Origin of the sequence: Streptomyces calvus (genome assembly GCF_006782915.1) — a bacterium.
Taxonomy (GTDB): domain Bacteria; phylum Actinomycetota; class Actinomycetes; order Streptomycetales; family Streptomycetaceae; genus Streptomyces; species Streptomyces calvus.
In genome coordinates, this window is the sequence record NZ_VCNP01000025.1 from 56,437 (window position 1) to 112,295 (window position 55,859).

General features: G+C 72.0%; 51 protein-coding genes and 1 pseudogene (2 of these 52 only partly in view). 32 read left to right on the forward strand and 20 right to left on the reverse strand.

Features of this window, described 5'->3' with window-relative positions; all coding sequences use genetic code 11:
* Positions 1 to 668 carry the 3' portion of a Z1 domain-containing protein gene (locus FGW31_RS10745; RefSeq protein ID WP_142193168.1) on the forward strand. Its footprint begins 2,176 nt before the window's first position, so only the last 668 of its 2,844 coding nucleotides appear in the window; the start codon falls outside the window, past its left edge; its stop codon occupies positions 666 to 668.
* A gap of 840 nt (positions 669 to 1,508) precedes the next feature.
* On the opposite strand, the gene FGW31_RS10750 is transcribed toward FGW31_RS10745, so the two are convergent.
* Complete coding sequence (locus FGW31_RS10750; RefSeq protein WP_142193169.1) at positions 1,509 to 1,922, reverse strand: winged helix-turn-helix transcriptional regulator; 414 nt, start codon at positions 1,920 to 1,922, stop codon at positions 1,509 to 1,511.
* A gap of 63 nt (positions 1,923 to 1,985) precedes the next feature.
* Between FGW31_RS10750 and FGW31_RS10755 the strand changes: the two genes are divergently transcribed.
* The 3 genes from FGW31_RS10755 (at position 1,986) to FGW31_RS10770 (ending at position 4,231) form a co-directional block, all read left to right on the forward strand.
* Complete coding sequence (locus tag FGW31_RS10755; protein WP_142193170.1) at positions 1,986 to 2,405, forward strand: YybH family protein; 420 nt, start codon at positions 1,986 to 1,988, stop codon at positions 2,403 to 2,405.
* Between the two features lie 221 nt (positions 2,406 to 2,626).
* Positions 2,627 to 2,848, forward strand: coding sequence for a hypothetical protein (locus FGW31_RS10760; RefSeq protein WP_142193171.1), 222 nt, complete (start codon positions 2,627 to 2,629; stop codon positions 2,846 to 2,848).
* Between the two features lie 495 nt (positions 2,849 to 3,343).
* On the forward strand, positions 3,344 to 4,231 hold the full coding sequence (locus tag FGW31_RS10770; protein ID WP_142193173.1) for a class I SAM-dependent methyltransferase: 888 nt from the start codon (positions 3,344 to 3,346) through the stop codon (positions 4,229 to 4,231).
* Here the strand turns inward: FGW31_RS10770 and FGW31_RS10775 are convergent.
* Positions 4,212 to 4,598 carry a MerR family transcriptional regulator gene (locus FGW31_RS10775; RefSeq protein ID WP_142193281.1) on the reverse strand — a complete coding sequence of 129 codons (387 nt, stop codon included), beginning with the start codon at positions 4,596 to 4,598 and terminating at the stop codon, positions 4,212 to 4,214. The two genes, FGW31_RS10770 and FGW31_RS10775, sit on opposite strands and share 20 nt — an antisense overlap.
* Before the next feature lie 465 nt (positions 4,599 to 5,063).
* Between FGW31_RS10775 and FGW31_RS10780 the strand changes: the two genes are divergently transcribed.
* Positions 5,064 to 6,572, forward strand: a complete 1,509-nt coding sequence (locus FGW31_RS10780) for a SulP family inorganic anion transporter (protein WP_142193174.1) — start codon at positions 5,064 to 5,066, stop codon at positions 6,570 to 6,572.
* Positions 6,573 to 6,827: 255 nt separating this feature from the next.
* Here FGW31_RS10780 and FGW31_RS10790 read toward each other — a convergent pair whose 3' ends face one another.
* Positions 6,828 to 7,730: a hypothetical protein gene (locus FGW31_RS10790; protein WP_185907424.1), complete on the reverse strand. Its 903-nt coding sequence runs from the start codon at positions 7,728 to 7,730 to the stop codon at positions 6,828 to 6,830.
* On the reverse strand, positions 7,720 to 8,241 hold the full coding sequence (locus FGW31_RS10795) for a SigE family RNA polymerase sigma factor (protein WP_142193175.1): 522 nt from the start codon (positions 8,239 to 8,241) through the stop codon (positions 7,720 to 7,722). Before FGW31_RS10795 ends, FGW31_RS10790 begins: the two co-directional genes overlap by 11 nt.
* Positions 8,242 to 8,346: 105 nt before the next feature.
* Between FGW31_RS10795 and FGW31_RS35255 the strand changes: the two genes are divergently transcribed.
* The 3 genes from FGW31_RS35255 (at position 8,347) to FGW31_RS10815 (ending at position 13,402) form a co-directional block, all read left to right on the forward strand.
* Positions 8,347 to 9,732, forward strand: coding sequence for a sigma factor-like helix-turn-helix DNA-binding protein (locus FGW31_RS35255; protein ID WP_220450370.1), 1,386 nt, complete (start codon positions 8,347 to 8,349; stop codon positions 9,730 to 9,732).
* Positions 9,729 to 11,432, forward strand: a complete 1,704-nt coding sequence (locus tag FGW31_RS10810; protein ID WP_373303458.1) for a transglycosylase domain-containing protein — start codon at positions 9,729 to 9,731, stop codon at positions 11,430 to 11,432. The genes FGW31_RS35255 and FGW31_RS10810 overlap by 4 nt, the downstream gene beginning before the upstream one ends.
* Before the next feature lie 200 nt (positions 11,433 to 11,632).
* Positions 11,633 to 13,402, forward strand: coding sequence for a beta-ketoacyl-[acyl-carrier-protein] synthase family protein (locus FGW31_RS10815; RefSeq protein WP_142193176.1), 1,770 nt, complete (start codon positions 11,633 to 11,635; stop codon positions 13,400 to 13,402).
* A gap of 572 nt (positions 13,403 to 13,974) precedes the next feature.
* Here the strand turns inward: FGW31_RS10815 and ku are convergent.
* Positions 13,975 to 15,012, reverse strand: a complete 1,038-nt coding sequence (gene ku, locus FGW31_RS10820; protein ID WP_444545119.1) for a non-homologous end joining protein Ku — start codon at positions 15,010 to 15,012, stop codon at positions 13,975 to 13,977.
* A 73-nt stretch (positions 15,013 to 15,085) separates the two neighbouring features.
* Between ku and ligD the strand changes: the two genes are divergently transcribed.
* On the forward strand, positions 15,086 to 15,967 hold the full coding sequence (gene ligD / locus FGW31_RS10825) for a non-homologous end-joining DNA ligase (protein ID WP_142193178.1): 882 nt from the start codon (positions 15,086 to 15,088) through the stop codon (positions 15,965 to 15,967).
* 391 nt (positions 15,968 to 16,358) lie between these two features.
* Here ligD and FGW31_RS10830 read toward each other — a convergent pair whose 3' ends face one another.
* A complete protein-coding gene (locus tag FGW31_RS10830) occupies positions 16,359 to 17,162 on the reverse strand; it encodes an NERD domain-containing protein (protein ID WP_142193179.1) in 804 nt (267 codons plus the stop codon).
* 99 nt (positions 17,163 to 17,261) lie between these two features.
* On the opposite strand from FGW31_RS10830, the gene FGW31_RS10835 reads away from it, so the two are divergent.
* The 5 genes and pseudogenes from FGW31_RS10835 to FGW31_RS10855 all read left to right on the forward strand — a co-directional run.
* Positions 17,262 to 17,768: a protein-tyrosine phosphatase family protein gene (locus FGW31_RS10835; protein ID WP_182675239.1), complete on the forward strand. Its 507-nt coding sequence runs from the start codon at positions 17,262 to 17,264 to the stop codon at positions 17,766 to 17,768.
* A gap of 141 nt (positions 17,769 to 17,909) precedes the next feature.
* Entirely contained in the window at positions 17,910 to 18,518 is a 609-nt protein-coding gene (locus FGW31_RS10840) for an SH3 domain-containing protein (RefSeq protein WP_142193181.1), read from the forward strand.
* A gap of 43 nt (positions 18,519 to 18,561) precedes the next feature.
* Positions 18,562 to 19,923, forward strand: coding sequence for an FtsW/RodA/SpoVE family cell cycle protein (locus FGW31_RS10845; protein WP_142193182.1), 1,362 nt, complete (start codon positions 18,562 to 18,564; stop codon positions 19,921 to 19,923).
* Positions 19,920 to 21,377, forward strand: coding sequence for a penicillin-binding transpeptidase domain-containing protein (locus FGW31_RS10850; protein WP_142193183.1), 1,458 nt, complete (start codon positions 19,920 to 19,922; stop codon positions 21,375 to 21,377). Before FGW31_RS10845 ends, FGW31_RS10850 begins: the two co-directional genes overlap by 4 nt.
* An 18-nt stretch (positions 21,378 to 21,395) precedes the next feature.
* Positions 21,396 to 21,661, forward strand: a pseudogene (locus FGW31_RS10855) (DUF3291 domain-containing protein); the annotation flags it as partial.
* On the opposite strand, the gene FGW31_RS10860 reads toward FGW31_RS10855, so the two are convergent.
* The gene (locus tag FGW31_RS10860; RefSeq protein WP_142193184.1) at positions 21,658 to 22,257 is read right to left on the reverse strand and encodes a Uma2 family endonuclease; all 600 of its coding nucleotides are present in this window, start codon (positions 22,255 to 22,257) and stop codon (positions 21,658 to 21,660) included. The pseudogene FGW31_RS10855 and the gene FGW31_RS10860 overlap by 4 nt on opposite strands.
* Before the next feature lie 226 nt (positions 22,258 to 22,483).
* Between FGW31_RS10860 and FGW31_RS10865 the strand changes: the two genes are divergently transcribed.
* The 5 genes from FGW31_RS10865 (at position 22,484) to FGW31_RS10885 (ending at position 26,424) form a co-directional block, all read left to right on the forward strand.
* On the forward strand, positions 22,484 to 23,422 hold the full coding sequence (locus FGW31_RS10865) for an AurF N-oxygenase family protein (RefSeq protein ID WP_142193185.1): 939 nt from the start codon (positions 22,484 to 22,486) through the stop codon (positions 23,420 to 23,422).
* A 34-nt stretch (positions 23,423 to 23,456) separates the two neighbouring features.
* Positions 23,457 to 24,110, forward strand: a complete 654-nt coding sequence (locus FGW31_RS10870) for a TetR/AcrR family transcriptional regulator (RefSeq protein ID WP_142193186.1) — start codon at positions 23,457 to 23,459, stop codon at positions 24,108 to 24,110.
* A gap of 44 nt (positions 24,111 to 24,154) precedes the next feature.
* Positions 24,155 to 24,460 (forward strand): hypothetical protein, encoded by a 306-nt coding sequence (locus tag FGW31_RS10875; protein WP_142193187.1) that lies wholly within the window; start codon positions 24,155 to 24,157, stop codon positions 24,458 to 24,460.
* Positions 24,461 to 24,563: 103 nt separating this feature from the next.
* A complete protein-coding gene (locus FGW31_RS10880) occupies positions 24,564 to 25,727 on the forward strand; it encodes a C40 family peptidase (protein WP_142193188.1) in 1,164 nt (387 codons plus the stop codon).
* 52 nt (positions 25,728 to 25,779) lie between these two features.
* A complete protein-coding gene (locus FGW31_RS10885) occupies positions 25,780 to 26,424 on the forward strand; it encodes a dihydrofolate reductase family protein (RefSeq protein WP_142193189.1) in 645 nt (214 codons plus the stop codon).
* Positions 26,425 to 26,449: 25 nt separating this feature from the next.
* On the opposite strand, the gene FGW31_RS10890 is transcribed toward FGW31_RS10885, so the two are convergent.
* Genes FGW31_RS10890 through FGW31_RS10910 form a run of 5 tightly spaced genes read right to left on the reverse strand, consistent with a single transcriptional unit; the run spans position 26,450 to position 32,440 of the window.
* Positions 26,450 to 27,712, reverse strand: coding sequence for a styrene monooxygenase/indole monooxygenase family protein (locus tag FGW31_RS10890; protein WP_142193190.1), 1,263 nt, complete (start codon positions 27,710 to 27,712; stop codon positions 26,450 to 26,452).
* Between the two features lie 22 nt (positions 27,713 to 27,734).
* Positions 27,735 to 28,373: a GTP-binding protein gene (locus tag FGW31_RS10895; protein ID WP_142193191.1), complete on the reverse strand. Its 639-nt coding sequence runs from the start codon at positions 28,371 to 28,373 to the stop codon at positions 27,735 to 27,737.
* Positions 28,354 to 28,785: a DUF742 domain-containing protein gene (locus tag FGW31_RS10900; protein WP_142193192.1), complete on the reverse strand. Its 432-nt coding sequence runs from the start codon at positions 28,783 to 28,785 to the stop codon at positions 28,354 to 28,356. The genes FGW31_RS10895 and FGW31_RS10900 overlap by 20 nt, the downstream gene beginning before the upstream one ends.
* Positions 28,782 to 29,285: a roadblock/LC7 domain-containing protein gene (locus FGW31_RS10905; RefSeq protein ID WP_142193193.1), complete on the reverse strand. Its 504-nt coding sequence runs from the start codon at positions 29,283 to 29,285 to the stop codon at positions 28,782 to 28,784. The genes FGW31_RS10900 and FGW31_RS10905 overlap by 4 nt, the downstream gene beginning before the upstream one ends.
* The gene (locus FGW31_RS10910) at positions 29,282 to 32,440 is read right to left on the reverse strand and encodes a sensor histidine kinase (RefSeq protein ID WP_233452460.1); all 3,159 of its coding nucleotides are present in this window, start codon (positions 32,438 to 32,440) and stop codon (positions 29,282 to 29,284) included. The genes FGW31_RS10905 and FGW31_RS10910 overlap by 4 nt, the downstream gene beginning before the upstream one ends.
* A 406-nt stretch (positions 32,441 to 32,846) precedes the next feature.
* Here FGW31_RS10910 and FGW31_RS10915 point away from each other — a divergent pair, with 406 nt between their 5' ends.
* The gene (locus FGW31_RS10915) at positions 32,847 to 33,632 is read left to right on the forward strand and encodes a protein phosphatase 2C domain-containing protein (protein WP_142193195.1); all 786 of its coding nucleotides are present in this window, start codon (positions 32,847 to 32,849) and stop codon (positions 33,630 to 33,632) included.
* Positions 33,633 to 33,658: 26 nt separating this feature from the next.
* On the opposite strand, the gene FGW31_RS10920 is transcribed toward FGW31_RS10915, so the two are convergent.
* Entirely contained in the window at positions 33,659 to 34,153 is a 495-nt protein-coding gene (locus tag FGW31_RS10920) for a MarR family winged helix-turn-helix transcriptional regulator (RefSeq protein WP_142193196.1), read from the reverse strand.
* Between the two features lie 227 nt (positions 34,154 to 34,380).
* Here FGW31_RS10920 and FGW31_RS10925 point away from each other — a divergent pair, with 227 nt between their 5' ends.
* A complete protein-coding gene (locus tag FGW31_RS10925; RefSeq protein WP_142193197.1) occupies positions 34,381 to 35,205 on the forward strand; it encodes a lysozyme in 825 nt (274 codons plus the stop codon).
* 106 nt (positions 35,206 to 35,311) lie between these two features.
* Here the strand turns inward: FGW31_RS10925 and lon are convergent, their stop codons facing one another.
* On the reverse strand, positions 35,312 to 37,726 hold the full coding sequence (gene lon / locus FGW31_RS10930) for an endopeptidase La (RefSeq protein ID WP_142193198.1): 2,415 nt from the start codon (positions 37,724 to 37,726) through the stop codon (positions 35,312 to 35,314).
* Positions 37,727 to 37,877: 151 nt separating this feature from the next.
* On the opposite strand from lon, the gene FGW31_RS10935 reads away from it, so the two are divergent.
* From FGW31_RS10935 to FGW31_RS10955, 5 genes are all read left to right on the forward strand, one after another.
* A complete protein-coding gene (locus tag FGW31_RS10935) occupies positions 37,878 to 38,591 on the forward strand; it encodes a spermidine synthase family protein (RefSeq protein ID WP_142193283.1) in 714 nt (237 codons plus the stop codon).
* A gap of 122 nt (positions 38,592 to 38,713) precedes the next feature.
* Positions 38,714 to 39,454, forward strand: coding sequence for a response regulator transcription factor (locus FGW31_RS10940; RefSeq protein WP_019522934.1), 741 nt, complete (start codon positions 38,714 to 38,716; stop codon positions 39,452 to 39,454).
* Complete coding sequence (locus FGW31_RS10945) at positions 39,451 to 40,563, forward strand: HAMP domain-containing sensor histidine kinase (protein WP_142193199.1); 1,113 nt, start codon at positions 39,451 to 39,453, stop codon at positions 40,561 to 40,563. Before FGW31_RS10940 ends, FGW31_RS10945 begins: the two co-directional genes overlap by 4 nt.
* A gap of 292 nt (positions 40,564 to 40,855) precedes the next feature.
* Positions 40,856 to 44,668, forward strand: a complete 3,813-nt coding sequence (locus FGW31_RS10950) for a multifunctional oxoglutarate decarboxylase/oxoglutarate dehydrogenase thiamine pyrophosphate-binding subunit/dihydrolipoyllysine-residue succinyltransferase subunit (protein WP_142193200.1) — start codon at positions 40,856 to 40,858, stop codon at positions 44,666 to 44,668.
* Positions 44,669 to 44,748: 80 nt separating this feature from the next.
* A complete protein-coding gene (locus FGW31_RS10955; protein WP_018544467.1) occupies positions 44,749 to 44,928 on the forward strand; it encodes a DUF6104 family protein in 180 nt (59 codons plus the stop codon).
* A gap of 359 nt (positions 44,929 to 45,287) precedes the next feature.
* Here the strand turns inward: FGW31_RS10955 and FGW31_RS10960 are convergent, their stop codons facing one another.
* Positions 45,288 to 46,130 (reverse strand): hypothetical protein, encoded by an 843-nt coding sequence (locus tag FGW31_RS10960; protein ID WP_142193201.1) that lies wholly within the window; start codon positions 46,128 to 46,130, stop codon positions 45,288 to 45,290.
* 145 nt (positions 46,131 to 46,275) lie between these two features.
* Between FGW31_RS10960 and FGW31_RS10965 the strand changes: the two genes are divergently transcribed.
* Both FGW31_RS10965 and FGW31_RS10970 read left to right on the forward strand, forming a co-directional pair.
* A complete protein-coding gene (locus FGW31_RS10965) occupies positions 46,276 to 47,190 on the forward strand; it encodes a DUF4097 family beta strand repeat-containing protein (RefSeq protein ID WP_142193284.1) in 915 nt (304 codons plus the stop codon).
* Position 47,191: 1 nt separating this feature from the next.
* Entirely contained in the window at positions 47,192 to 48,232 is a 1,041-nt protein-coding gene (locus FGW31_RS10970) for a helix-turn-helix transcriptional regulator (RefSeq protein ID WP_142193202.1), read from the forward strand.
* A 9-nt stretch (positions 48,233 to 48,241) separates the two neighbouring features.
* On the opposite strand, the gene FGW31_RS10975 is transcribed toward FGW31_RS10970, so the two are convergent.
* The 4 genes from FGW31_RS10975 to FGW31_RS10990 all read right to left on the reverse strand — a co-directional run bounded on the left by FGW31_RS10975 (position 48,242) and on the right by FGW31_RS10990 (position 51,495).
* On the reverse strand, positions 48,242 to 48,805 hold the full coding sequence (locus FGW31_RS10975) for a Clp protease N-terminal domain-containing protein (protein WP_142193203.1): 564 nt from the start codon (positions 48,803 to 48,805) through the stop codon (positions 48,242 to 48,244).
* Positions 48,805 to 49,014 carry an HTH domain-containing protein gene (locus FGW31_RS10980; protein WP_142193204.1) on the reverse strand — a complete coding sequence of 70 codons (210 nt, stop codon included), beginning with the start codon at positions 49,012 to 49,014 and terminating at the stop codon, positions 48,805 to 48,807. Before FGW31_RS10980 ends, FGW31_RS10975 begins: the two co-directional genes overlap by 1 nt.
* 107 nt (positions 49,015 to 49,121) lie before the next feature.
* Positions 49,122 to 50,087: a zinc-binding dehydrogenase gene (locus FGW31_RS10985; RefSeq protein WP_142193205.1), complete on the reverse strand. Its 966-nt coding sequence runs from the start codon at positions 50,085 to 50,087 to the stop codon at positions 49,122 to 49,124.
* Positions 50,088 to 50,256: 169 nt separating this feature from the next.
* On the reverse strand, positions 50,257 to 51,495 hold the full coding sequence (locus tag FGW31_RS10990; RefSeq protein ID WP_142193206.1) for an NAD(P)-dependent malic enzyme: 1,239 nt from the start codon (positions 51,493 to 51,495) through the stop codon (positions 50,257 to 50,259).
* Positions 51,496 to 52,072: 577 nt separating this feature from the next.
* Between FGW31_RS10990 and FGW31_RS10995 the strand changes: the two genes are divergently transcribed.
* Genes FGW31_RS10995 through FGW31_RS11005 form a run of 3 tightly spaced genes read left to right on the forward strand, consistent with a single transcriptional unit; the run spans position 52,073 to position 54,759 of the window.
* Complete coding sequence (locus tag FGW31_RS10995; protein WP_142193207.1) at positions 52,073 to 53,029, forward strand: ABC transporter substrate-binding protein; 957 nt, start codon at positions 52,073 to 52,075, stop codon at positions 53,027 to 53,029.
* Positions 53,030 to 53,059: 30 nt separating this feature from the next.
* The gene (locus tag FGW31_RS11000) at positions 53,060 to 53,998 is read left to right on the forward strand and encodes an amino acid ABC transporter permease (RefSeq protein ID WP_142193208.1); all 939 of its coding nucleotides are present in this window, start codon (positions 53,060 to 53,062) and stop codon (positions 53,996 to 53,998) included.
* Positions 53,995 to 54,759, forward strand: coding sequence for an amino acid ABC transporter ATP-binding protein (locus tag FGW31_RS11005; protein WP_142193209.1), 765 nt, complete (start codon positions 53,995 to 53,997; stop codon positions 54,757 to 54,759). The genes FGW31_RS11000 and FGW31_RS11005 overlap by 4 nt, the downstream gene beginning before the upstream one ends.
* A gap of 66 nt (positions 54,760 to 54,825) precedes the next feature.
* Here FGW31_RS11005 and FGW31_RS11010 read toward each other — a convergent pair whose 3' ends face one another.
* The gene (locus tag FGW31_RS11010; protein WP_142193210.1) at positions 54,826 to 55,599 is read right to left on the reverse strand and encodes a class I SAM-dependent methyltransferase; all 774 of its coding nucleotides are present in this window, start codon (positions 55,597 to 55,599) and stop codon (positions 54,826 to 54,828) included.
* A gap of 100 nt (positions 55,600 to 55,699) precedes the next feature.
* Here FGW31_RS11010 and FGW31_RS11015 point away from each other — a divergent pair, with 100 nt between their 5' ends.
* Positions 55,700 to 55,859, forward strand: the 5' portion of a protein-coding gene (locus FGW31_RS11015) for a CGNR zinc finger domain-containing protein (protein WP_142193211.1). It continues 491 nt past the right edge of the window; only the first 160 of its 651 coding nucleotides appear in the window; it begins with the start codon at positions 55,700 to 55,702; its stop codon lies beyond the right edge, outside the window.

The window sequence follows — 55,859 nt, forward strand, 5'->3', positions numbered from 1 at the left end:
ACAAAATGTACAACGCACGGGTGGAACAACGGCGAACACCGATGAAGGAGCCGAGCAGTGGCTACCCTCTCATCTCCGACAAGACGTTGCTGGAGCAGAACACCAAGGCATTCTTGCCACTCCTCTCGTCTGCGGTTGACCACCCGCAGGTGTTCGAATTGGACGGCCGCCCCATCAACGTCCTCAGCACTCAGGTGACCAATGAGGATTTGGTCTCGATCCTGAGCCAACTCCAATGGGCGAAGGAGGACTCGTTCCGCCCCGACCTAAACTTCCTTCGCCAAGCAAAGCCCGACATGATCGCGGACTGGCACGTCATTCTGCCCCAGCTCAAGGGGCAGGACGCCCAGGTGACCATTGATGGCTTCGGACCGCTCAGCATCCACCGTCGTCGGGTCATCAACGGAAAGCTCCAAGCCAAGTCACAACCGGATGACCGATCCCTCGTCCAGCCAATCGCGAACCACCCAGGGTCTACACGCGGCGGCATGTTGCTCTACCCCATGGTGCCCAAAGACGCGGCCGTACAGGACGAGCTGTCTGCCGGCGATGTGGTCATGGCCTTTACGCTCTTCCTCCCTCAGGCCTCGGGAGCAACGGACGGGAAGCTCATCACCTGGACCACCAAAGATTCCTCACTTCCTGGCTACGCTCTCGTCTCCGTGTGAAGCAACCGCTTTGGAACGTCATGAAAAGTCTGCAGGTCTCGGCGAGCTACGAGCATCGATTGCCGAGGCCTGCCGATGAGCATGCTCGGCTCACCACTTCGCTGGCCCTGCCAGCGACACGGGTGGCTGGTGACGATCTGCGATCGTGCCCGACCAAAGCTCGTGGACCATCGGTGGACGGGGAATTACCCAAAGCCGCCGCGTGGCCCCCTGACCTGCGGGAATCCTGAACAGTGCAATGGCCTCCGGAGCCGTGTGCGCAGGTTCGAATCCTGCCGGGGGCACCCTGCATGAGGTGCCCAAAGACCCCGTCACCAGCGGAAACGCTGAGGCCGGGGTCTTCGCGTATGTGCAGACGTGTGCAGACGTGTGCAGTCCGGTGCGGCCGTCTGTGGCCGTATGTGGCCGTATGTCGCGGTCTGTGAACGACGCGCGCAAGGATCTTGGACGCCGCCCGCGGTGGGGAACCAGGCGGGCGGGCTCGTGGTCATGGCGTGGCCTTCGCGCCGGGAGCCGGCGGGCGGGGGGTGTGGGGGCAAAAAACAGTCCCCGGTAGTGCTGCACGTGTCCTGGAGTTTCAGTCGTCACTGTCACTCCGGTATCGCGCCGGCTTGCCGGGGGCCTGGGCCACATCCTGTCCGGGTCACTCCGCCGACTAGACGTCCTGATCGACTTTGTGACTCTTTCGGTGTTGCGGCTTATTAATCAGGTTAGGCAGGTTGCGGGTCGAGTCAAGAGGCTTGGGGGGATTTTTCCGGCGTCCGTGGGTGAAGGTGCGGGACCGTGCTGTGGGCGGGATCTTGGGACGTTGTTGCGGGTGAGGCGGTTCGGTCCTGGCGATCAATGAACGGGGTCGGTCGCACGGCTGCTCTCAGCGCCGGTGTCTGGTGTTGAGGTGTGCGCTCCCCAGTCCCACAGGGCCTGGAGGACGGGGCCGAGGCGGTGGCCGTTCGGGGTGAGTGCGTAGCGCACGCGCGGCGGCCAGCCCGGTCGGCGGTTGCGCTCGACGACTCCGGCCTCGACGAGCTGCGCCAAGCGGTCGGACAGCACCTTGTCCGACAACCTGGGCAGGGCCGCGCGCAGGTCGCTGTAGGAGCGGTCGCCGCGCAGCAGTTCGCGGATCACCAGTGTCGTCCAGCGGCCGTGCAGGGCCGCCAGCGTGATTTCCACCGGGCAGTCGGGGGTGGGGGCGGTGACGTGTGCGCGTGGGTCGTCGGGGAGTCCTGCCGGGTGACCAACTGTTCGGTGAGTCACGGGATCGCCTCCTAGCGTGTGGGGCACTTCGATTCTCCCGGCCCGGAAGGACGTCTGTCGATCATGCGAGGTCTGGCCGATCGGCCCGAAGAGGTGCCCGCGGTGTTCGCCGAGCGGTTCAACAGCGGTGACGCCGCCGCGTTGGCGCAGGTGTACGAGGACGGGGCGGTGCTGGTGCCGCAGCCGGGGTCGCCGGCGACCGGCCCGGACCTGCACGCCGCGAACGGCCGCCTGCAGGAGCTCGGGGTTCCGATCTCGGTCCGGCCGCGGCATGTGTACCGCAGTGGGGACGTGGCGCTGCTGATCGTCGACTGGGTCATCGACGGGACGGACGGGGAGGGACGGGCCGTGCACGTCGAGGGCACGGCCACCGACATCGCCCGGCGGGGTACGGACGGCCGTTGGCGGTATGTGATCGACAATCCCTTCGGCACTCGCGCACAGCAACTCCCTGCCGAGGGCACCGTGGAGCCAGCGTTCTGAGCGAGCGCACCTGGAGGACACCGAGGTCGCTGGTGGACGGCTGGGCTGCCTCGCGCGCCGGCAGGACCGCCAGGCAGTCACTGGCAGGGAAGGAAAACTGAGGACGAGTTTCGGCTCTTCGGGTCAGGAAAGGCCAGGTCAGTGACGTGGGCTGGTTGTTGCCGTCCGGATCTGTGCCGACGGCCACAGCGAGCGGGGTTCCCGTAGGGTCATACTGAGCCATGACAAAGCCTGCGGCACCGAAGCGTCATCTGCCCACCAGCCCTTTCAAGGCCCCGGTCGCACCGGCTCCCAAGCACTTCGCCATGGGGGACCAAGTCACACACGACATGTACGGCCTCGGCCGGGTGATCGGCATCGAAGACGGAGTCGCGGCGCTCGTGGATTTCGGCTCCGCGCGCATGCGGATCCTGAGCCCGTACGCCAAGATGACCAAGCTGTAGAACCGCTGTGCCCGGTCACGGCACACCAGGCCCCGTCAGGGACCTGTGACGAAAGGCAGACCCCTCATCGACTCGACGTCGCTGTTCTCCGCCCCGGAGCGGCAACCTCACCGTTCCACTGCGGTATCACCGCCTCCCACGACGCACCCCTTCCAGGCCCCGGACTTCGGAGAGGACGAGATCCTCTGGTCCGAGGACGAGCAGGTGGACGCCCCAGGCGCGCGTAGTGCGCGTGGTGCGCGTGGTGGGCGTGGTGCGCGTACGACGCGGACCAAGGCCGCCTAGATGTATTGACCCCGCAGCGTTGTTCACGCGGCTGATGGGTGGCCGGCCGCCGAGTGCGGTGCGGCAGCGTTGGTGGTTGCCACCACACCGGAGGCCTTGCGCGCCTTCTGCCCGCCTGCATGCCGTGCGCCGGGCCGTCCTCGTGTCGGTCGGCAGGTCCGTCCGGGATGGCTCTACCCGGTGTCCGGGCCTGGGCGTCAGGATGGCGGTATGACGGATGGCGTGGGCAGTGGTGCGGTGGATTCGGGAAACTCGGGGCAGGCCGCGGCCTGGAACGGTTACGAGGGGCGGCACTGGGCCGATCACCAGGACCGTTTCGACGCCCTGAACGACGGCGCCAACGGGCCGCTGCTCGGGGTGGCGAAGCCGGCGCCCGGAGACCGTGTGCTCGACATCGGGTGCGGCAACGGGCGGATCGCGCGGCTCGCCGCCGCACACGCGGCCTACGTGCTGGGCATCGATCTGTCCGCCCCGATGCTGGAGCGGGCCCGGGCCAGTGCTGCCGCCGAAGGGCTCGGGAACGTCGAGTTCGTGCAGGGCGACGCGCAGGTGTACGGGTTCGGGGAGGGCTCGTTCGATGTCGCCGTCAGCCGGTTCGGGGTGATGTTCTTCGCCGATCCGGTGGCCGGGTTCGGCAATGTCGGGCGGGCGCTGCGGTCCGGTGGGCGGCTGGTGTTCGTCTGCCCGCAGCGTTTCGACCGCATGGATCAGGCGACGGTGTTCGCGGCGGTCGGGGAGCATGTGCGGCTGCCCGACTTCTCGCAGGCCGGTGGGACCGGGCCGCAGGCCTTCGCGGACCCGGGTCGTCCGCGGCGGGTGCTGGCCGAGGCCGGGTTCGTGGACGTGGCCGTCGAGGAGGTCGAAGGCATCCAGTACTGGGGTGCGGACGCCGAGGACGCCGCCGGGTTCCTGTTCGGCTGGGGGCCGTTGCGGCACTGGCTGCGGGAGGCCGGCGCCGACGCGGGTACCGAGGAGCGGGCGCGGCGGGCCGCGGTGGAGGCGTTCCGGGGCTTCGAAGGCGGCGCCGGTGACGGCGGCGACGGGGGCGGTGTGCGGCTCGTGGGGCGTTACTGGCTGGTCAGCGCTGTCCGTCCGTGAGGCGTCGTGCCAGCGTGGACGCGAACTCCTCCGCCCGGGACAGCTGCGTGCGCAGGTCGTCCATGCGCTGCCGGGTGGTCTCCTCGAAGCCGCGGATGCGGGCCAGCAGTTCCTCGCGCTCCGCGGGCGGCAGTTCCTCGCCCGCGTCGAGGCGGTCGGTGGCTTCCAGCAGGGCGCGCATCTCGTCGAGGGTGAAGCCGAGCGGTTTCATGCGGCGGATGACCATCAGACGGGCCACGTCGGCCTCGGTGTAGAGGCGGAAGCCGCCCTGGGAACGAGCGGACGGGAGGACGAGGCCCGTCTCCTCGTAGTGCCGGATGGTGCGCAGCGACAGTTCGGTGCGTGCGGCGACCTCGCCGATCTGCATGTGCTGCTCGCTGCTCACCAGGGACCTTCCTCCACCGATCTCTACCCTAACGTTAGGGTAGAGTTATTGTGCTGTCGGGGCCGATGAAGCCCCCGGCGAAGACACTAGTCCGCGAGAGAGGAAGCGTGCGCATGCCCGTGACGCTCCGCGCCGCTTCCTGCCCGCCGTGACCCTTCGCTCCCAGGCCGCACCCGGTTCCGCCAGGCGCCGGCGCGCCGCCTTCCCTCTGACTGCCCCTGACTGCCCCTGACTGCCCGCGACTTCGCGTGCCGGCGTCGCGGTCGTCCCTCCGGTCCTCCGGTCCTCCGGCCTTCCGGCCTTCCGGTCGGCGGCCGTCCCGTCACTCTCCGCCCGCTTCGTCTTGTTCACCCGCTCCGTCTTGTTCGCCCGCTCCGCTTGATCTGCCCTTTCCCGCGCGCCCGCCGTGCCGTCGGACGCGCCCGAGCACGACAGGTTTCCTTCGTCTTGTCCTCCTCCGCACTGTCCCCCGCCGCGTGGCTGCGCGGCTCCCGGCGTCCGTCCTGGCTGTCCGATCCGAAGGTGCTGCGCACCGAGGTGCTCGGCGGTCTCGTGGTCGCGCTCGCGCTGATCCCCGAGGCGATCTCCTTCTCGATCATCGCCGGTGTCGATCCGGCGGTCGGGCTGTTCGCCTCGTTCACGATGGCCGTGACCATCGCGCTCGTCGGCGGCCGCCCGGCCATGATCTCCGCGGCCACCGGCGCGGTCGCCCTGGTCATCGCCCCGCTCAACCGCGAGCACGGCTTCGGCTACCTCGTCGCCGCCGTCATCCTCGCCGGTGTCTTCCAGATCGTCCTCGGTGCGCTCGGCGTGGCGAAGCTGATGCGGTTCGTGCCGCGCAGCGTGATGGTCGGCTTCGTCAACGCGCTCGCGATCCTCATCTTCATGGCGCAGGTGCCGGAGCTGACCGACGTGCCCTGGGCCGTCTATCCGCTGCTCGCCGCCGGTCTGGCGCTGATGGTGTTCTTCCCGAGGATCACCACGGTGGTCCCGGCGCCGCTGGTGTCGATCGTCGTGCTCACCGTCGTCACGGTCGCGGCCGGGATCGCCGTACCGACCGTGGGCGACAAGGGAGCGCTGCCGTCCTCGCTGCCGGTGCCCGGTCTGCCGGACGTGCCGTTCACCTGGGACACCCTGACGACCGTCGCGCCGTACGCGCTGGCCATGGCGCTGGTCGGGCTGATGGAGTCGCTGATGACGGCGAAGCTGGTCGACGACATCACCGACACCCGCTCCTCGAAGACCCGTGAGTCCGTCGGGCAGGGCGTGGCCAACATCGTCACCGGCTTCTTCGGCGGCATGGGCGGCTGCGCGATGATCGGCCAGACGATGATCAACGTACGGGTGTCCGGGGCCCGTACCCGACTGTCGACGTTCCTGGCGGGCGCGTTCCTGATGGTGCTGTGCATCGCCTTCGGACCGGTCGTCTCCGACATCCCGATGGCCGCGCTGGTCGCCGTGATGGTCATGGTGTCGGTGGCCACCTTCGACTGGCACTCCATCGCGCCGAAGACGCTGAAGCGGATGCCGGCCGGGGAGATCACGGTCATGGTGGTCACCGTCGTGTGTGTGGTCGCCACCCACAACCTGGCCATCGGTGTGGTGGTCGGTTCGCTGACCGCGATGGTCATCTTCGCCAAGCGCGTCGCGCATCTCGCCGAGGTGACCGCCGTCACCGATCCCGACGGCGGCACGGTCGTCTACCGGGTCACCGGTGAGCTGTTCTTCGCCTCCTCCAACGACCTCGTGGGCCGGTTCGACTACGCCGGCGACCCCGACAAGGTCGTCGTGGACCTGTCCGCCGCCCACATCTGGGACGCCTCCTCGGTCGCCGCGCTGGACGCCGTCGAGACCAAGTACGCCCAGCGCGGCAAGAGCGTGGAGATCGTCGGCCTCAACGAGCCGAGCGCCCGGATGCACGCCACGCTCAGCGGCGAACTCACCGGCAGCCACTGACCGGGCCCGCACCGGCGGCGTTCCCCACGCGCCGTACGTGCGGGCGCCCGCCGTGAGGTGACGGTTCCCGTACGGCTGTCCGTCGTGAAGTGGCTGTTCCGGTACGGCTGTTCGCAGTGGGGTGACGTTCCGGTACGGCTGTCCGTCGTGAAGTGACGGTTCCGGTACCGCTGTCCGCAGTGGGGTGACGTTCCGGTACGGCTGTCCGTCGTGAGGGGACGGTTCCGGCGCGCCGGTCGGTCGGCGCCGGGACGGTCACGGTGCTCGGTCCGCCTCCGCGGCTTCCGTACGGGCGGCGGCCGTACCGGCCCGGGCCGTTGTCGCGGTTCCCGGCACGGCGGCCGTTCCAGCCGCCTGCGGTACGGCGGCCGTTCCGGCGGTCTCCGGCACGGCGGCCGTCCCGGCGGGCTCCGGCACGGCGGCCGTCCCGGCGGGCTCCGGTGCTGCGGCCGTCCCGGCCGTGTCCGGTACGGCGGTCGTGGCCTGCGCGTCCGGGTCGGCCGTCGAGGTGATCTCGATGCGGTCGCCCACCCGGATCCGCTGGTAGAACCACTCGGCGTCCCGGATGTCCATGCCCACCCAGCCGGTCCCGGCGGCGAGGCCGGCGAGGGCCCTGGTGTCGAAGGCGAGGGCGCCCGCGTAGACCGGTTCCCCGTCGGAGGTGCGCAGCTCCACCAGGTACGGGACCTTGATCTCCTTGACCTCCTGGCCGCCCGCTCCTGCGCCGGCCTCGAGCGGCAGCAGCCGCAGGTCGGCCTTGGCGACCACCGTCATGCGGCTGCCGGGCGGGAACCGGTCGAAGGAGTGCGAGTCGACGCGCATCACGCGGTCGCCGACCGTGAGGGTGTGGCCGCCGAGGTCCAGGACGCCGGCCGGGGCGGGAGTCGGAACGGGAGGCGAGGTCGGCGTGCCGGTGGTCGGGCGGTCCGAGGCCGTGCCCGGCAGTTGACGGCGGCCGCCCGGGTCGTCGGGGTGCAGGGTGAAGGCGAGGGCCGCCAGTGCGCAGGCCGCCGTGACCGCCGTGCCGAGCACGGCCGTCGCCCTGCGGCGGCGGGAGCGGCGCCGGGCGAGGTCGCGGACCCGCGCGGCGTCCAGGCGCGGCGGCGTCTCGTGCTGTGCCGCCAACTCGCGCAATGCTCGGGCGAGTTCATCCGACACGGCCGCCCTCCCTCCAGGCCGGCTCCTCGGCCTCGGCCTCGTCCACCGCCAGGTGTCTGGCCAGTGCCGCCCGTCCGCGGGACAGCCGGGCCTTGACCGTCCCCACGGGTGCGCCGGTCTCGGAGGCTACCTGTTCCACGCTGAGGTCGCACAGGTGGTGCAGGACGACCGCCATGCGCTGGGCCTCGGGCAGTTGGCGCAGCGCGGCGACCAGGGCGGCGCGTTCGGGTCCCGGGCCGGGGGTCGACTCCTGCGGCGGGGTGCGCCGCACCAGTTCCAGCCAGCGTCTGGCGCGCCGCCAGCGGCTCACCGCCAACCGCATGGCCACGGTGCGTATCCAGGCCTCGGGCGCCTCGTCGGCCAGGAGTTTCCGGCGCCGGTCCCAGGCCCGTACGAACGCCTCCTGGACCACGTCCTGGGCCTCGCCGAGGTCCCCGGTGAAGGCGTACAACTGCCCGGTCAGACGGGGGAAAGCGGCCGCGTAGAAAGCGTCGAACTCGTCCTCGGTCATGCCCTCCACCGGAGTCTCGGATTTTCCCCTGCAACCCGGCCGTCGCCCCCATGCGTACAGGTTTCGCAGGTCGCGCACATCGAAGCACATCCCTGGAGGAAGACGATGAACACGGGTGCCGGGATCCATCGACCCGTCGTGCGGGTGGGCGCGCGGCGCCACGTCCCGGCCGTCGAGGAGGTGACGTACGTGCCTTTCGCCTCCGGGCCGTCGCCCCAATGGCCGGACGCCGGCGACGACTTCGCGGATCATGCGCGTGCGGCGTGGCCACGGCTGGTCGCGGTCGCCCTGTGGCTCACCGAGGACGCGGACGCGGCCGAGGAGTTGGCGCGGCGCACGCTGGTGCGGGTGTGCGCGCGGTGGCGGCGGATCCCGCGCGACGACGTGGACTTCCACGTACGGCGGTGTCTGGTGCGCGGGTTCCTGCGCAGGCGCCGCCCGGGCGGCCGGCGGCGGGCCGTGCTGGTGCTGCGGCACGGTGAGGGGCTGACGGAGACCGAGATCGCGCAGGTGCTCGGGTGTTCGGTGGGGGCGGTGCGCGCGTGGGTCCGGCGCGCGGAGAAGGAGGCCGGGGCCGAGGAGCGGCGGGCCGGGTTCGCCGCGCTGCTCGCCGGTACGGTGCCGCCGCCCGTTCCGCTCGACGGCATCCGGCGCGACGGCGCGCTGCGGCGCCGGCGGCGGGCGGGCGTGGCCGCCGCCGGGTGCGCCCTGCTGCTGGCGCCTCCGGCGGCGCTCGCCCTCGGCTCCCTCACGGGCGGTGGGGCCACCGGCGCCGCTGAGGTTCCCGACCTGCCGGAGCCCGGCCCGATGCGGCTCGTCGCCCCGGGTGAGCGGGTGCAGGCCGCTGAGGGCGTGGAGATCTGGCTGACCCCGGACGGCCCGCACTGGTCGTCCCCGCAGGGGCCCGGCCGGTTCCGCCCGGTGCGCGACGGCAACCTGGACCGTACGCGGCCGGGTGTCTCCGTACTGGGCGAGGAACTGTCCGACGGCTCGTACTTCCGGACCGGCGTGTACCACGGCCTGCGCGGCGAGCCGGCGCGCGTCGAGGTCCGGCTCGACGGGCGGACCGTCACCGCGAACGTGCTGACGCTGGCGGGCAGTCCGGGATGGGGCGTGTGGTACGTGAGGACACCCCCGACGGACTCCCGCACGGGACACCCGGACTCCGGTACGGGACGTACGGCCTCACGCACGGGGCACCCGGACTCCGGGACGGGACGTACGGACTCCCGTACGGGACACCCGGACTCACGCACGGGACAACCAGACTCTCGTACGGGACAACCGGACCCGCGCTTCGAACGCCACCCGGTCTTCCCTACGGGACGCCCTGGCTTCCCCACGGAACGTGCCGAGCCCGCCGTGGACGCCGTCCTTCCCGGTGCCGCCCCTGCGGTCACGGTGTACGACGCGGCCGGTGACGTCCTGGTCCGCTCGGACGCCGGACCGGCGGTCGCCCGGCCGGTGCCCGTCGGTGCGTGGCGTTCGTGAGGCGGCCCGAGGCCGTCGGCCGGCTGCTGCGCAGGTCCCCGGACCGCCCCCGAGTGCCCCTGCGCATCCGTCTGCGCCGCGGACGCGGACGGTGGCTGCGGCGGCTGCTCGTCACGTTCGCCGTCCTGCTGGCGGCCGTCTGCGGTGCGGCCGTCGTGGCGTACCGGCTGACCGGCATCCCCGAGCCGCACCCCGAGACGGTGGTGCAGAGCACGGTCTTCGTCGACGCCGACGGCTCCTACCTGGGCCGGCGCGGGCCGGTCGACCGGCAGGAGGTGCCCTTGTCGCAGGTGCCCCGGCACGTCCAGGACGCGGTGATCGCGGCGGAGAACCGGTCGTTCCGCACCGACTCCGGGGTGTCGCCGCGCGCCGTCGCCCGCGCGGTGTGGGCCACCGTGTCCGGCGGCGCCCCGCAGGGCGGTTCCACCATCACGCAGCAGTACGTGAAGAACGCGCTGCTGAGCCCGGAACGGTCGCTGACGCGCAAGGCGCGCGAGGCGCTGATCGCGATCAAACTCGACCGGACGCGCGGCAAGGACGAGATCCTGGAGGGCTACCTCAACACGGTGTACTTCGGCCGGGGCGCCGCCGGTGTCCAGGCCGCCGCGCGGAACTACTTCGACGTGGCGCCGCAGGACCTCACCGTCTCCCAGGGCGCGGCCCTGGCGGCGATCGTCAACATCCCCTCGTACTACGAGAAGGCGGGCTCCGACCCGGAGGTGACGGCGAAGCTGCGGCACCGCTGGGAGTGGGTGCTCGACGCGATGGAGGCGGGCGGCGGCATCACGGAAGCGCAGCGCCGGCAGGCCCGTTTCCCGGCGTTCCGGTTCTATCCGCCGGGCGAGACGGAGGGGCAGCGGCAGTATCTGATCGACGTGGCCGCGAAGGAGGCGGCGGGCCGGCTCGGCATCACCGAGGACCAGCTGGCGCGCGGCGGCTACACCGTGCACACCACCTTCGACCTGGCGCTGCAGGACGCGACCGCCGAGGCGGTGGAGAACCACGCGGAGGAATCCGGCGGCGGTGCGGTGCGGACGCACACGGCGGTGGTGGGGATCGAGCCCGGTGACGGGGCGGTGCGGGTGCTGTACGGCGGGGCGGACTACGCGCGGCAGCCGTTCAACGACGCGGTCAGCGGTGCGGTGGAGGCCGGCTCGGTGCTGGACCCGTTCGAGGGGGTGCGGCTCGACGGTCCGCTGCGCGGGCTGCACGGCTCGACGGCGCCCACACCGCTGCGGCTGGCCTCGGCGTACGCGGCGGTGGCGGCGGACGGCGTGCACGCGGCTCCCCGCACTGTGGCCCGGATCACGCGCGAGGGCCGGTCGGTCCACACCGCGCGCCCCGGAACGCGGCGGGTGCTGGACGAGAAGGGCGCCTTCGTGGTGACGTCCCGGGCGCACGAGCGTTCCGCCGGGTGGTCGGGCACCGGCCCGTACGTCGCCGCCGGGGCCGGCGGCGACGGCGGGGACGGCGGGCCGGGAGCCTTCTTCACGGCCGGGGCGGGCGGAGGCGTCGCCCGGCGCACGGTGTGGTCCGTGGGCTACGACTCCCGACTCGCCGTGACCGTGGCGCTGTTCGCCGACCGGCCCGGCCCGAAGAAGGGCACCACGGTGCCCGCGCACCTGCCGGACGAGCCGTCGCCGACCGGGTACGCGGAACAGCTGGCGGGTGAGGTGTGGGAGGCGGCGAGCGGGCCGTGACGTTTTCCACACGCCACGCGCCTTCGGTCAACTTGCCTATGGAGAAAGCGAGTTGGCGGGTGTGTCTCGGGTCACTCACATGGTAGAACGTGGCAAATCGGGCATGTTCGCTATTCAACGATGGTCCGTTCGCACTTCGTACAGAACACTCGTAACAGCCCCAGTACGACAGTTCGGATCAAAGAGAGCATGCACGCGCCATGACCCACTCCCCCGAGACGCCCGAAGTGCCCATACGCCCGTACCGGGTTACCGCCGCCGAAGTCGTCCCCGGCGACCTGCTCGCCCTGACGCGCGAGGACGCGACGCGGCACCGCTGGTACGTCGTGACCCACACGCTGCCCGAGGCGCCGGAGGTGATCCGGTTCACCCTGCGGCCGCCGCTGGGCGGCGTGGACCGCGAGGAGACGCTGCGCCGCGAGCAGCGGGTCACGGTCGCCGGGCGCCGGCTGGACGTCGCCGCGGTCCCGCGGGTGAGCTCACCCGCCCTGGACGGAGTGGAGTTCCGGGACGGGGACCGGCTGCACCGTCTGCGCGCCGTCGACCCGACGGCCACCGAGGTGACGTACGTGCGCCGCTGGGGCTCCTGGCACCTGGACTCCGACGAGCCGGGAGACGCCGTCACCGACACCGAGGTGCGCCGGTGGGCCGTCGAGGCCGACCGGGAGGGCGACATCGTCGCGCACGAGCCGCGTCCCGTGCGTGCGGCGGAGGCGGCCGGGGCGCGGCGGGTCGTCGTCACCGGGCTCGGTGCCGTCACCCCGCTCGGCGTCGGCACGGGCGAGTTGTGGCAGGGGCTGCTGGAAGGACGGCACGGCATACGGGAGTTGACGGACGAGGAGTTCGACGGGCTGCCGGTGCGGATCGCCGGCACCGTGCCGGTGGACCCGGCGGAACTGCTGCCCCGCCAGGCGGCGCGGCGGATGAACCGGGCCGCGCAGTTCGCGGTGCTGGCGGCGCGCGAGGCGTGGGCCGACGCCGGCTACGCCGAGGGCGGCACACGCGGCAGCGGGCTCGACCCGGAGCGGGTCGGCGTGAGCCTCGGCGCCATCCTCGGTGACGCGTCCGTGCTCGTCGGCGGCGACCGCAGGCTGCGGGAGAAGGGGCCGCGCGGTGTCTCGCCGCTCACCACGCCCATGACCGTGCCCTCGCAGGCGGCCTCCCAGGTCTCGCTCGACCTGCACATCACCGGAGAGGCACGCACCGTCACCAGCGCCTGCGCCTCCGGCACCGAGGCGATCGGCCAGGCCGTCGACCGCATCCGGTACGGGCGCGTCGACGTGGCGCTCGCCGGCGGCGCCGAGGCGGTCGTCACTCCGGCCATCATGGCGTCGTTCGCCGCGATGCGGGCACTGGCCGAGGGCGACCCCGCGACGGGCTCGCCGTCGCACCCCTTCGCCAAGGGCCGCGACGGGTTCGTCAACGGGGAGGGCGCGGGCGTGCTCGTGCTGGAGTCCGAGGAGCACGCGCGGGCCCGCGGCGCGCGTATCTACTGCGAGGCCGCCGGCTGGGGGCTGTCCGCCGACGCCCACCACGTCGCGGCGCCCGACCCCTCCGGCGACGGCATCGCGCTGGCACTGCGCCGGGCCGTGCGGGACGCGGGCGGGCAGGTCGCGGACGTCGTCCACGTCAACGCGCACGCCACCGCCACCGTCGACGGCGACCTCGCCGAGGCGCGGGCCCTGCGCGGCGTGCTCGGCCGGCGGGACGTGCCGGTCACCGCGCTCAAGGGCCACCTCGGGCACCTCCAGGGTGCCGCGGGCGGCGTCGAGGCCGTGGCCGCGGTGCTCACGCTGCACCACGGGCTGGTGCCGCCCACGGTCGGCTGCGCGGAGGTCGACGACGCGATCGACCTGGACGTCGTACGCGGCGCGCCGCGGCCCCTGCCGCCCGTCGGCGACCTGGTGCTGAGCAACTCCTTCGGCTTCGGCGGCCACAACGCGGTGCTGGCACTGCGCCGGGTGGCGTAAGGGCGCCGGACCGGGCATGGCCTGTTCGGTCGGGGTCCGGCCGGTCCGGGCCGTCCGGGTCTCGGGGGGTCCGGCCTGTTCGGGCCGGTCCGGGTCGGGGTCCGGCCTGTCCGGGGCGGTCCGGGCCGGGTCCGGCCTGTCCGGGGCGGTCCGGGCCGGGTCCGGCCTGTCCGGGGCGGTCCGGTCGGGGTCCGGCCTGTCCGGGGCGGTCCGGGCGGGGTCCGGCCTGTCCGGGGCGGGGTCCGACGGAGACCTTGGCGTGCCGACCCGGGGCGGCCGGGCGGCCGGGGCGACCGGGGCGACCGGGGCAGCGTCAGGCGGAAACCCTGGCGTGGCCGGTCCGGGCCGTCCGGGCAGCATCAGGCGGAGCGCTTGCGCGAACCGGTTCGGTCCGTCCGGGGCAGCTCAGGCCGAGCGCTTGCGCGACACGTTCGGACCGTCCAGGCGGCTCAGGCCTAGCGTTCTCGGGAACCGGTCCGGGGCGGGGCCACGCGGAGTGCCGGCCGGAACCGGTCCGGGGCGGCGGCACGCGGAGTGCCGGCCGGAGCCGGTCCGGGGCGGCCGGGGCGGCGTCAGGCGGAGCGCTTGCGGGAGCCGGTCTTCTTGGCCGCGGTCTTCTTCGCGGGGGTCTTCTTCGCCGAGGACTTCCCGGTCCCCTCCCCCGTCCCGGCCCGGCCGGACTTCGCCGTCGACTTCTTCGCGGAGGACGCGGTCTTCTTCGCCGCCGTCTTCTTCGCCGCCGACGTCGACTTCTTGCCGCCGGTCTCCTTGGGCGTGGCACGGCTCCCGCGCTGCGGCAGCGGCTTGACCTCGGCCTCCTTCGCCGGTTGCTCGCCGCGGGACTCGCGGGCCGCGCGGACGCTGTTCTCCAGGGCGGCCATCAGGTCGAGGACCTTGCCGCCGCGTTCCGGGGCGGGGGCCTCCGGCGGGGCCTCGCCGGCCGCCTTGGCGGCGATGACCTCCTCCACGGCCTCGCGGTACTCGTCGTGCAGGTCGTCCAGGTCGACCTCGCCGAGGGTGTCCATCAGGGCGTCCGCGAGGTCGAGTTCCTTGTCCCGGACGGTGACGCCGGTGTCGGGCGCGACACCCTCCGGGGCGCGCACCTCGTCCGGCCAGAGCAGGCCGTGCATGGCGATGGCGTCGCCGACCACCCGGAGCATGCCGAGCCGCTCCCGGCCGCGCAGCGCGAACTTCGCGATGGCCACCTTGTTGCTGCGCTTGAGCGCCTCGCGCAGCAGCGTGTACGGCTTGGCGGCCGGCGCCCCGCCCGCCGCCAGGTAGTACGCCGCGTCCATCTGGAGCGGGTCGATCCGGTCGCCGGGGACGAAGGCGACGATCTCGATCGTCTTGGCGGTGGGGATCGGGAGCCGGGCCAGGTCCTCGTCGGTGATCGGGATGATCGTGCCGTCCGCGTCCTCGTAGCCCTTGCCGATCTCCTGGCCGCTGACCTCGCGGTCCTCCAGTTCGCAGAACTTGCGGTAGCGGATCCGGCCGCCGTCCTCCGTGTGGATCTGGCGGAACGAGATCGCGTGGCTCTCGGTGGCGTTCACCAGCTTGATCGGGATGCTGACCAGGCCGAACGAGATCGCGCCGTTCCAAATGGATCTCACGTGCAGCACCTTTCCGGTCGTCTGCCGATCAGTGTCGGAGCATTTGTCATGCTTTACGTGGGATTCTCATCGTATGGCGCCTATCACTGAGGTGGAGGGGCGACGGCTCGCGCTCAGCAATCTGGAGAAGGTGCTGTATCCCGCCACCGGGTTCACCAAGGCGGAGGTACTGCACTACTACGCGACCGTCGCCGACGTGCTGCTGCCCCATCTGCGGGAGCGTCCGGTGTCCTTCCTGCGGTATCCGGACGGGCCCGACGGCCAGGTGTTCTTCACCAAGAACGTGCCGCCGGGCACGCCCGACTGGGTCACCACCGCCGAGGTGCCGCGGAGCGAGGGACCGGCCCGGATGGTGCTGGTGCAGGACTTGCCGAGCCTGATGTGGGCGGCGAACCTCGTCGCCGAGTTCCACACCCACCAGTGGCTGATCGGGGACCCGGAGCAGGCCGACCGGATCGTGTTCGACCTGGACCCCGGGGCGCCCGCCACGATCGTGCACTGCTGCGAGGTCGCGCTGTGGCTGCGGGAGCGGCTGGCGGCGGACGGGATCGAGGCGTACGCCAAGACGTCCGGGTCGAAGGGGCTGCATCTGCTGGCCGCGGTGCGGGGTGCTTCCTCCGATCGGGTGTCGGAGTACGCCAAGGGGCTCGCCGTGGAGGCGGAGAAGGCCATGCCGCGGCTGGTGCTGCACCGGATGACGCGGAGCCTGCGCCCCGGGAAGGTGTTCGTCGACTGGAGCCAGAACGCGGCCCGCAAGACCACGGCCACCCCCTACACCCTGCGCGCACGGGCCGAACCGCTGGTGTCGGCGCCGGTGACCTGGGAGGAGGTGGCGGACTGCCGGGCCCCGGACCGCCTGGCCCTGCGGGCCGGCGACATCGCCCCGCGGCTCCAGGACTACGGCGACCTGCTGGCACCCCTGCTCGACCCGGCACACGCGGGCCCGCTGCCCTGAGCGGCGCCTTCTCCGCCGACCCAGACACCTCGACGGCCGACCCGGCCGGTCACAGCCGTGCGCACGCGGGCCCTCTGCCCTGCCACTCCCGGCCGGGCCCAGCCAGTCACAACCAGGCCCCACACCGCCCCGCCGCCCCCCGAACCACCCCGAGCCAACCGGCCACAACCAGACCCCACGCGACCCCACTGCCCTGAGCCACCCCCGGCCGGGCCCAGCAGGCCACAACCAGGCCCCACACCCCCCCGCCGCCCACCCGAACCACCCCGAGCCAACCGGCCACAACCAGACCCCACGCGACCCCACTGCCTAAGCCACCCCGGGCCACCCGGTCACAACCAGGCCCGCGCGTGCCCTCTACCCCGAGCCACTCCCGGCCGGACCCAGCCGGTCACAACCGGGCCCACGTGTTCCGGTCGCGGGCGATCGCGTGCAGCGCCTCCACGTCGGCCGGTTTGAGGACGCCGCCGAAGCGGGTCAGGTCCCCCAGCGCGTCGTCGGTCACCACCCGCACCTCGCGGGGCGGGGCCGGGACGGACACCTGGGCGGGTTCGACCAGGACGAGCACCGGGTGCACCTCGGCCGTCAGGGCGTGGGAGGCGCGGTGGGCGTCGGACCGGACGCGGCGCAGCAGGGGGCGCGGTTCCTGCCGGCCGAGCGCGACGACGGGGTCGGCGACCGTCACCCGGCGCCTGTGCGCGTACAGGGCGTGGACCGCGTACAGGCCGCCGGGGCCGATCAGCAGGTGGTGGACGCGGTCGCCGCCGGGGAGCGGCACCGAGTGCAGGGTGTGCCAGCCGGCGCCGTCCATGCGGTCCAGGGCCCCGCCCACGGCCCGCTCCGCGGCCAGCGCCCTGCGACGCGGGTCCGGGCGCAGCCGGTGGGCCGGGCCGGGGTCGCGGTCGAGGGCGATCAGCAGGGTTTCGCCGGGGCGGTTGGGTGCGAGGTCGTCGTCGGGGTGCAGGGCGAGCCTGGCCAGCTCGGCGGGGGTGGGCAGCGGGGGCGGGCCGACCGAGACCGGGCCGGTGAGGAAGGGGCCCAGCGCGTCGAGGACGCTCTCCTCGTGGTCCTGGGAGAGCAGGTTCACCCGGGCCGTCTCACGGTCGTACCAGGCGAGGTTCCTGCCGTCCGGGAGGCAGACGTAGAGCCTTTCGCGGCCGTGCCGCCAGGTCGGTATGACGCGCGGTTGTTCCATGCACCATCACCCCATCTCCATGGGAACAGGCGGGTGCTCCGGGGGCAAGAAGCCGGTTACCTTGGAGAGCAGTTGGGCGGTGAGGGTGGGGAGGCGCCGTTGCGTACCCGCGGAAATCAACCCGACGTGCCGGCTCCGGACAGTCCGTGGGACGAGATCGTGCCGGGTCTGTGGATGGGCGGGCACCAGTACCGGGCCCTGTCCGGACGGCTGGAGTCCGCCGTCGTCGACCGGCAGTTCGATCTTGTGCAGACGCTGTTGCGGCTGCCCGGGTACGGGCCGGATCCCGGGGTCGAGCACCATGTGTGGCCGATCCCCGACGGGCCGCTGGACGGGACGCAGCTCGCGGGCGTGATCCGGCTGGCCGAGGCGGCGTGCGAGGCGCTGGACGGCGGCCGTACGGTCCTCGTGCGCTGTTACCACGGGTACAACCGGTCGGGCCTGGTGGTCGCGCACGCGCTGGTGCGCCAGGGCGGTACGGCGGAGGCGGCGATCCGGCTGATCCGCGCCCGCCGCTCCTCCTGGGCCCTGCACAACGACCTGTTCGTCGACTACCTGCGGGCGGGGCTGACCACGGCGCGCCTGCTGGAGGACCTGACGGAGTAGCCGGCCGCGCCCCGCAGTGACCCGGAGGGCGCAGCGCCGTCCCCGATGGCGCAGCAGGGCGGGCGAGGGTCGGGGAGACGCTCCTAGTGTGGCGACAGGTCACCTTCGACCCGTTTTCTCCCCCTACATGGAGGTACTGCCATGTCCCCGCGTCCCCCGCTCACCCGCCGTCTGCCCATAGCGCTCGCCGCCGGGGCCCTCGCGATCGCCACCGCCGTCACGCCCGCCGTCGCCGCCGACGACCCCGCCGAGGGCGACCAGGGGAACTGGAGCCAGCAGTCCGGGAACGGCAACGACAACGGCTCCGCCCAGCAGGGCGGCAACGACCACTGGAACCAGCAGAACACCGGCGGCACGGGCGACGCGAACCAGAACACCGGCGGCATGGGCGACGCGAACCAGAACACCGGCGGCGTCGGCGGCATGGGCGGCGACGGCAACCACCAGAACACCGGTGGCGTCGGCGGCATGGGCGGCGACGGCAACCACCAGAACACCGGCGGCAACGGCGACCAGGGCGACTACAAGGGCGTCGTGACGGCGCAGCGGCTGGCCCTGCGCAGCGCCCCGACCCGCGGTTCGCAGGTCATCCGGTACGCCCACAAGGGCGACATCGTCTCGATCTTCTGCAAGGTCCCCGGCGACAAGGTGGACGGCAACCCGCTCTGGTACCTCCTCACGGACGGCACCTGGGCCTGGGGTCCGGCCCGGTACATCGACAACATCGGTCCCGCGCCACGCTGGTGCTGACCACCGAAGCCCGCAAGGCGGTCCATGTGGGTAAGTTCCGGACATGAGTAAGGCCGGTATCACCCTGGCGACGGCTGATCCGCCCGCGCCCACCGTCCGTCTCCCCCGGCGCCGTGGCGTCGAACTCGCCCTGATCGTCCTGGCCGTGCTGCTGTCGGTGTACGGCTACTGCGCCGTCGGCCTCGCCAGGAACGGCACCGTCCCGCCCGGCGCCGCCGGTTACGGCGCCGGGCTCGGTGTGCTCGCCCTGATGGCGCATCTCGCGGTGCGCTGGCGCGCCCCGCACGCCGACCCGCTGCCGCTGCCGATCGGGGTGCTGCTCAACGGCCTCGGCCTGGTGCTGATCTACCGGCTCGACCTGGAGGCGCCCGGCGATCCGGCCGCCCCGGCCCAACTGGTCTGGTCGACCCTGGGCGTGGCGCTGTTCATCGGGGTCGTCCTGGTGCTGCGCGACCACCGGGTGCTGCAGCGCTACACCTACCTCTGCGTCACCGCCGCGCTCGTCCTGCTGACCGTCCCCATCCTGTTCCCGGCGGTGAACGGCGCCCGGATCTGGATCCGCGTCGCCGGGTTCTCCATCCAGCCCGGCGAGTTCGCGAAGGTGCTGCTGGCCGTGTTCTTCGCCGCGTACCTCGCCGCGAACCGGGGCGCCCTGGCCTACGCCGGTCGCCGCGACCGGTGGCTGCACCTGCCCACCGGCCGGGTGCTCGGCCCGATCGTCGCCGTCTGGCTGGTCAGCGTGGGCGTCCTGGTCCTGGAGCGGGACCTCGGCACCTCGCTGCTGTTCTTCGGCCTGTTCGTGGTCATGCTGTACGTCGCCACCGGCCGCACCGGCTGGATCACCCTCGGACTGCTGCTGGCCTCGCTGGGAGCGGTGGCCGTGGGCCGGCTGGAACCCCATGTGCACGGCAGGATCGAGACCTGGCTGCACCCGTTCGCCTCCGTCGAGGCGGGCGAGGGCCCGAACCAGCTCGCCCAGTCCCTGTTCGCCTTCGCCGAGGGCGGCGTCCTCGGCACCGGACTCGGGCTCGGGCACTCCGTGCTGATCGGCTTCGCGGTGAAGTCCGACTTCATCCTGGCGACGGCCGGTGAGGAGCTGGGCCTGGCCGGACTGTCCGCGATCATCCTGCTCTACGGGCTGCTGGTGGAACGCGGCTACCGTGCGGGCCTCGCCCTGCGCGACCCGTTCGGCCGGCTGCTCGCCGTGGGCCTCGCCTCGCTGGTGGCGCTCCAGGTGTTCGTCATCGCGGGCGGTGTGACCGGGCTGATCCCGCTCACCGGGATGGCGATGCCGTTCCTGGCGCAGGGCGGCTCGTCGGTGGTGACCAACTGGGCGATCGTGGCGCTGCTGGTCCGGCTGAGCGACTGCGCCCGGCGGCAGGGCGACGCGGGAGCCGTGCGGTGACCCGGCACATCCGGCACGCCGGCCTGTTCTGCGCCCTGCTGCTGGTCGCCCTGCTGGTCAACGCGGCCCGCGTCCAGGTGCTGCGGGCCGACGCCTACGAGTCCAGCCCGGCCAACCGCCGCGACGCCATCGCCCGCTACCAGCAGCCGCGCGGCGACATCCTCGTCGGCGGCCGGCCCGTCACCGGTTCGCGGGACACACGCGAGCACCTGCGCTACGAACGGACCTACCTGGACGGCCCGTTGTACGCGCCGGTGACCGGCTTCGCCTCGCAGGAGTACGGCACCACGCTGCTGGAGCACACGGAGGACGACCTGCTCTCCGGCACCGCCCCGGTGCTCGCGCCGCTGCCGCTGTGGAACGAGTTCACGCGCTCCCGCAACGCGGGCGGCAAGGTGATGACGACCATCGACCCGGCGGCGCAGCGCGCGGCGTACGAAGGGCTGCGTTCACGCAAGGGCGCGGTGGCGGCGGTGGAGCCGTCGACCGGCCGGATCCTGGCGCTGGTGTCGGTCCCGTCGTACGACCCCGGGCTGCTGTCCGGCAACGGGCGGACGGCGCGGGAGGCCTGGGCCGGGCTGAACGCCGACCCGGACCGGCCGATGCTGAACCGGGCGGTGCAGCGGACGTATCCGCCGGGTTCGACGTTCAAGGTGGTCACCGCGGCGGCGGCGCTGGACGCGGGCACGGTGGGCGATCTCGACGAGCCGACCGACTCGCCCGACCCGTACACCCTGCCCGGGACGACGACGCGGCTGACCAACGGGTCCCGGGGCTGCGCGGACGCCTCGCTGCGGGAGGCGTTCATCCATTCCTGCAACACGGTCTTCGCCCGGCTGGGCGTGACCACGGGCGTGGCGCGGATGCGGGCCACGGCGGAGAACTTCGGCTTCAACCGCGGTGACCTGCGCATCCCCTTCCCCGTGGCCCGCAGCACCTTCGACACCTCGGTGGACCGGGCGCAGCTCGCGCTGTCGTCGATCGGGCAGTACAACACGCGGGCCACGCCGTTGCAGATGGCGATGGTCGCGGCGGCGGTGGCGGGCGGCGGGCAGGTGCGGGAGCCGTACCTGGTGGAGCGGACCACGCGGGCGGGCGGCGGCACGGTCTCCGCGGCCGGGTCCCGTCCGGTGCGGCGGGCGATGCACCCGGCGACGGCGATGCGGCTGCGGGAGCTGATGCGCGGCGTGGTGGAGGACGGCACCGGCACGAAGGCCGCGATCCCCGGTGCCGTGGTCGGCGGGAAGACGGGCACCGCCCAGCACGGTCTGGGCAACTCCGGGACGCCGTACGCCTGGTTCATCTCCTGGGCGCAGCACGAGGAGGACATGGAGCCGAAGGTGGCGGTGGCGGTGGTGGTCGAGGACGCGGCGGCGAACCGGCGCGAGATCAGCGGCGGCGGCACGGCGGCCCCGATCGCGCGGGCGGTCATGGAGGCGGTGCTGAAGTCGTAGGCGACCGCGACCCGGTGAAACACGGACGCCGACGCCGCCGACGGTTCCGTCCGGCGCCTGGAGGGCGAAGGGGGCGACGCGACGGACATCGCCGTCTTCGACGACTCCTGCGGTGGGTGCCGTCCGGTCACCGCCCGACGGTCGCGGAGGCCGAGGCCCGCATCCTCCACCTGCGCGCCAACGGCCCGACGCCGTACGCCTTCACCCTGCGGACGTCCTTCCCGCCGGGCGCTGCGCAGCCGTTGACCGGCGAGGTGCCCGAAGGGCTGGGCTGCTCGGCCTAACGGCGGCGCTCGACGGCGGTGAGGTCGATGTCGACGGGGAAGGGGACGGTGAGCTTGAGCCGGTTGTGGAAGATCCCCATCGGCACGTACGACTTGGTCATCGGGTCCAGTTCGTAGACGTAGACCACGGGGAGTCCGTCGTTCTGCTCGACGCGCCAGTAGTGCGCGATGCCCGCGGCCGCGTACTTGCGGGGCTTGACCTCGCGGTCCCGTTCCTCGGAGTCCTTGGACACGACCTCCACGACGATCACGACGTCCTCCGGCCGGTACCAGGTCTGCCCCGGGCCGGTATCGGCGTCCGCCTTGAACACCAGGACGTCGGGCTCGGGACGGTTGCGCCGGTCGAGCTTGATGGTCATCTCACGCTGGACGTCGAGCCCGTCCGGCACGTGCGCCAGCAGGGCATTGTCCAGAAGCCGGATGACGCGCGAGTGGAAGTTGGTCTGCGGACTCACGAAGACGAGGCTCCCGTCGATCAGCTCCGTGTGCGGAGGCAGGTTGGGAAGCTCGTCCAGGTCGTCCGCCGTCCAGCCACCCACCGGCGGACGAGGCCACTCGTAGTCGTCGTCCAGCCCGTAGTCGCGTGCGGCGCTCATGATCGCTCCCATGTGCTGCAGTCTGACCGGCACCGTCAGCGTACCCAGGGCGAACCCGGGGCGGCCGTTCCATGGGGTGCCGGGAGGGCGCGGCCTTGACGCACTCCGCGCGGTGGACGCCGGTCGTCGACAACTCGTGCGCGGGGGATTGACGACCTTGCTGACAGGCAGTCTCATAAGTGGAACGACCCTCCGGTGACCCGCGAGCCCATGAGGTGGAACCACCATGACGACCCTGCCGGAAGCCGACGCGCTCGCCGGGCTGCGCGACGCGCTCGGCCTGCTCAAGGACCGGGAACAGGTGGCCCAGCGGCTGCTCGAATCGTCCGCCAGGCACTCCTTCGACCCGGACGAGGAGCTGGACTGGGACGCGCCCTTCGAGGACGGCAAGTGGTTCTGGCCCCCGGAACTGGTGTCGCTGTACGACACGCCCATGTGGCGGCGGATGAGCGAGGAGCAGCGCATCCTGCTCTCGCAGCACGAGGCCGCCGCGCTCGCCTCGCTCGGCATCTGGTTCGAGCTGATCCTGATGCAGCTGCTGGTGCGGCACATCTACGACAAGGCCGCCACGAGCGCGCACGTGCGCTACGCCCTCACCGAGATCGAGGACGAGTGCCGGCACTCCAAGATGTTCGCCCGGGTGATCACCCGCGGCGGCACCCCGTGGTACCCGGTGAGCCGGGTGCACCAGAACCTCGGCCGGCTGTTCAAGACGATCTCCACCACCCCGGGCTCCTTCACCGCGACCCTGCTCGGTGAGGAGGTCCTGGACTGGATGCAGCGCCTGACCTTCCCGGACGAGCGGGTCCAGCCGCTGATCAGGGGCGTCACGCGGATCCACGTCGTGGAGGAGGCGCGGCACGTGCGGTACGCCCGTGAGGAGCTGCGGCGCCAGATGCTGACCGCGCCGAAGTGGTCGCAGGAGTTCACCCGGCTCACCTCCGGCGAGTTCGCCCGCGTCTTCTCGGTCGCCTTCGTCAACCCGGAGGTGTACACCAACGTCGGCCTGGACAAGCGGGCGGCCGTGGCCCAGGTCAGGGCGAGCGGCCACCGCCGGGAGGTGATGCAGCAGGGCGCGAAGCGGCTGACGGACTTCCTGGACGACATCGGTGTGCTGCGCGGCGCCGGACGGCGCCTGTGGCGGTCGTCCGGACTGCTGGCCTGAGCACCCGCCGACGGCGGACGGTTACGCTGCGGGCATGAGCCCGCAGGCCCCCACCCCCGCCTACCGGCGCCTGAGCGTCGAGGAACGCCGCAGCCAGCTGCTCGAGGCCGCACTGTCCCTCTTCGCCCACCGCGCCCCCGAGGACGTGTCCCTGGACGACGTGGCGGAGGCGGCCGGCGTGTCCCGGCCGCTGGTCTACCGGTACTTCCCGGGCGGCAAGCAGCAGTTGTACGAGGCGGCCCTGATGTCCGCCGCCGACGAACTGCGCACCTGCTTCGACGAACCGCACGAGGGTCCCCTGCTGCCGCGCCTGTCCCGCGCGCTCGACCGCTACCTCGCCTTCGTCGACCAGCACGACGCCGGCTTCAGCGCGCTGCTCCAGGGCGGCAGCGTGGTGGAGACCTCCCGTACGACCGCCATCGTCGACGGAGTGCGACGGGCCGCCGCCGAGCACATCCTCAGCCACCTGGAGGTCCCCGAGCCCGGCCCCCGGCTGCGGATGACCATCCGGATGTGGATCACGGCCGTGGAGGCGGCCTCGCTGATCTGGCTGGACGAGGACAAGCAGCCGCCGCTGGACGAACTGCGGGACTGGCTGGTGGAGCAGTTCGTGGCGGTGCTCGCGGTGACCGCGCGCCGGGACGCGCAGACCGACACGCTGGTCCAGGCGCTGGCCATGGACCTCTGAGGTCCGCCGCCGCCCGCCCGGTGCGCATGGCCGAGACTGGTGGCGTGAAGAGCCAAGACACCCCGTTCGAGGGCGGGCCCATGGACGGGCGCGTCCTGCCCGTGCTGCTGGGCATCACCGGGCACCCGCCGAAGACGTACCGCATTCCCGTGCCGGCCGCCGACGGCGGCCCGCCCACCGTGCTGGTCTACCGGCGGGTGCCCGGGGAGCACCGCGGGCGCACCGGGCTGACCCGGGGCTGGAAGTACCTGTACGACCCGGCGGGCCGGGCGGGCGGGCGGAGGTGGCCGTGGTCGAGGCCCGCGCCGGACGCCACACCGGAGGGCAAGCCGGAGGACACCGACGGGTGACCCCGTTGCGCCGAACCGCGCACACTCGGCGCGCGGGCCCCGCCGGCCCGCCGGATGCTCGCGATGCGGGACGGAGGGGCCGCCCCGCGTCGGAGGTGATGGCATGTCAGGAATGCTTCTGCGTCTGGTGTGTACGGCGGCGGTGGCGGCCGGGACCGTGCTCGCACCCGTGCCCGCGACGGCCGCGCCGGACCCGGCCGGTTCCGGCGAACGTTCCGTCGCCCGCCTGCTGACGCGGCTTCAGACCCTGTACCGGGAGGCCGAAAAGGCCACCGAGACCTACAACGCCACCGAGGAGCGGCTGACGAAGCAGCGTGCCGAGACCCGGCGGCTCGACCTCGCCCTGGCCCGCGCCCGCACCTCCCTGCACGACAGCCGGGGCGCCGCCGGACGGCTGGCCCGGCAGCAGTACCAGAGCCTCACCGCCCTCTCCCCCTACCTGCGCCTGCTGCTCGCGCGCGATCCGCAGGGCGCGCTCGACCAGGGCCAGGTGATCGGCCGGTTGGCGCGGCAGCGGGCCACGACGGTGGGGCGGCTGACCGGCGAGGCCGAGAAGGCCGACGCGCTGGCCCGCCGGGCGCGCCAGGCCCTCGACGTCCAGGCCCGCCTCACCGAGCGGCGCGGCAAGGAGCGGGACGAGGTGCGCCGGCGGCTGCACGACGTGGAGGAACTGCTCGCCTCGCTCACCGCCGAGGAACTGGCCGCGCTGGCCGAACTGGAGCGGGCCGAGGTGGACGAGGCGCAGCAGGCGCTGGTGGCCTCCGGCGCGCTGAGCGGATCCCGCCCGCCGACCGAGGCGGGCGAGCGTGCCGTGCGCTACGCCGTGGAGCAGCTCGGCAAGCCGTACGAGTGGGGCGCGGAGGGGCCGGGGACCTACGACTGCTCGGGGCTGACCTCGCAGGCGTGGGGCGAGGCCGGTGCTCCGATCCCGCGGACGAGCCAGGAGCAGTGGGCGCGGCTGGAGCGGGTGCCGCTGCGCGAACTGCGGCCGGGTGACCTCGTCGTGTACTTCCCCGAGGCCACGCACGTCGCCCTGTACCTCGGCGGCGGCATGGTGGTCCAGGCGCCCCGGCCCGGCGCGCGGATCAAGGTCTCCCCGGTCGCGGCCAACCCGGTCCTCGGCGCCGTACGCCCCGACCCGGACGGGAAGCCCCTGCGGGGCTACGTGCCGCCGGAGCTGCCCGACGGGGCGACGGAGGGCTCCGACGAGGGGTACGCGGCGGCCACCGCGCCCACGGCCGCCGACCGAGCACGGCCACCGCGATGAGTTCTCCCGGCCGGAACAGTCACCCCCCTGTCCATCACGTACGAGGAGCCCCATGAGTCAGCTGCTGCGCGTGCAGAACTTCAACGTGTCGAGCGACGGCGTCGCCGCCGGTGCGGACCAGAGCCTTCAGAGCCCGTTCGGCCTGCCCGGCGCACAGGCCCTGTGGTCCTGGGCCGGTGCCACGGCGAGTTGGCCCAACCGCACCGACCCCGGCGGGACCCGCGGCCTCGACGACTACTTCACCCGCGACTTCACCCACAACATCGGCGCCGAGATCATGGGCCGCAACAAGTTCGGCCCGCAGCGCGGGCCCTGGGAGAACCACGAGTGGCGCGGCTGGTGGGGTGACGAACCGCCGTTCCACACCCCGGTGTTCGTCATGACCCACCATCCGCGTCCGTCGTTCACGCTCTCCGACACGACGTTCCACTTCGTGGCCGGCGACCCGGCCGACGTCCTCGAACAGGCGAAGGCGGCGGCGCAGGGCAAGGACGTCCGGCTCGGCGGCGGGGTCACCACCGTCCGGGAGTTCCTCGACGCCGACCTGGTCGACACCCTGCACATCGCGGTCTCGCCGGTGGAGTTCGGGACCGGGCTGCGGCTGTGGGAGTCACCTCAGGAGCTGCTCGACCGGTTCCACCTGGAGGTCGTGCCCAGCCCGAGCGGGGTGACGCACCACCTGTTCTGGCGGAAGTGACGCCACGGGCCGGCGCGGGTGCCGCTCAGGCGCCCGCGGCGCCCGAGACCTCCATCAGGTAGGCCTGCGTCTTCTCCGGCTCGTAGAAGAAGTTCTCGAAGTCGGCCGGGTCGTTGAAGCCGTTGGCGAACCGGTCGGCGACCGGCTGGAGCTCGCCCGCCGCGCCGATCAGGTTGAGGACGTGCTCCGGCGGCGGGGCCAGCATGGCGTTCGTCCACTTGGTGACGTGCTGGGCCGTCTCCCAGTAGCGGTCGAAGGTGGCCTGCATCCAGGCCTCGTCGAACTCCTTCTCGCCGTGCTCCAGGATCGAGGCGAGGTAGGAGGCGGCGCACTTGGACGCCGAGTTGGAACCCTGGCCGGTGATCGGGTCGTTGGCCACGACCACGTCGGCGACGCCCAGGACCAGTCCGCCGCCGGGCAGCCGGCCGATCGGGTTGCGGACGGTGGGGGCGTAGCGGCCGGCGAGGGTGCCGCCGGCGTCGGTCAGCTCGACCTTGGTGGCCCGCTCGTACTCCCAGGGAAGGAACGTCTTCATCAGGTCCAGGGTCAGCGCGAGGTGCTCCTGGGGGTCCTTGACGTCCTTGAAGGCGTCGAGCGGGCCGCCGGGTATGCCCTCCCAGAACAGGATGTCGGCGCGGCCCGAGGTGGTGAACGTCGGCATGATGAACATCTCGCCGACACCGGGGACCAGGTTGCAGCGGACCGCCTCCGTGTCCGGGTGCTCCGGGCGCGGGCCCAGGCCGTGGACGTAGGCCACCGCGAGGGCACGCTGCGGCTCGCTGTACGGGGAACGCGAGGCGTCCCGGCCGAACATCTGCACCAGCTCGCCCTTGCCGGCCGAGACGAGCACCAGGTCGTAGGCGCGGGAGAAGTAGTCGAGGTCGCCGACCGCCGCGCCGTGGATGACCAGCTGGCCGCCGCGCTGTGCGAAGGTCTCCATCCAGCCGGCCATCTTCACCCGCTGGTCCACCGACTGCGCGAACCCGTCGAGCCGGCCCAGCCAGTTGATCGCCCGCTGCGAGGGGCCCGGGTCGAAGGAGCCGGGCGCGGCGACCGACACGCCGAGCCCTTCGATCTTCGGCGCCTGGGACTCCCAGAAGTTCAGCTGGAGATCACGCTCGTGCTGCAGGGCCGTGTGGAACATGCACTGCGTCGACATCACCCGTCCGGTGCGGATCTCGTCCGCGGTCCGGTTGGACATCAGGGTGACCTCGTACCCGTGCGACTGGAGGCCGAGGGCGAGCTGGAGACCGGACTGGCCGGCCCCCACGACGAGTATCTTCCGCATACGGGGACGCTCCTAAGGGGGACTACTCGGGCGTTTCGTCGAGCGCGTGGCCCACAAGGGACAAGAGGGTCTCGATGACTGAGATCCGACGGCGCGCATCCATGATCATTACAGGTATGTGCGCCGGGATCGTCAACGCCTCCCGCACGTCCTCCGGTTCGAACAGCTCGCTGCCGTCGAAGTGGTTGACCGCGACGACGTACGGCAGTCCGCAGCTCTCGAAGTAGTCCAGCGCCGGGAAACAGTCCTTCAGACGGCGGGTGTCGGCCAGGACCACGGCGCCGATCGCACCGCGCACCAGGTCGTCCCACATGAACCAGAACCGCTGCTGGCCCGGGGTGCCGAAGACGTAGAGCACCAGGTCGTCGTCGAGCGTGATGCGGCCGAAGTCCATGGCCACGGTGGTGGTGAGCTTCTCCGGCGTGGCGGTGAGGTCGTCGTGCTCCTCACTCGCCTCGGTCATCAGCGCCTCGGTCTCCAGGGGCGTGATCTCCGAGACAGTGGTGACCAGTGTGGTCTTGCCGACACCGAAGCCGCCCGCCACCACTATCTTCGTGGCGACCGGTGCACGGGTGCGGTCCGTCTGCCAGGGCAGCAGGGGCTCGTCGCCTTGGACGAGCGGGGAGACGCCGTGAGCGGCGTCAGAGACGACGGAGTCCACTCAGCACCCTTTCCAGCAACGCGCGGTCCGGGCGGCCCGTGCCGTGGCCGGTTCCCGTTCCGTAGACACGGATCTTTCCCTGGTCCGCCAGGTCGCTCACGAGCACGCGGACCACACCGAGCGGCATCTTCAGCAGCGCGGCGATCTCGGCCACCGTACGCATGCGGCGGCACAGTTCGACGATGGCCCGCATCTCCGGCATCACACGGGAGCTGAGGTTGCCGTTCGTCAGTTCCTTGCGCTCCTCGGCGGCGTCGAGCGCGGCGGTACCGGCCGTGGCGCCGACGAAGGTCTCGACGAGCAGCACGTGGCCGAAGCGGGTGCGGCCGCCGGTGAGCGAGTAGGGCCGGACCCGGGCGGGTTTGCGGTCACCTCCGCGGACCGGGAGATGTTTCCTGGACGTACTGCTCATCGGGGACTCCCGGTGGACTCGGACTCCAGGTTCTTGCGCAGCTCGCTGCGGAGCTCGGGGGTCAGGACGTGGCCGGCGCGGCCGACGAACAGGGCCATGTGGTACGCCACGACGCTCATGTCGCAGTCCGCGGAGCCGTGCACGCCGAGCAGCGAGCCGTCGCTGATGTTCATCACGAACAGGCTGCCCTCGTCCATCGTGACCATGGTGTGTTTGACCCCGCCGAAGTCCATCAGCTTCGACGTGCCCACGGTGAGGCTGCCGATGCCGGAGACGACGGTGGCCAGGTCGGCGGCGGAGCCGCGCGGGCCGGTGCGCTTCTCGCTCCTGGCCTCGCGGGCCTCGGCGTTGCGGCCGGGGTCGGAGGACAGCAGGAGCAGCCCGTCGGAGGAGACCACCGCGACGGAGAGGATGCCGGGCACCTCCTCGACGAGGTTGCTCAACAGCCAGTGCAGGTTGCGGGCCTCACTGCTCAGTCCGAAGGTACTGGGCGCGATCAACTGCTTGCCTCCTCGACTGTGCCCCCCGTGGCTTCTTCGGATGTGGTGGTCTGGTCGGTCGGCGCTCGGTGGTGTCCGGTCCGCTCGGCCAGTTCGGCCTCGACGTCCCGGCGTCCGGCGTCCGCGCCCCGGCGGAACCCGCCGAGCCGCCGGCGCAGCGCCTCGGCGTCCACGGATCCGCCGCGCGGCCGCTGCGCCTCGGCGGGTGCGGTGATCCTGGGCGTGCGCTTGGGCAGCCCCTTCGCCGTGACCTGCTCGTCGTCCTCGCCGTCCGGGCCGTCCTGGCCGTCCGGGCCGTCCGGCACCCGGGTGTGCTCGTCACCGGCACCGGCCGGGCGGGGTCGGGTGGGCAGGGCGCCGCGGCCGACGGCGTCCTCGGAGTGCGGGGCGGCCGGCCCGGCGGCTCCGGCTGCGTGCCCGGCGCCCGGGAGGTCGACGTCGGGGGCCGTGTCCTCGGGCGTGCGGGCGGGTGGCGCCGGCTCGGCGGGCCGGGAGTCGGGTGCGGTGGCCGGGTGGCCGGCACGGGTCGTTCCGGTGGCGGGACCGTGGTTGCCGGGGGCGGCCGGGTCGTCCGGCGTGGACGGCTCGTCGGTCCCGTCCGGCTGGGCCGGGATGAGGAGTTCCATCGTCATCTCGGCGGGCGACTGCGCCGGCCCGGTGTCGCCCGCGTGCGGAGCGCCGTCCGGCCCGGCCGAGCGGCCCGCTTCCTCGTCGGCGGGATGCCGTGCCGCGGTGTCGTCCGCGCGGTCCGGCGCGGTCCGCTCCGTGCCGGGGTGCGCGGCACCGTCCGCGGCCTCCTGCGGGTGCCCGGCGGCGACGTCGTCCGCACGCCGGTCCGCGAGGCCGTCCACGGGATCCGACGCCTTTCGGGCCGCACCGTCCGCCGCGGCGTCGCCGGAAGCCGGCTCGCCGGCCGACTCCGAGCGGTGCACGGCCTTCTCCGCCAGGGCGATCAGCGGGTCGGTGCCCTCCGTACGGCCGTGCAGCACATTGGAGTTGGCTTCGGCGTCGGCGCCGGGGAGGGAGACGGTGGAGGCGGCGCCGGAGACGGAGCCGGGGACCGCGGTGGGGGTGGCGGAGGCCAGCAGGGCGTCGGGGAGGACGACGACCGCCGCGATGCCGCCCTGCTTCTGCTCGCGCAACTGCACCCGCACCCCGTGCCGGTGGGCGAGCCGGGCCACCACGTACAGGCCGAGACCGAGGCCGTCCTCGCCCTCGGCGTCGTACGTGGCGTCCGCGTCGAATTCGGACAGCCGGGCGTTGAGCCGCTCCAGCCGGTCCCCGGTCATGCCGATGCCCTCGTCCTGCACGGAGAGCATGACCTCGCCGTTCTCCAGCAGCCAGCCGGAGACCTCGACGGGCAGGTCGGGCGGGGAGAACGACGTGGCGTTCTCCATGAGTTCGGCCAGCAGGTGGGACAGGTCGTCGGCGGCGAACCCGGCGATGTGCGCGTGCGGCGGCAGCGCCGCGATCCGCACCCGCTCGTACCGCTCGATCTCGCTGACCGCGGCCCGGACGACGTCGACGAGCGGGACCGGGCCGGCCGTGTGCTGGACGTGTTCGGTGCCTGCGAGGACCAGGAGGTTCTCGCTGTGCCGGCGCATCACGGTCGCGAAGTGGTCGAGCTTGAACAGGGTGGCCAGCCGCTCGGGGTCGTCCTCCCGCTCCTCCAGCCCCTCGATCACGCCGAGCTGCCGTTCTACCAGGCCGAGCGTGCGCAGCGCGAGGTTGACGAAGGTGCTGCCGATGCTGGTGCGCAGCCGCTCCAGGTGGGCCGTGGACTCGGCGAGTTCGGTGCGCAGTTCCTCGCGGGCGTCGGCCATCTTCTGCCGCTGTCCGACGAGGTGCTTGCGGTCGGTCTCCAGGGTCGCGATCCGCTCGGCGAGCGCGACGGCGTTGGCGTGCAGGGCGTTGACGGAGCGGACGACCTGGGCGAACTCGTCGTTGCGGCCGGTGAAGGCGACCGGCTCCTCGCTCGTGAGGTCCTCGGCGCCGGCGAGGCGGGCGGAACCGCGGCGCAGCACGGACAGCGGACGCGTGAGGGTGCGGGCCATCGCCGTGGCGATGCCGACCGCGAGCAGCATCAGGGCGCCGAGCGCGGCGATCCGGATCTCCAGCGCGGTGACGTCGTCGTCGCGCAGCTGGGCGAGGTCCTTGGTGCGCCGGTCGAAGAGGGCGGACTCGACGCCGCGCATCGTCTCGATCCGCGCGGTGAGCGCGGCCCGCACCTTCTCGGTGCTCGTGGAGAGTTCGTCGTCGGAGAGCGACGGCTCGTCGGTGAGGGCGGCGAGGTACTTCTCGGCGGCGTCGACCTCGGGGCCGGTGACCGTGGAGGCGTAGGAGGTGCGGGCGGCCTTCGGGGCGGCGTCGCGGAAGTCGGCGAGTGCGGCGTCGGAGCGCAGCCGGGCCTGGAGCGCGGCAGCGGTCAGTTCGTCGCGGAGCTCGGCGTCGGCGTCCGAGGAGCCGGTGGTCGTGGACGGCAGGCCGGTGATCGGGTCGATGACGGTCTGCGTGCTGCTCGGCACGCTGAGCGCGGCGAGCAGCAGTCCCCGGGTGGCGGCGGCCTGCTGGACGGCGGAGTCCAGCTCGGCGAGCGCGTGGGCGCCGGAGCCGGCGCGCGGCGGGGTCCGCTCGGCCAGCTGTTCGGCGAGCCGGTGCAGCTCGGTGATGGCGGTGGAGTACGCCTCGTGCGCCTCCAGGGCGCTGCTCTTGCCGGTGAGCGCGGCCCGCCGGACGGCGGCGATGGCGTCGAGGTCGTCGCGCAGCGCCTGCGAGGTGTCGGTGTCGGCGCGCAGTTCCTCGACCTGCCGGTCGACCCGGGCGCTGTGCGCCTCGGTGGGCGCCTTGGACTTGGGGCGCCCGGCCGCGATGTAGGGGACGACGTCGTCGCGCTCGTCGGCCAGCGAGTGGGCGAGGGTGAGGGCGTCCTGGGTCTGCCCGGCGAGCGTCACCAGCTCCTGCGCGTCGTGGAGCTGCCCGGACGCCGCCAGCACGGAGGGCGACCCGGCCCCGGCGATCGCCGCGGCCACCACCGCCACGGCCACGATGAGCCGGTTGCGTACGTGGGTGGGGCGGCCCCTGCCGACGGTGGGCGTCTGCTCGTCCCCCGCGGGGGCCGTCTGCTTGCCTTTGCGACGAGGCCGCGACTTCTGCACCGGTGCTCGCATTCCTGACTCGTGTACCCGTGGGCCCGGGTGACGCTCCGTCAACAGGTCCGGGCGATCACCCCGAGCTCGTGACCGCGCTCGGACCGTGAGGCGCCCCCATCGCTCCCCGACCCTCCCAGTGCCCGTGGACAGTGGATGCGCATCACCTGACCCGCCACTCGAAGGAGTGAACCCCGGAGGCGAGTTGAGGGGCAAGTTCCGTCGTCCCGGGCATCCGCCGTGCGCGGCACGCCGGTTGGACGTCTGCGGCGGGCGGTGGCAGTATTCGCCGCCACGCCTTCCCGGAGCGCTGCATTCCCTCCCAAATCAGGCGTCTGACCTGCGCGGCTACCTGGTCGTGGCAGGAGGGTCGGCCTGCCGCCACCGGCGTGAAGGGGTCGTGCAGACTGGCCGGATGCGCACGGAACTTGTGTCGGAGCCCGGGGACGCGGGCCGCCCCAACGAGGACTTCGCGAGCGTCGGACTTCCCGCCTCCGGACAGGGTGGTTCGCTCGTGGTGCTGGACGGGGTCACACCTCCGGCGGACGGGGGCGGCTGTCTGCATTCGGTGCCGTGGTTCACCGCACGGCTGGGCGGGGCGCTGACCGAACTGACCGTTTCCCTCCCGGATGTTCCGCTCTCCGAACTGCTGTCGCGGGCTCTCACTCGTACCGCCGAGTCCCACGCGGCAATCTGTGACCTTTCTCACCCGCGCACTCCGCAGGCGACGGTGGTGCTGGCGCGGTGGTCACCGGCCGCGGTGGAGTACCTGGTCCTGTCCGACTCGGCGCTGCTCGTCGAGTCCCCGGACGGCGCGGTCACCGCGCTGCTGGACGACCGGCTGGCCCGGCTGCCCCGCTCCGCCCTCGCCACCGACGCCCTGGTGGACGCCACGCTGCGCAACAGGGAGGGCGGTTTCTTCACCGCGGCCGCGGATCCGTCGGTGGCCGCCCGCGCGGTCACCGGTGCGCTGCCGCGCGGCGAGGTGCGTGCCCTGGCCGCCCTGACGGACGGCGCGGCGCGCTGGGTGGAGCGGTTCGCGCAGGGCGACTGGGCGGACTGCCTGACCGTGGTGCGCAAGGAGGGCCCGCAGTCCCTGGTGGACCGGGTGCGGACGCTGGAGCGGGCGGACGCGGACCGGGTGCCGCCGCGCCGGGGCAAGACCCACGACGACGCGACGGTGGTCTACGTGGAGCTGTGAGCCCGGCGGCGGTGTGCCGCCGCCGCTCACTTCTCCATTCCCCGGTTCAGCTGGTTCAGCAGCCGCGCGAGTTCGGTGACCTCGGCCGGGTCCCAGTCGGCGAGCCGGCCGGCGTAGCGTGCGCGGCGGGCCTCGCGGACCCTGCTCACCCGGTCGTGCCCCTCCTGGGTGAGGGCGACCAGCCAGGCCCGGCCGTCGGCGGGGTCCGGTTCGCGGGTGACGAGCCCGAGCTGTTCCAGCGCGCGCAGCTGGCGCGACATGGTCGCCTTGCCGACGCCGATGTAGGCGGCGAGGTCGGTGGCCCGCTGGCCGCCGCACTCGTCCAGACGGACCAGCAGCCCGTACGCGGACGGCTCCAGGTCGGGATGGACGGCGCGGGCCATCTCCCCCTGGCTGGCCCGGGCGCGCCGCAGCAGCACCGTCAACTCGCGTTCGAGGGCGAGGAACCCGGGCCGGTCCACACCGGGTGTGGCCTCCGGGGAGGCGGCCGGTTCCGGCCCGCTGTTTCCGTCTTCGTGCACGTCCGACCCTGCCTCGGTTCTCCGGTTCTGGAAGTTTGCCGCCAAGTGGCGACGTCGCCGCAGCTCGGCCAGTATTTCGCAGGCGTAGACCAACGGCGCCCGCGGGCGTCCCGCCCCCCGCCGCGGTCGACGCAGCAGTCACCCCATCAGGCGCTTACGTGGCATGCCCACTTCATGCGAGTGGGTCACATCCGGGTTAGCCCCCACCGACCTTTCGGAGATACGTCATGCCTGTGCACAGATCCGGCCTGCCCCGCATACGCGCGCTGTCGACCGCCGGCGCCGTCCTGCTCGCGCTCCTGTCCCTCCCCCCGGCGGCCGCGGCCGCCGAGTCCTCTCCCGGCGCTCCCCCGCGCGGCTCCGCCCACATGGGCATGGGCGTCGCCGCCCACGACGGCAGCGGCGGCCTGCCCACCGCGCGCACCACCCAGACGGAGGGGGTGGACGTCTCCAGCCACCAGGGCAACGTCGCCTGGAAGACGCTGTGGGACAGCGGCGTCCGGTGGGCCTACGCCAAGGCCACGGAGGGCACGTACTACACCAACCCGTACCGCTCCCAGCAGTACGACGGCGCCCACGACGTCGGCATGATCCGCGGCGCCTACCACTTCGCCACGCCCGACACCTCCACCGGTGCCGCCCAGGCCGACTACTTCGTCGCCCGCGGCGGCGGCTGGTCGGCGGACGGACGGACCCTGCCGGGCGTGCTCGACATCGAGTGGAACCCGTACGGCGCAGCCTGCTACGGCAAGTCGCAGAGCGCGATGGTGAGCTGGATCCGTGACTTCCTGGACCGGTACCGCGCGCTCACCGGCCGCCACGCGGTCCTCTACACGGCCACCAGCTGGTGGAAGCAGTGCACCGGCAACTACGCGGGCTTCGCCGCCACCAACCCGCTGTGGATCGCCCGGTACGCCTCCACCGTGGGCGAACTGCCCGCCGGCTGGGACACGTACACGATGTGGCAGTACACCTCGACCGGCCCGGTCGTCGGGGACCACGACCGCTTCAACGGCGGCCTCGACCGGGTACGGGCCCTGGCCCTTGGCTGATTCCTCCCGGCAGCGGTGAGGGCCCGGGTCTCCCTCAGGAAACCCGGGCCCTCCCCTCATCCGGCCGCGCCCTCCCCCAGTGCCCGAAGGCTGGGAGGCGCCGCTCCTACGCCGCGACCGGAACCTCCGGCGCCGCGCCGTTGGTGGCCGGCGACAGCGCCAGCTCCAGCACCTGGCGGACGTCGGTGACGGGGTGCACGTCCAGCTTCTCCAGCACCTCCGCCGGGACGTCGTCCAGGTCGGGCTCGTTGCGCTTGGGGATGATCACGGTGGTGATGCCCGCGCGGTGCGCGGCGAGCAGCTTCTGCTTCACCCCGCCGATCGGCAGCACCCGCCCGGTCAGCGAGACCTCACCGGTCATCGCCACGTCCGTACGGACCAGCCGGCCGGAGAGCAGCGAGGCGAGGGCCGTCGTCATGGTGATGCCGGCGCTCGGACCGTCCTTGGGAACCGCGCCCGCCGGGAAGTGGATGTGCACGCCCCGGTCCTTCAGGTCGGCGACCGGAAGCTCCAGTTCGGCGCCGTGGCTGCGCAGGAAGCTCAGCGCGATCTGCGCGGACTCCTTCATCACGTCACCCAGCTGGCCGGTCAGCGTCAGGCCGGCCGCGCCGGTCTCCGGGTCGGCCAGCGACGCCTCCACGTAGAGGACGTCGCCACCGGCGCCGGTCACCGCGAGCCCGGTGGCGACACCGGGGACGGCGGTACGGCGCTCGGCCGGGTCCTGCGCGGACTCGGGCACGTGGTGCGGCCGGCCGATCAGGTCCCGCAGGTCGTCCTTGGTCACGGTGAACGGCAGTTCCCGCCGGCCCAGTTCGTGCTGGGCGGCGATCTTGCGCAGCAGCCGGGCGACGGACCGCTCCAGGGTGCGCACACCGGCCTCGCGCGTGTACTCGCCGGCCAGCCTGCGCAGCGCGCCCTCGTCGATCGTCACCTCGTCGCGGTCCAGCCCGGCGCGCTCCAGCTGGCGCGGGAGCAGGTGGTCGCGGGCGATGACGACCTTCTCGTCCTCGGTGTAGCCGTCGAGGCGGACCAGCTCCATGCGGTCGCGCAGGGCCTCCGGGATGGCTTCGAGGACGTTGGCGGTGGCGAGGAAGACGACGTCGGACAGGTCGAGCTCGACCTCCAGGTAGTGGTCCCGGAAGGTGTGGTTCTGGGCCGGGTCCAGCACTTCGAGGAGGGCCGCGGCCGGGTCGCCGCGGAAGTCGGAGCCGACCTTGTCGATCTCGTCCAGCAGGACGACCGGGTTCATCGAGCCGGCCTCCTTGATCGCCCGGACGATCCGGCCGGGCAGCGCGCCGACGTACGTACGGCGGTGGCCGCGGATCTCGGCCTCGTCGCGGACGCCGCCGAGGGCGACCCGGACGAACCTGCGGCCCATCGCGTGGGCGACGGACTCGCCGAGGCTGGTCTTGCCGACGCCGGGCGGCCCCACGAGGGCGAGCACGGCACCGCCGCGCCGGCCGCCGACGACACCCAGGCCGCGCTCGGCGCGCCGCTTGCGCACCGCCAGGTATTCGGTGATGCGCTCCTTCACGTCCTCCAGGCCGGCGTGCTCGGCGTCCAGGACCTCCTGGGCGCCCTGGATGTCGTAGGCGTCCTCGGTGCGCTCGTTCCACGGCATCTCCAGGACCGTGTCGAGCCAGGTGCGGATCCAGGAGCCCTCGGGCGACTGGTCGGAGGCGCGCTCCAGCTTGTCGACCTCCTTGAGCGCGGCCTCGCGGACCTTCTCCGGCAGGTCGGCGGCCTCCACGCGGGCCCGGTAGTCGTCGGACTCCTCGCCCTCCTTCTCGCCGTTGAGCTCGCGCAGTTCCTTGCGGACGGCTTCGAGCTGGCGGCGCAGCAGGAACTCGCGCTGCTGCTTGTCGACGCCCTCCTGGACGTCCTTGGCGATGGTCTCGGCGACGTCCTGTTCGGCGAGGTGGTCGCGCAGTTGCTGCGTGGCGAGCTTCAGCCGGGCCACCGGGTCGGTGGTCTCCAGCAGGGCCACCTTCTGCTCGGTGCTCAGGAACGGCGAGTAGCCGGAGTTGTCGGCGAGCGCGGAGACGTCGTCGATGGCCTGGACCCGGTCGACGACCTGCCAGGCGCCGCGCTTGCGCAGCCAGGCGGTGGCGAGCGCCTTGTACTCCTTGACCAGTTCGCTCACGTGTCCGGGCAGCGGCTCCGGCACGGTCTCCTCGACCCGGGTGCCCTCCACCCACAGCGCCGCGCCCGGCCCGGTGGTCCCGGCGCCGATCCGCACCCGGTCGCGGCCGCGGATCAGGGCGCCCGGGTCACCGTCGGCCAGCCTGCCGACCTGCTCGACCGTGCCCAGCACGCCGGTGCCGGCGTACGTCCCGTCGACCCGTGGCACCAGCAGGACCCTGGGCTTTCCCGGCTCGTTCCGGGCGGCGGCCTGGGCGGCCTCCACCGCGGCGCGCACCTCGGAATCGCTCAGGTCCAGCGGAACCACCATCCCGGGCAGCACGACCTCGTCGTCGAGCGGCAGCACAGGCAGGGCGAGCGGTGTGGACTCAGCAGCCATGATCTCCCCTTCGGCAGTCAAGTTGAGCTATGCCGACTCAATGCTCATGAGTCGCCGAATGTTCCCGAGGCCGCGTTCGCTCTGAGCGATCACCGTTCGGGCGGCGGAAACACATGAACGGCGCCTGAACGGAGCTGTAAGGATGAGCAGCATGTCCACCCCGTACGACATTCCCGAAGCTCCCGAAGTCCTGGACCGCCGCGAGGGCCCGTACGGCGAGGTCGTGCTGCGCAGACACGGCGACCTGCTGCAGATCATCGCCAACGGCTGCTTCCTGATGGACACCTCCGACGGCCGTTCGGAACGGCGGCTCGTCGACGCGGCCCTCGCCGCCCTCGACGCCGCCGACGCCGGCGAGGGGTTCGGACCGCGGCCCGGCCCGCACGTCCTCATCGGCGGACTCGGAGTGGGCTTCTCGCTCGCACACGCCGCCGCACAGCCCCGCTGGGGCCGGATCACCGTGGTGGAACGGGAACCGGCCGTCATCGGCTGGCACCGGGAGGGGCCGCTGGCCGGACTCTCCGCCCCGGCCCTGGCCGACCCCCGCGCGGACATCGTCGAGGCGGACCTGGTCGAGTACGTCAATGAGACATGCGACACGTTCGACGCCCTGTGTCTGGACATCGACAACGGGCCCGGCTGGACTGTCACCGAGGGCAACGAGGGACTGTACTCACCGGCCGGACTGGCAAGCTGTGCAAGGGTGTTGAGACCGCGCGGGGTACTCGCGGTGTGGTCCGCCGAGCCGTCCCCGGAATTCGAGGGAACCTTGCGGAATGCCGGGTTCCAACGGGTGCGTACCGAAGAGATCCCCGTTGCCCGGGGCGTTCCGGACGTCGTTCACATCGGCGTCCGCCCTGGATAGCAAAGGCACGGTGACTCCCCGTACGCTGCTGCCCTGACGCGGATCATTCAAGCGTCAATCGCAGTCATGCGCAGATGACGGATCACCCCACGGTTCCGGAAAGCACACTTCAGGGGCGGGCGATGGAGCAGACACACACCTCCCACAACGGCACGGCGACGACCACTCCGGGCGCACAGCGCAGGGTTCTGGTGGTCGAGGACGACGCGACGATCGTGGACGCCATCGCGACCCGCCTTCGTGCCGAGGGATTCCTGGTGCAAACGGCGGGCGACGGCCCGTCCGCGGTGGACACGGCGGAGGCATGGCAGCCCGATCTGCTGATCCTCGACATCATGCTGCCGGGCTTCGACGGCCTGGAGGTCTGCCGTCGCGTACAGGCCCAGCGACCGGTTCCGGTACTGATGCTCACGGCGCGCGACGACGAGACCGACATGCTGGTCGGGCTCGGCGTCGGCGCCGACGACTACATGACGAAGCCTTTCTCCATGCGCGAGCTGGCGGCCCGTGTGCACGTGCTGCTGCGCCGCATGGAGCGGGCGGCCCTCGCGGCCACCACGCCGCGCAGCGGCATCCTGCGCCTGGGCGAGCTGGAGATCGACCACGCGCAGCGCAGGGTGCGCGTGCGCAGCGAGGACGTCCACCTGACGCCCACCGAGTTCGACCTCCTGGTGTGCCTGGCGAACACGCCGCGCGCGGTGCTCTCCCGGGAGCAGCTGCTGGCCGAGGTCTGGGACTGGGCCGACGCCTCCGGCACCCGGACCGTCGACAGCCACATCAAGGCACTGCGCCGGAAGATCGGCGCCGAGCGCATCCGCACCGTGCACGGCGTGGGGTACGCCCTGGAGACGCCGACGCCATGAGCGAGGGGCCGGCCGGACGCAGAGACCCCGAGGAGCCGTGGCCCTGGGGCGGTGTACGCCCGTTCTCGATCAAGACCAAGCTGGGTGCGCTGGTCGTCGTCTCGGTCCTGATCACCACGGGCCTGTCGGTGATCGCCGTGCACACCAAGACCGAGCTGCGTTTCATCACGGTCTTCTCGATGATCGCCACCCTGCTCATCACGCAGTTCGTCGCCCATTCGCTCACCGCGCCGCTGGACGACATGAACGCCGTGGCCCGGTCCATCTCGCACGGCGACTACACCCGCCGGGTGCGTGAGAACCGCCGGGACGAGCTGGGCGACCTGGCCCAGACGATCAACGCCATGGCCGACGAGCTGGAGGCCCAGGACGCCCAGCGCAAGGAGCTGGTCGCCAACGTCTCGCACGAGCTGCGCACGCCCATCGCGGGCCTGCGCGCGGTGCTGGAGAACATCGTCGACGGCGTCACCCGGGCCGACCCCGAGACGATGCGCACGGCCCTGAAACAGACCGAGCGCCTCGGACGGCTGGTGGAGACGCTGCTGGACCTGTCCCGTCTGGACAACGGCGTGGTCCCGCTGAAGAAGCGCCGCTTCGAGGTGTGGCCGTACCTGTCCGGCGTGCTGAAGGAGGCCAACATGGTCGCCTCGGCCCGCGGCGGCATGACCTCGGGCTCGGGCAGCCACACCCGTACGGACGTCCACCTGCACCTCGACGTCTCCCCGCCGGAGCTGACCGCGCACGCCGACCCGGAGCGCATCCACCAGGTCGTCGCCAACCTCATCGACAACGCGGTCAAGCACAGCCCGCCGCACGGGCGGGTGACGGTCAGGGCCCGGCGCGGTGCCCAGCCGGACTCGCTGGAGCTGGAGGTCCTGGACGAGGGGCCCGGCATTCCGCGCAACGAGTGGCACCGCGTCTTCGAGCGGTTCAACCGGGGCAACGTCAACCGGCCGCACGGCCCGGGCAGTGACGGCGGCACCGGACTCGGCCTGGCGATCGCCCGCTGGGCCGTCGATCTGCACGGCGGCCGGATCGGAGTGGCCGAATCCGAGCGGGGATGCCGGATTCTCATCACTCTTCCGGGAGCCTCCTCCACGCCAAGTTGACGTAAAGTTCGAAGCGGAGCCGCAAGATCCATCTGTGTTCGCGCTGACGGACACGTGTGATCAGGCACAGGCCCGCGCGGAACCGCGCGTCAGGGCCCGGCCGAGCGATCCCTCATCCCGCCGGAAGAACCGGAACCACGCTTGTTTCCCGCCATATCCAGCGCCGAAACACGCGCTGAGATGTGACTTACGCGACGATGAACGGGCCCGGCCTGACCTTCTCGCTCTTGGGGGCGTAGCCTTTATTTCCGCTGTCCATCACCTTGTGAAGCGGAAGAGGGCGGTTGCCGCCGTGTCGCCACAGTCCCCCAGTAACTCGAGCATCTCCCCCGACACCGACCAAGCGGGCAAGAACCCCGCTGCGGCGTTCGGTGCCAACGAGTGGCTCGTCGACGAGATCTATCAGCAGTACCTCCAGGACCCGAACTCGGTGGACCGAGCCTGGTGGGACTTCTTCGCCGACTACAAGCCGGGCGCTCCTGCGACCTCGGCTCCGGCGGGTAACGCGGCCACGGCTGCCGCGGGGACCACCACCACGGCTCAGCCGGCCGCTCAGGCCCGGCCCGCCGCGCCCGCCCCGGCGGCCGCACAGCCCGCTGCCGCCGCACCCGCCGCACAGCCGGCCGCCAAGGCTGCCCCGGCGCCGGCTCCCGCCGCTCCGGCGAAGGCCGCCGCGCCCGCCGCCGCCAAGCCGGCCGCCGCGAAGGCCGAGGCCGAGCCCGCCGGCGAGGCCAAGACCGGCCCCGAGCAGGTGACGCTGCGCGGCCCGTCCGCCGCCGTCGCGAAGAACATGGACGCCTCGCTGGAGCTGCCCACGGCCACGTCCGTGCGCGCGGTCCCGGTGAAGCTGCTGTTCGACAACCGCATCGTCATCAACAACCACCTGAAGCGGGCGCGTGGCGGGAAGATCTCCTTCACGCACCTCATCGGCTACGCCATGGTCCAGGCCATCAAGGCGATGCCGTCGATGAACCACTCGTTCGCGAAGGTGGACGGCAAGCCGACGCTGGTCAAGCCGGAGCACGTCAACCTCGGTCTCGCCATCGACCTGGTCAAGCCCAACGGCGACCGCCAGCTGGTCGTCGCGGCGATCAAGAAGGCCGAGACGCTGAACTTCTTCGAGTTCTGGCAGGCCTACGAGGACATCGTCCGTCGCGCCCGCGACAACAAGCTGACGATGGACGACTTCACCGGCGTCACGGTCTCCCTGACCAACCCCGGCGGCCTCGGCACCGTCCACTCCGTGCCGCGCCTGATGCCCGGCCAGTCGGTGATCATGGGCGTCGGCTCCATGGACTACCCGGCGGAGTTCCAGGGCACCTCCCAGGACACCCTGAACAAGCTCGGCATCTCGAAGGTCATGACGCTCACCTCGACCTACGACCACCGGGTGATCCAGGGCGCCGCCTCCGGCGAGTTCCTGCGCCAGGTCGCCAACCTGCTGCTCGGCGAGAACGGCTTCTACGACGAGATCTTCGAGGCGCTGCGCATCCCCTACGAGCCGGTCCGCTGGCTCAAGGACATCGACGCCTCGCACGACGACGACGTCACCAAGGCCGCCCGCGTCTTCGAGCTGATCCACTCCTACCGGGTCCGCGGCCACGTCATGGCCGACACCGACCCGCTGGAGTACCGCCAGCGCAAGCACCCCGACCTGGACATCGTCGAGCACGGCCTCACCCTGTGGGACCTGGAGCGCGAGTTCGCCGTCGGCGGCTTCGCCGGCAAGTCCCTGATGAAGCTGCGCGACATCCTCGGCGTGCTGCGCGACTCGTACTGCCGCACCACCGGCGTCGAGTTCATGCACATCCAGGACCCCAAGCAGCGCAAGTGGATCCAGGACCGCATCGAGCGCTCGCACACCAAGCCGGAGCGCGAGGAGCAGCTGCGCATCCTGCGCCGGCTGAACGCCGCGGAGGCCTTCGAAACCTTCCTGCAGACGAAGTACGTCGGCCAGAAGCGTTTCTCCCTGGAGGGCGGCGAGTCCGTCATCCCGCTGCTCGACGCGGTGCTGGACTCGGCCGCCGAGTCCCGCCTGGACGAGGTCGTCATCGGCATGGCCCACCGCGGCCGGCTCAACGTCCTCGCCAACATCGTCGGCAAGTCGTACGCGCAGATCTTCCGCGAGTTCGAGGGCAACCTCGACCCGAAGTCGATGCACGGCTCCGGCGACGTCAAGTACCACCTGGGCGCCGAGGGCACCTTCACCGGCCTGGACGGCGAGCAGATCAAGGTCTCCCTGGTCGCGAACCCCTCACACCTGGAGGCGGTCGACCCGGTCCTGGAGGGCGTCGCCCGCGCCAAGCAGGACATCATCGGCAAGGGCGGCACGGACTTCACGGTCCTGCCGGTGGCGATCCACGGCGACGCGGCCTTCGCGGGCCAGGGCGTGGTGGCCGAGACCCTGAACATGTCGCAGCTGCGCGGCTACCGCACCGGCGGCACGGTCCACATCGTCATCAACAACCAGGTCGGCTTCACCGCGGCCCCCGAGTCCTCGCGTTCCTCCATGTACGCGACGGACGTGGCCCGCATGATCGAGGCCCCGATCTTCCACGTGAACGGCGACGACCCGGAGGCGGTGGTGCGCGTCGCGCGCCTGGCCTTCGAGTTCCGCCAGGCATTCAACAAGGACGTGGTGATCGACCTCATCTGCTACCGCCGCCGCGGTCACAACGAGTCGGACAACCCGGCCTTCACGCAGCCGCTGATGTACGACCTGATCGACAAGAAGCGCTCGGTACGCAAGCTCTACACCGAGTCCCTCATCGGTCGCGGCGACATCACCCTGGAAGAGGCCGAGCAGGCGCTGCAGGACTACCAGGGCCAGCTGGAGAAGGTCTTCACCGAGGTCCGCGAGGCCACCTCGCAGCCGTCCTCCGTGGAGTCCCCGGACCCGCAGGCCGAGTTCCCGGTCGCCGTGAACACCGCGGTGACCACGGAGATCGTCAAGCGGATCGCCGAGTCCCAGGTCAACATCCCCGACCACATCACCGTGCACCCGCGTCTGCTGCCGCAGCTGCAGCGCCGTGCGGCGATGGTCGAGGACGGCACCATCGACTGGGGCATGGGCGAGACGCTCGCCTTCGGTTCGCTGCTCCTCGAGGGCGTCCCGGTCCGCCTGGCCGGCCAGGACTCCCAGCGCGGCACCTTCGGCCAGCGCCACGCGGTCATCATCGACCGCAGCACGGGCGAGGAGTACACGCCGCTGCAGTACCTCTCCGAGGACCAGGCACGGCTGAACGTCTACAACTCCCTGCTGTCCGAGTACGCGGCGATGGGCTTCGAGTACGGCTACTCGCTGGCCCGCCCGGACGCGCTCGTGCTGTGGGAGGCGCAGTTCGGTGACTTCGTCAACGGCGCGCAGACGGTCGTGGACGAGTTCATCTCCTCGGCCGAGCAGAAGTGGGCCCAGACCTCCGGTGTGGTCCTGCTCCTCCCGCACGGCTACGAGGGCCAGGGCCCGGACCACTCCTCGGCCCGCCCGGAGCGGTTCCTGCAGCTGTGCGCGCAGAACAACATGACGGTCGCGATGCCGACGTCGCCGTCGAACTACTTCCACCTCCTGCGGTGGCAGGTGCACAACCCGCACCACAAGCCGCTGGTCGTCTTCACGCCGAAGTCGATGCTGCGCCTGAAGGCCGCGGCCTCGAAGGCGGAGGAGTTCACCACGGGCCAGTTCCGCCCGGTCATCGGCGACGCCTCGGTCGACCCGGCCGCCGTCAAGAAGGTCGTCTTCACCGCCGGCAAGGTCTACTACGACCTGGAGGCCGAGCGGCGCAAGCGCGGCGCGACCGACACGGCGATCATCCGCATCGAGCGCCTGTACCCGCTGCCGGGTGCCGAGCTCCAGGCGGAGATCAAGAAGTACCCGAACGCCGAGAAGTACCTGTGGGCGCAGGAGGAGCCGGCGAACCAGGGTGCCTGGCCGTTCATCGCGCTCAACCTGATCGACCACCTCGACCTGGCGGTCGGTGCCGACCTCCCGCACGCCGAGCGTCTGCGCCGCATCTCTCGGCCGCACAGCTCGTCCCCGGCGGTCGGCTCGGCCAAGCGCCACCAGGCCGAGCAGGAGCAGCTGGTGCGTGAGGTCTTCGAGGCGTAACCGGAGGCCGTACGCAGGCGGGGCCCACCCCTTCTCCGGGGGTGCGGCCCACCGCTTTTCCCGCACCTATCCTTGTCCTCATGTACTTCACGGACCGTGGCATCGAGGAACTGGAGAAGCGGCGCGGCGAGGAGGAGGTCAGCTTCGAGTGGCTGGCCGAACAGCTCCGCACCTTCGTCGACCTGAACCCCGACTTCGAGGTCCCGGTCGAACGCCTGGCCACCTGGCTGGCCCGCCTGGACGACGAGGACGACGAGTAGCCCTCGCATCCTCCGGCAGACCCTTCAGAAGACTCTCCGGAGGCACCGGCCCTCGGCCTCCCTGTGGCGTCCCGCGACCTCCAGCGGCCTCCTCCGGCCTCCCTCGGCCCTACGAGCGTGACGGGTGCCGGGAGGCCGCGGAGCGACGACAGCCGGGCAGGCGCAGCCCCGCAGGATGTCCTTGGGGGCGCCCACATGGCTGACGCCTCCGCGGGCCGGTGATGCCGCTACAGGCCGGGACCACTCCGGCCGTCCGTGCGTCCGCCGTCCCGTGGCGCCCGGCGGGCGGGCGGACGAGCGGACAGGCAGGCGTCGGGCGGGCGGACGAGCGGACGGGCAGGCGCTGCGTGCGTCCCGCGTCAGTCGTAGGGCCGGACGGTGGTGTGGGCGGCCAGCCCCAGTGCGCCGTGGGCCAGGAGGAGCCCGCCCGCGGCGATCCAGCCGCCGTTGCGGTGGCGCAGGCCCCAGATCGTCAGCGGGATACCGAGGACCAGCTGGGCGAGGGCCAGGGTGCGGGCCGTCGGCCCGGTGGCGAGGCCGGACGGCGGCCCGGGACGGGCGGCCGTCCGGGGCGCCTCTGTTTGCTTGTCCTCCCGCTCCTCCTCGACGGGTCGCGCGCCGGGCTGGGCGCGGGCCGCTTCCAGGAGGCCGGCTGAGGAATCGCCCGGAACCAGGCCGGACGGTACGGCGACACCCGCCCGGGTGAGGACCGCCAGGACGCCGCTCAGCCGGGCCGCCGCGTCGGCCGCCGCATCGGGCGCGGTCAGCAGGTCGAGGGACTGCATGTCCAGTACGGGGTCGAGCCCCAGCCGTGCGGCGAACGTGCGCATGGCCTCGTCCTCGCCCGCCGGGGTGCCGTTCGCCAGCCACACGTAGCCGACGGGACGGCGGAAGCCCGAGGCGAGGCTGAACCCGGCACGGTCGGCGTCCCACCACAGGGCGATCACCGGCCAGGACGCGCCCACGGTCAGCGCCGTGGCCCAGCCCGTCACGACCCGGTCCACCGGCTCCGAGCCGTCCAGCCAGGGCCGGCCCTCGGGAACCAGCACGCTCCACTCCTCACCGGCCCCGGCGACCAGCATCGGTTCGTGCAGGAGCCGGGCGGCGGGAGCGACGGACCGCGTCTCCGCACGGCACAGCAGCAGGGCACCCGTCGAGGGCGGCCCGCCCCGCCGTCCCGTCGGGGACTTTTCCGTCGACATGCTCACACGCTAGGCCAATTCACCCGCAGAGGGCGGCGGCTGATCACCAGAACGAGTGCCTTGACTTTCGACTTCCGCGATATATCGTGAATAACGGAGACGCGATATGGCGCGTCGCCGGGTGCGTTCGCAGGAGGTCGTCACCATGCCCGAGTGGTCCGTCACGGAAGCCACGAAGCTCACGTTCGACGAGCCCGTGAGCGAGGTCCACGTACGCGTCGTCGACGGCGCGGTGAACGTCGTGGGGACCGACGATCCCTCCGCCCGCCTGGAGGTCTCCGACATGGCGGGACCGCCTCTGGTCGTCACCCAGAAGGGCGGCGTCCTCACCGTCGCCTACGAGGACCTGCCCTGGAAGGACTTCCTCACCTGGCTGGACGGCAAGGGCCGGCGCCGCAGCGCGGTGGTCTCCCTCGCCGTCCCGGCAGCGGCCCGGGTGGAGGTGGGCGTGGTCGGCGCCGGCGCCTTCGTCTCCGGCGTCCGCGGCCCCGCGGCGGTCAAGGGCGTCACGGGCGACATCACGCTGGTCGGCCTCTCCGGCCGCGTCCGCGCCGACACGGTGTCCGGGAACGTGGAGGCGCAGGCCGTCACCGGTGGCCTCCGCTTCGCCTCCTTCTCCGGCGACCTCACCGTCGTCGAAGGCTCCGGCCCGGCCGTGCGGGCGGACACGGTCATGGGCTCCATGATCGTGGACCTGGACCCGGCGGGCCCCACCGACGTCCGGCTGACCAGCGTCTCCGGCGAGATAGCCGTCCGGCTGCCCGACCCGGCGGACGCCGAGGTGGAGGCCAACACCGCGAGCGGCGCGATATCCAGCGCCTTCGACGAGCTGCGGGTGCAGGGCCAGTGGGGTGCCCGCAAGCTCACCGGCCGCCTGGGCGGCGGCAGCGGCAGGCTGCGGGCGACCGCCGTGTCCGGTTCCATCGCCCTGCTGCGCCGCCCGCCGGCGGAGGACGCGCCCGGACCGCGGGACGCCTCGGGAGACAATGCCCCTCCCGGCCGGGACGAGGGCGCAGCCAGTACCCCGGCCGACGGTACGACCGACAAGAAGGTGCTCTGACATGCCCCCCGTCTTCGCCCACGGACGCCTCCGCCTGTACCTGCTGAAGCTGCTGGACGAGGCCCCGCGCCACGGCTACGAGGTGATCCGTCTCCTCGAGGAGCGCTTCCAGGGGCTGTACGCACCGTCGGCCGGCACGGTCTACCCGCGTCTGGCGAAGCTGGAGGCGGAGGGCCTGGTCACCCACACCACCGAGGGCGGCCGCAAGGTGTACGCCATCACGGATGCCGGCCGCGCCGAACTGGCCGACCGCAGCGGCGAGCTGGCCGACCTGGAACTGGAGATCCGGGAGTCGGTCGCCGAACTGGCCGCCGAGATCCGGGCCGACGTCAGCGGCGCCGCGGGCGATCTGCGCCGCGAGATGCGGGCCGCGGTCGGCAAGGCCCGCGAGCCCCGGGACGGAGGGACGTCCGGCGGCGAGGACGGCGCCTTCGGCGACTTCCCGGGCTTCGGCGACAAGGACGCCTGGCGCGCCGCCAAGGAGGAGATGCGCCGCGCCCGGCAGGAGTGGAAGGAGCAGGCCCGGCGCGCCAAGGACGAGAGCCGCCGCTCCCGCGAGGAGGCCCAGCGCGCCCGCCGCCAGGCCAAGGAGGCACAGGAGCGGGCGCAGGAGCAGGTGCAGCGCATCGTGCGGCAGGTCCAGGAACAGGTGCAGGGCCACTTCGCCCGGGGCGACTGGCCGACGGGACTGCGCGAGGGCCTGGGCGAACTGGTCAAGGAGATGAGCGAGTTCGGCAAGGACGTCGCCTTCGGCCGCACCGGCCCGGGCGCGCCGACCGGCACGTCCCAGCCGTCGTACTCGCAGACGCCCGAGGACTTCCCCGCCGACTACACCCCGGCCTGGGCGCACGAGGACGCCTCAGACACCACCGGCGACCCGGCCCGCGACCTGGACCGCCTGCTGGACCGCTTCCGGGACGACATCCGTGACGCGGCCCGCGACCACGGCGTCACCGAGGCCCAGCTCCGCGACGCGCGCCGCCACCTGTCCACGGCGGCGGCACACATCGGGGCGCTGCTGCGCCAGGCGCCCAAGGCCTGAGCAGCGGCGTCAGCTCGCCCTGGCCTCGCCGCCGCCGTGGAGCACACGGGTCACGGACTCGTGGGTCACACCGTGGTCGGCGAGGACCTCGGCGGGAACACCCGGGCGGGCGGTCAGAGCGAGCAGGATGTGCTCGTCACCGATGCGCCGGTCCCGTCGGCCGGTGGCGGCGCGCAGTGCGCCGGTGAGGACGTCCTTGGCCTCCCGCTCGAAGGGCCGGTGACCGGTCCACCGGCCGCCGCCGCGCCGTTCACCGGACAGCGCCCCGACCCCGTGCGCCTCCTCCACCCGGGCCACGATCCCGGACACGTCGATTCCGAGCCCGGCGAGGGCGTCCGTCTCCGCCTGCGTCAGCCCGCCGCGCCGCCGGGCCCGCTCCAGCGCCGCCCGGACCGCATCCCGCCGGTCGCCGAGCCCGAGAGCCGTCAGCGCGAAGGACGCCCGGGACCCCTCCCGGTCGAGCAGGGCCAGCAGCAGATGCTCGGCGGCGACACTCCGCGCCCCCGCCTCCTCCGCCTGTACGACCGCCCCCTTCACCACGGCACGGGCATCCTCCGTGAACCGCTCGAACATCAATGCCTCCCGTACTTCTTGTGCACGGCCTGCCTGCTCACTCCGAGTTCGTTCGCGATCTCCTGCCACGACCAGCCCTGCCGGCGCGCACTGCGCACCTGCACGGCCTCCAACTGCTCCAGCAGCCGGCGCAGCGCGGCGACGGCCCGCAGGCCGACCCGTGGATCGCGATCACCTGCGCGTTCGGCGAGATCGGTTGCCTCAGTCATAACGTCAACTTACGTTGACAATCGAGGCTCGTCAACCCCCGTTGACACGCCGACGGCCGGCCCGGAGATCCGGACCGGCCGAAGGAGAAGCGGGCAGGACGCCGACGTCAGGGGTTATGGAGCACGATCTTCCCGAACTGCCCACCGGACTCCATGCGCTCGAAGCCCTCACGGGCCCGGTCCATGGGCAGCACCTCGTCGATGACGGGCCGCACGCCGGTGGCGGCACAGAAGGAGAGCAGGTCCTCCAGTTCGTCCTTGGTCCCCATCGTCGACCCGACGACCTTGAGCTCCAGGAAGAAGATCCGGGTCAGCTCCGCGTGCGAGGGCCGGTCACCGCTGGTGGCACCGGAGATCACCAGCGTGCCGCCGGGGCGCAGCGACTTCACCGAGTGGGACCAGGTGGCCGCGCCCACGGTCTCGATCACCGCGTCGACCCGCTGCGGCAGCCGCGCACCCGGCTCCACCGCCTCCACGGCGCCGAGTTCCAGCGCCCGCTTCCGCTTGGCCTCGTCCCGGCTGGTGGCGAAGACCCGCAGCCCCGCGGCCCTGCCGAGCACGATCGCCGCCGTGGCGACCCCGCCCCCGGCGCCCTGCACGAGCACCGAGTCGCCGGGCCGCACCCCGGCGTTGGTGAACAGCATCCGGTACGCCGTCAGCCACGCGGTCGGCAGACAGGCGGCCTCCTCGAAGGAGAGCTCCCTGGGCTTGGGCAGGACGTTCCAGGTGGGCACGGCGACCTGCTCGGCGAAGGTGCCCTGGTAGCGCTCGGTGAGGATGGACCGGGGTTCCCGGGGGCCGACCCCGTGACCGCTCTGTCCGATCACGGAGTGCAGGACGACCTCGTTGCCGTCCTCGTCGACCCCGGCGGCGTCGCAGCCGAGGATCATCGGCAGTTTGTCCTCCGCGAGGCCGACGCCCCGCAGGGACCAGAGATCGTGGTGGTTGAGGGAGGCGGCCTTCACCGCGACGGTGCTCCAGCCGGGCCGGGCCTCGGGAGCGGGACGCTCCCCCAGCTCCAGACCGGCGAGCGGCTGGTCGCGGTCGATTCGGGCGGCGTAGACGGCGAACATGACCTTGACGATAGGTTCCCGGCCCCGCCGAAGGAACCGGTGACCACTGTGAGACACGCCCTCTTGCCACACGGCGCCGCCCCGCACCCCACCCGGCCGGACCAGTCCCCCCGGCACAACGGAACCGGCCCCGTCCACGAAGGACGGGGCCGGTCACGGACGACACGCCTCAGCGGCGGGCGACCCCTTCCGCCCGGGCGGCGGCGGCCACCGCGGCCGTCACCGCGGGGGCGACCCGCTCGTCGAACGGGGACGGGATGACGTAGTCGGCGGCGAGGTCGTCACCGACCACCGCGGCCAGCGCCTCGGCGGCGGCCAGCTTCATCCCCTCGGTGATCCGGGAGGCCCGCACCTGGAGCGCCCCCGCGAAGATCCCCGGGAACGCCAGCACGTTGTTGATCTGGTTCGGGAAGTCCGACCGCCCGGTGGCCACGACCGCCGCGTACTTGTGCGCGACCTCCGGGTGCACCTCCGGGTCGGGGTTGGCCATGGCGAAGACGAACGCGCCCTCGGCCATCGACGCCACCGCCGCCTCCGGCACCGTGCCGCCGGAGACACCGATGAAGACATCGGCCCCGTCCAGCGCAGACTCCAGCGAGCCGGAGAGCCCCGCCTTGTTGGTGAACGACGCCAGCTCCGCCTTGATCGGCGTGAGGTCCTCGCGGTCACGCGAGACGACGCCCTTGCGGTCGGCCACGGCGACGTCGCCGATGCCGGCCTCGACCAGCATCTTGGCGATCGCCACACCCGCGGCGCCCGCGCCCGAGATCACGGCCCGCAGCTCGCCGAGGGGCCGGCCGCTCAGCCGGGCGGCGTTGCGCAGCGCGGCCAGCGTCACGACCGCCGTGCCGTGCTGGTCGTCGTGGAAGACCGGGATGTCCAGCCGCTCCTGGAGCCGCTTCTCGATCTCGAAGCAGCGGGGGGCGGAGATGTCCTCCAGGTTCACCCCGCCGAAGGACGGGGCGAGCCGGACCACGGTCTCGACGATCTCGTCCACGTCGGTGCAGTTCAGGGCGATCGGGACCGCGTCCACGCCGCCGAACTGCTTGAAGAGGATCGCCTTGCCCTCCATCACCGGGAGGGAGGCCTCGGGCCCGATGTCACCGAGTCCGAGCACGGCCGTGCCGTCGGTCACGACGGCGACGACGGACGACTTCCACGTGTAGTCGTGGACGAGATCCGGCTGCTCCGCGATCGCGGAACAGACCTTCGCCACGCCGGGCGTGTAAGCCAGGGACAGATCGTCCTTGTCGCGGACCGGCACGGTGGCCTGCACAGCCATCTTGCCGCCGCGGTGCAGCGCGAATGCCGGGTCGAAGGAATCGAGGGGCTCGGCCCCGCTCTCCTGCTCCGTATGACCGTCCCGGTATTCGCTGTCGCTGCGAGGATTGACAATCTCCGCTGCCACTTGGTTTTACCCCTTAATTGTTCATGGTTTGAGGGTTGCCACTCCTGGTGAGGGGTGGGCGGGACCGCGCAAGGCCCGGAGGGTTGGTGCGTACGGGCCTGGCACGACGGGCGCGCCGCACACGCGCCCTGAGCCCCGGATGAGGGGTGTAAAGAACCTTCTTACCGGACGGACGCCTCCGGCGACGAGTCCATAACGCGAAGGTCACATGACGGTAGCCCGAATCTTCGTCCGATATCAGGACAAGACCTGGACGAACCCCCCGCAAGTCCGCAACCGCGTCATCGCCCTCCGCGATCACGCCCACTCGCGGAGGCGCGCCGAAGATCTTCCGGCGGAAATGCAGGATTACCGCAGAGCGTCCGGCCTTGAGGGGCCGGAGTGGTCCGTTTCGAGTACCACCCGTTATCCGATTTTGACATCGCCGCCCCCCTGGATAGCTCGGTCCGAATGGCAAGATGCGGTCATCACACGAGGTCGCGACACTCGAAGGCGTGTGCTCATGACCCATGGCGACACCGCACAGGCAGTCGCCGGCCCCAAAGGCATCTCCACCCATCCGCCGGAGGAACCCACCATGACCGCAAGCACCACCCGTCGTTCCACCGCCGCGCAGTCCCGGCTAGCAGCGGTCGGCGCGATCGCGGTCGCAGGCGCGCTGCTTCTCACCGGCTGCGGTGACCAGACGGACAAGGGCAGCGACAGCGGCACCGCGGAGACGTCCAGCGCGCCTCTCGCCGACAAGCTCCCCGCAGACATCCGCAAGGCGGGTGTCATCAAGGTGGGCTCCGACATCGCGTACGCCCCGGTCGAGTTCAAGGACGACTCCGGCAAGACCGTCGGTATCGACCCGGACCTCGCCGACGCCATGGGCAAGCAGCTCGGTGTGACGTTCGAGTTCGAGAACGGCACCTTCGACACGCTGCTCGGCGGTCTGCGCTCGGACCGCTACGACATCGCCATGTCCGCCATGACCGACACCAAGGACCGCCAGGAGGGCGTCGACTCCGAGACCGGCAAGAAGGTCGGCGAGGGCGTCGACTTCGTCGACTACTTCACCGCCGGCGTCTCGATCTACACCAAGAAGGGCGACGACCAGGGCATCAAGACCTGGGCCGACCTGTGCGGCAAGAAGCTGGTCGTCCAGCGCGGCACGGTCTCGCACGACCTGGCCAAGGCCGAGGCGGAGAAGTGCCCGGCGGGCAGGACCATCACCATCGAGGCCTTCGACAACGACCAGCAGGCCCAGACCCGCCTGCGCGCGGGCGGCGCCGACGCCGGCTCCTCCGACTTCCCGGTCGCCGCGTACGCGGTGAAGACCTCCGGCGGCGGCAAGGACTTCCAGCTGGTCGGCGAGCAGGTCGACGCCGCCCCGTACGGCATCGCCGTCGCCAAGGGCAACACCCAGCTGCGCGACGCCCTCAAGGCCGCGCTCGACGCGGTCATCGCCAACGGCGAGTACCAGAAGATCCTGGACAAGTGGGGCGTCGCGGAAGGCGCCGTCGAGGAAGCCACCATCAACGGCGGCAAGTGACCGCACCGGCGGCACTGAAAGGCCACACCCGTGACTGCTGACATCAAGAAGACGGACGGACCGGCGGGCACCCCGCCGGCCGGACCGGAGGCCATCAAGGCCGTCCCGGTCCGGCACTACGGCCGTTACGTCTCCGCCCTGATCGCCCTCGGGATCTTCTTCGCGCTCATCTGGGCCTTCGCGAACGGCGACATCAACTGGGGCGCGATCCCCGACTACTTCTTCAACGACCGCATCCTCACCGGCGTCCGCGAGACGCTGTGGCTGACCTTCCTGTCGATGCTCATCGGCATCGTCGGCGGTCTGCTGCTGGCCGTGATGCGGCTGTCGAAGAACCCGGTGACCTCGTCGATCGCCTGGTTCTACATCTGGTTCTTCCGCGGCACCCCGGTCCTGGTCCAGCTGTTCGTCTGGTTCAACCTGGGCTTCGTCTTCGAGTACATCAACCTGGGACCGGTCTACAAGGACGAGTGGTCCCAGTTCATGACGCCGTTCCTGACGGCGCTGCTCGGTCTCGGCCTGAACGAGGCCGCGTACATGGCGGAGATCTGCCGCGCCGGTCTGCTGGCCGTCGACGAGGGCCAGACCGAGGCCGCGCACGCGCTCGGCATGAGCCACTCCAAGACGCTGCGCCGCATCGTCGTCCCGCAGGCCATGCGCGTGATCGTGCCGCCGACGGGCAACGAGGTCATCAACATGCTGAAGACCACCTCGCTCGTGGCGGCGGTCCAGTACTACGAGCTCCTGCGCTACGCCCAGGACATCGGCACGACCTCGGGCGCCACGGTGGAGATGCTGTTCCTGGCCGCGGCCTGGTACCTGATCCTCACCTCGCTGCTCAGCGTGGGCCAGTACTACGTCGAGCGGTACTACGCCCGCGGGTCCAGCCGCCAGCTGCCGCCCACGCCGTGGCAGAAGGTGCGTGCCCATCTGACGTCCTTCTCCAGCCGCAAGGGGGTCACGGCATGACGAACGCCATGGTCAAGGCCGAGGGCGTCCACAAGTCCTTCGGTGCCGTCGAGGTCCTCAAGGGCATCGACCTGGAGGTGAAGTCCGGCGAGGTGTTCTGCCTCATCGGCCCCTCCGGCTCCGGCAAGTCCACCTTCCTGAGGTGTATCAACCACCTCGAGAAGGTCAACGCCGGGCGTCTGTACGTCGACGGCCAGCTGGTCGGCTACCGCCAGAAGGGCGACAAGCTGTACGAGCTGAAGGACAGCGAGGTCGCCCTGAAGCGCCGGGACATCGGCATGGTCTTCCAGCGCTTCAACCTGTTCCCGCACATGACGGCCGTCGAGAACGTCATGGAGGCGCCGGTCCAGGTCAAGGGCATGAGCAGGGCGCAGGCCAAGGAGCGCGCGATGCAGCTCCTACAGCGCGTGGGCCTCGGCGACAAGGCCGGGAACTACCCCTCGCAGCTCTCCGGCGGCCAGCAGCAGCGCGTGGCGATCGCGCGGGCGCTGGCCATGGAGCCGAAGCTGATGCTGTTCGACGAGCCGACCTCGGCGCTGGACCCGGAGCTGGTCGGAGACGTCCTCGACGTCATGCGCGACCTCGCCGAGTCCGGCATGACGATGGTCGTCGTCACCCACGAGATGGGCTTCGCCCGCGAGGTGGGCGACAGCCTGGTCTTCATGGACGGCGGTGTGGTGGTGGAGTCCGGGAACCCCCGCGACGTCCTGACCAATCCGCAGCACGAGCGGACCAGGTCGTTCCTGTCCAAGGTGCTCTGACCGCGCATCCGCGCACGACGAAGGGGCGGTACGGGACTCCCGTACCGCCCCTTCGTGTGCGGGCGGCTACTTCAGCGCCAGCAGCAGCGTGTCCGACGGCGAGCACCACACCGGCCGCACCTCGCCGAAGCCCTTGTCGCGCAGCACGTCCGCGTGCCAGGCCACCGGGGGCATGTCGCCGTCGGCGTGCTCGCCGTAGATCTCGTAGCGCCGGGCCGTGGGACCGGCGAGGACCGGGTCCGCGGCGGCGAGCTGCCACCACTGCGCCCAGTCGAGGGCGCCGTCCCGCTTGGCCTGATCCATGCGCGCGTGGCGCAGGGCCCGCTCGGCCGCGTTGATCCGCGGCGTGGAGTCGTCGATCATGTGGTCCGCGTTCATGAAGACACCGCCGTCGCGCACCAGGCCCGCGATGTGCCCGTAGAGGTCCGCGAGGGGTTCCTTGTGCAGCCAGTGGAGGGCGGTCGCGGTCAGCACGGCGTCGTAGGAGTCGTACGGCAGTGCCGCCGCCCACGCGGGATCCTTGAGGTCGGCCGTCACGAAGGAGACGCGGTCGTCCCCGGCGAAGGTGCCCTCGGCGATGGCGAGGAGTGCCGGGTCGAGGTCGACGCCGGTGCTGGTGGCGTCCGGGAACCGGGCGAGCAGCCGGGCCGTGATGCTTCCCGTGCCGCACGCGAGGTCCAGCACGCGCGGGGAGGTGCCGACGAGGGCCTCCACCATGTCGAGCATGACCCGGAACCGTTCCTCGCGGTCGGGCATGTACCACTCCTGCTGCCGGTCCCAGCTCTCCTGCCAGGCGTGCCAGTCGGCGGCGGCCGTCGTGGTGGTGTTCGCGTCCGTCATCGAGCCCCTCCCGCGTCTACGTCCCGTAATACCCTTGAAGCACGACCGTCTGTTACCCGACCGCACGCACGACCATAGAGCCCCTGCGTAAGGACTACAAGTGGAACTGGCCTATTACTCGGATTACGCCGTACGCCTCGTCAACACCGAGGAACCGGCCCGGGGGAAGGACACACTGACCTCGGTCGAGGCCGTCCGCGACCTGTTCGGCGGCAACCAGTCGGCCGCCCGGCGCGCCACCGACGCCGATGTGACGCGGT

Excerpts from the sequence above, each read along its gene's own strand:
- FGW31_RS11005 (WP_142193209.1), top strand. The coding sequence starts at position 53,995 with ATGACGAACGCCATGGTCAAGGCCGAGGGCGTCCACAAGTCCTTCGGT.
- FGW31_RS10880 (WP_142193188.1), top strand. The coding sequence starts at position 24,564 with ATGTCAGGAATGCTTCTGCGTCTGGTGTGTACGGCGGCGGTGGCGGCC.
- FGW31_RS10795 (WP_142193175.1), bottom strand. The coding sequence starts at position 8,241 with ATGACCGAGGACGAGTTCGACGCTTTCTACGCGGCCGCTTTCCCCCGT.
- FGW31_RS10900 (WP_142193192.1), bottom strand. The coding sequence starts at position 28,785 with ATGAGCAGTACGTCCAGGAAACATCTCCCGGTCCGCGGAGGTGACCGC.
- FGW31_RS10935 (WP_142193283.1), top strand. The coding sequence starts at position 37,878 with ATGTCCACCCCGTACGACATTCCCGAAGCTCCCGAAGTCCTGGACCGC.
- lon (WP_142193198.1), bottom strand. The coding sequence starts at position 37,726 with ATGGCTGCTGAGTCCACACCGCTCGCCCTGCCTGTGCTGCCGCTCGAC.
- FGW31_RS10890 (WP_142193190.1), bottom strand. The coding sequence starts at position 27,712 with ATGCGGAAGATACTCGTCGTGGGGGCCGGCCAGTCCGGTCTCCAGCTC.
- FGW31_RS10915 (WP_142193195.1), top strand. The coding sequence starts at position 32,847 with ATGCGCACGGAACTTGTGTCGGAGCCCGGGGACGCGGGCCGCCCCAAC.
- FGW31_RS10830 (WP_142193179.1), bottom strand. The coding sequence starts at position 17,162 with ATGGAACAACCGCGCGTCATACCGACCTGGCGGCACGGCCGCGAAAGG.
- FGW31_RS10940 (WP_019522934.1), top strand. The coding sequence starts at position 38,714 with ATGGAGCAGACACACACCTCCCACAACGGCACGGCGACGACCACTCCG.
- FGW31_RS10980 (WP_142193204.1), bottom strand. The coding sequence starts at position 49,014 with ATGACTGAGGCAACCGATCTCGCCGAACGCGCAGGTGATCGCGATCCA.
- FGW31_RS10770 (WP_142193173.1), top strand. The coding sequence starts at position 3,344 with ATGACGGATGGCGTGGGCAGTGGTGCGGTGGATTCGGGAAACTCGGGG.
- FGW31_RS10760 (WP_142193171.1), top strand. The coding sequence starts at position 2,627 with ATGACAAAGCCTGCGGCACCGAAGCGTCATCTGCCCACCAGCCCTTTC.
- FGW31_RS10840 (WP_142193181.1), top strand. The coding sequence starts at position 17,910 with ATGTCCCCGCGTCCCCCGCTCACCCGCCGTCTGCCCATAGCGCTCGCC.
- FGW31_RS10975 (WP_142193203.1), bottom strand. The coding sequence starts at position 48,805 with ATGTTCGAGCGGTTCACGGAGGATGCCCGTGCCGTGGTGAAGGGGGCG.
- FGW31_RS11010 (WP_142193210.1), bottom strand. The coding sequence starts at position 55,599 with ATGACGGACGCGAACACCACCACGACGGCCGCCGCCGACTGGCACGCC.
- FGW31_RS10865 (WP_142193185.1), top strand. The coding sequence starts at position 22,484 with ATGACGACCCTGCCGGAAGCCGACGCGCTCGCCGGGCTGCGCGACGCG.
- FGW31_RS10965 (WP_142193284.1), top strand. The coding sequence starts at position 46,276 with ATGCCCGAGTGGTCCGTCACGGAAGCCACGAAGCTCACGTTCGACGAG.
- FGW31_RS35255 (WP_220450370.1), top strand. The coding sequence starts at position 8,347 with ATGAACACGGGTGCCGGGATCCATCGACCCGTCGTGCGGGTGGGCGCG.
- FGW31_RS10870 (WP_142193186.1), top strand. The coding sequence starts at position 23,457 with ATGAGCCCGCAGGCCCCCACCCCCGCCTACCGGCGCCTGAGCGTCGAG.
- FGW31_RS10960 (WP_142193201.1), bottom strand. The coding sequence starts at position 46,130 with ATGTCGACGGAAAAGTCCCCGACGGGACGGCGGGGCGGGCCGCCCTCG.
- FGW31_RS10815 (WP_142193176.1), top strand. The coding sequence starts at position 11,633 with ATGACCCACTCCCCCGAGACGCCCGAAGTGCCCATACGCCCGTACCGG.
- FGW31_RS10755 (WP_142193170.1), top strand. The coding sequence starts at position 1,986 with ATGCGAGGTCTGGCCGATCGGCCCGAAGAGGTGCCCGCGGTGTTCGCC.
- FGW31_RS10970 (WP_142193202.1), top strand. The coding sequence starts at position 47,192 with ATGCCCCCCGTCTTCGCCCACGGACGCCTCCGCCTGTACCTGCTGAAG.
- FGW31_RS10860 (WP_142193184.1), bottom strand. The coding sequence starts at position 22,257 with ATGAGCGCCGCACGCGACTACGGGCTGGACGACGACTACGAGTGGCCT.
- FGW31_RS10945 (WP_142193199.1), top strand. The coding sequence starts at position 39,451 with ATGAGCGAGGGGCCGGCCGGACGCAGAGACCCCGAGGAGCCGTGGCCC.
- FGW31_RS10775 (WP_142193281.1), bottom strand. The coding sequence starts at position 4,598 with ATGCAGATCGGCGAGGTCGCCGCACGCACCGAACTGTCGCTGCGCACC.
- FGW31_RS10845 (WP_142193182.1), top strand. The coding sequence starts at position 18,562 with ATGAGTAAGGCCGGTATCACCCTGGCGACGGCTGATCCGCCCGCGCCC.
- FGW31_RS10925 (WP_142193197.1), top strand. The coding sequence starts at position 34,381 with ATGCCTGTGCACAGATCCGGCCTGCCCCGCATACGCGCGCTGTCGACC.
- FGW31_RS10955 (WP_018544467.1), top strand. The coding sequence starts at position 44,749 with ATGTACTTCACGGACCGTGGCATCGAGGAACTGGAGAAGCGGCGCGGC.
- FGW31_RS10985 (WP_142193205.1), bottom strand. The coding sequence starts at position 50,087 with ATGTTCGCCGTCTACGCCGCCCGAATCGACCGCGACCAGCCGCTCGCC.
- ligD (WP_142193178.1), top strand. The coding sequence starts at position 15,086 with ATGGCGCCTATCACTGAGGTGGAGGGGCGACGGCTCGCGCTCAGCAAT.
- FGW31_RS10995 (WP_142193207.1), top strand. The coding sequence starts at position 52,073 with ATGACCGCAAGCACCACCCGTCGTTCCACCGCCGCGCAGTCCCGGCTA.
- FGW31_RS10885 (WP_142193189.1), top strand. The coding sequence starts at position 25,780 with ATGAGTCAGCTGCTGCGCGTGCAGAACTTCAACGTGTCGAGCGACGGC.